Genomic DNA, 47,598 nt, shown 5'->3' with positions numbered 1-47,598 from the left:
GGCCCCCGGCCCGGCCCCCGGCGCGCGAACCGGCCCGCGAGCCCGCCGGCCGCTGGTCGGTCCAGGTCGGCGCCTTCCGCGACGAGACCGTCGCCCGCGACTGGCTGACCGAGATCAACCGCCGCTTCCGCAGCCAGTTCGCCTCGGCCGAGCGGACGGTGCAGAACGCCAGCGGATGGTACCGTTCACGCTTCACCGGCATGTCCGAACAGGGCGCCCAGGCGGCCTGTGCGACCCTGTCCGAGCGCCGGGTCACCTGCATGGTGGTGCGTCCGGAGTAGTTGGAGCCGCCACGCTTTCGACGGCAATTTCGACAGTTTCCGGTCGTGTATCCGACATATTTCGCGTCAAGGTTCGGTCCCGACACGGGTGGGGAATCGAGACACATGGCCGGAACACGCGGACGCTGGCGACTGCTCGGCGCGTCTATCCTCGCACTCTCGACGATGCTTGCAGCTGCGGCGTCCGCCCAGGCGCCGGCCTCGGCCGACCCCAACATCACGCCCTATGAACCGGCGTATTTCACCGAGTTCCGACCGGTCACGGCATGGGACATGATCGGCCGTATTCCGGGCTTCCAGTTCGATGGCGGGACCTCGGCGCGGGGGTTCGCGGGCACGGCGGGCAATGTCCTGATCGACGGCGAGCGGCCACCGACCCGCAGCGACGCCCTGTCCACCGTCCTGTCACGCATCCCGGCCTCGCAGGTGCTGCGGATCGACATCGTCCGGGCCGGGGCCGGCGGAATCGACATGCAGGGCAAGTCGGTGGTCGCCAATGTCATCCGCAAGCCCGACGCCGGCGTGACCGGGGCGATGAGCGCGGGTCTGACATTGACGGACCAGGGCCTGTTCCAGCCCAGCCTCGGGATCCAGGTCCAGCGCCAACGCGACGGCCGCTCCATGGACGGATCGTTCCGCTACAACAACGGCAGCCAGGAGACGGGCAGCGTCCGCGAGCGCCGGAATCCGGCCGGCGACGTGGTCATGATCGGCCTCGAGGACGGCGCGTTCGGGTATACGACGGCCGAGGCGACCGGCGTCTACGAGGGTCCGTTCGGCGGAGGGCGGATCCGGGCCAACGCCCTGATCAACTACAACAGCAGTGTGTATGAGGGGGCGGAAACCCTGATCCTGCCCGGCGGTCAGGAGAGCAGCCTGTCGGACGCCGTACGCTGGCGGGGCGAGGCCGGGCTTCGCTGGACCCGCAGCCTGCCGCGCGGGATGAACCTGGAGCTGGTCGGCTTCCAGTCCATCACCGACAATGACAACACGAGCCAGTACGACACGCCGTCCTTCACCTCCGACGTTCTCAGCGACCAGCTGTCGGGCGAGAGCATACTGGGCGCGACCCTGAAATTCGCCGATCTGGAAACCGGGTTCGGCGACGTCAGCTTCGAAGCCGGCACGGAGGTGGCGCTCAACTGGGTCGATAGCGCGAGCGCCTATACGTTCGACGACAGCCCCCTGCTGCTGCCGGGGGATGACACCCGCGTCGAGGAGCTGCGCAGCGAGACCTTCGTCACCGCCCGGTGGGCCGCACGAACCGACCTGAGCGTCGAGGCCAATCTGCGATACGAGCTGTCGCGCATCATCGCCACGGGCACCGCCGGCGAGGGCGAGACGACGCTGGGCTATCTGAAGCCGCGCCTGAACCTCACCTGGACGCCGGCGCCCCGCAACACCGTGACCTTCAAGCTGGAGAAGAATGTCGACCAGCTGTCGTTCGGCGCGTTCACCGCCTCGGCCGCCTTTTCGACGGGGATCTTCGGTCGCGGCAATCCCGACATCCGGCCGGCGCAGGTCTGGCTGGCGAACGCCCGCTACGAGCGGCTGTTCGACCGGCAGGGCTCCCTTGTCGCCGAATTCACCCATGAGGATTTCTCGGACGTCCTTGGAGTCGTGGTGATCGAGGAGATCCCGCCGGGCGGAACGACGCCGCGCACCTTCAACATCACCCGCAACGTCGGCACGGCGACCCGCGACAAGCTGACCCTGTCCAGCCGTCTGCCGCTGGACCGCTTCGGCTTCGAGGGCGGCATCCTGTCGGGCCAGGTCTATTATCGCTGGTCGAACACGACGGACCCCGTGACGTTTGAAGATCGCCGCCTGTCGGGCGAACAGGTGGTGGGCTGGTCCTTCGCGCTCAGCCAGAACCTCGTCGCCGAGCGGATCAGCTGGAGCGTCAGCGCCAGCAGCGGATCGGAAAGCCGCAGCTTCGGACCCAGCACCCTGTCCAACTTCCGCTCCGACCCGACCTTCAACCTCGGCCTGACCTATCGTCCCGACGCGCAGTGGAGCGTCTCGGGCGGCCTCTACATCGCCTCGGACAGTGAAAGCGACTTCACCCTGTTCAGCGGGCCCCGCAACGTCGGAGCGCCCCTCTACACCGAGGTCAGCCGCAATCCGGGCAGCAGTCAGGCCTACATATCCGTCCGGCGGTCGTTCTAGCCGTCACGCGCCTTGCCCCCCGGGCCCTTTTCCCCTATACGCGCCGCCTTTCCAGGGCTTCGGTCCTGACGCGGAGTTCCAAAGGGTTCGGGAAGTCATCCCGACCGCCGCTTCAGGATCCATCGTGGGAGAGGACTTACCCGGTCCCCTCGCGCCGACGCCCTACAAGGGAGAATACCGCATGGCTCTTTACGAGCACACGGTCATGTCGCGCCAGGATATCAGCGCGCAACAGGCCGAAGCGCTGAACGACACCATCAAGGGTTTGATCGAAGCCGGCGGCGGCACCGTCGCCAAGATCGAATACTGGGGTCTGCGCAACCTGACCTATCGGGTCAAAAAGAACCGCAAGGCGCACTATTCGCTGCTCGCCGTCGACTGCCCGCCCGCCGCCATGGCCGAGGTCGAGCGTCAGCTGTCGATCAACGAAGACGTCCTTCGCTGGCTGACCGTCCGCGTCGAGGAACTCGACCTGGAACTGTCGCCCCTGCTGGCCCGCCGCGAACGCGAGCGCGAACGTGAGCGTGAGCGCACGCCCCGCGACGACGCCGCCGCCGAAGCCACCTTTTAAGGAACCCGGAACATGACCGACACCACCGCTCCGTCGCCGGGCGCGCCGGCCGGCTCCGGCGCCGCCGGACGCCGTCCCTTCTATCGTCGCCGCAAGGTCTGCCCGTTCACGGGCGAAGGCGCGCCGAAGATCGACTACAAGGACGTCAAACTGCTGCAACGCTACATCAGCGAGCGCGGCAAGATCGTCCCGTCGCGCATCACCGCTGTTTCCCAGATCAAGCAACGCGAACTGGCCAAGGCCATCAAGCGCGCCCGTTATCTGGCCCTCCTGCCTTACGTGGTGAAATAAGATGAAGGTCGTTCTGCTTGAGCGCGTCGATAATCTCGGCGCCATCGGCGACGTCGTGTCCGTCAAGGACGGCTTCGCCCGCAACTTCCTTCTGCCGCGCGACAAGGCCCGTCGGGCCACGTCCGCGAACCTGAAGGCGTTCGAACTCGACCGCGCCGCCATCGAGGCCCGCAACGAGAAGAACAAGGCCGACGCCGCCACGATCGGCTCCAAGATCGACGGCCAGACCTATGTCATGATCCGGCAAGCCGGTGAGACGGGTCAGCTGTACGGTTCGGTCGCCGCGCGCGACATCGTCGAGGCCGTTGTGGCCGAAGGCGGCAAGGTCGAGCGCAGCCAGATCGTCCTCAACACCCCGATCAAGACGCTGGGCGTCCACGAAGTGCTGGTTCGCCTGCACGCCGAGGTCTCGGCCACCGTCAAGATCAACATCGCCCGTTCGGCCGACGAAGCCGAGCGTCAGGCGAAGGGCGAGGACGTGATCAAGGCCGCCTATGACGAGGACCGCGAACTGGCCCTCGAACAGGCCAAGGACATGGTCGCCGGCGGCGCCGGCCAGCAGGACGGCCTCGGTTCGGAAGCCTGAACCGAAGCCTTCTGATAACAAGTCAGTGATCGGGCGCGTCCAGCCGGGCGCGCCCTTTCTCTTGGCCGCTATACCGCCGCAAAGTCACGGCCAAGCTAAGCTGTCGGGGGAGATTGACGATGAAGAAACTTGCACTCGCCATCGGCATGGCCGCCTGTCTGGCCGCAGGCTCCGCGACCGCGCAGTCCGCCATGACGCTGAATGACTTCGTCACCCGCGCCAATCGCATCCCGCTGAACCCGACCGCCATGCTGCGTCCGGACGCGCACCGGCTGAAGGGCGAGGCCGAGCGCGCCTTCCGGACCGTCGGGAACGAGATTCAGACGGCGCGGACCGCCGGCCGTACGCCGCCCGCCTGTCCGCCCGAGCGGATCAATCTGGATGTCCGCCAGATGCTGGCCTTCCTCAACGGCATTCCCGAGGCCCGGCGCGAACGGATGACCGTCACCGACGGCATCCGCAACTGGATGCGGTCGCGGTACCCCTGCGCAAGCTGAGCCGTTAACTGTTCCGACTACGGAATTCCGGAACGTCCACAGCGGCCCGGAATCGCTCCCCATGAAGCCTGCGACCGGGACTGACGCAGGCCGCGCGCATGGGTAAGACATGACCCCGATGAACGCGTTCGCCCCCGTCCAATTCCCCTCGCCGATGGACTCCGGCTCCATTCCGTCGATGCCGCACAACCTGGAGGCCGAACAGGCCCTTCTGGGGTCGCTGATGTTCGACAATGCGGTGTTCGAGCGGCTGTCCGACCGGCTGCGCGGTTCGCATTTCCACGAGCCCTTCCACCAGCGGCTCTATGAGGCGATCGAGGATCACATTCGGCAGGGCATGCTGGCCGAACCGACCATTCTGATGGAGCGGTTCAAGCTGGACCCGGCGTTCCAGGAGTTCGGCGGCCTGCGCTATCTCGCCGATCTGGTCGATCGCGCCCCGCCGGCGGCCAACGCCCCCGACTACGCCCGCGTCGTCTACGATCTGGCGCTGCGCCGCGACCTGATCCGCATCGGCGGCGAGATCGTCCGGGAGGCGCCCCAGCCCGAAACCGCCGCCATCGACCAGATCGAACAGGCGGAGCAGCAGCTCTACACCCTGGCCGAGACCGGCAAGCCGTCGTCCGGCTTCGTCAGCTTCTCCAGCGCCCTCAGCGGGGCGGTGCAGATGGCGGCCGAGGCCTATCAGCGCGACGGCAAACTGGCCGGACTGGCCACCCACCTCGACGACCTCGACGCCAAGCTCGGCGGCCTGCACCCTTCCGACCTGCTGGTGCTCGCCGGCAGGCCCTCGATGGGCAAGACCGCGCTGGCGACGAACATCGCGTTCAACGTGGCCCGCAACTACCGCTGGGAGCCGACGCCGGAGGGCCGCAAGACGGTCAGCGGCGGGGTGGTGGCCTTCTACTCGCTGGAAATGAGCGCCGAGCAGCTGGCCATGCGTATCCTGGCCGACGCCTCGGGCGTGTCCTCGGACAAGCTGCGCAAGGGGGAGATCGACGCCGCCGACTTCGGCCGCATCCGCGAGGCCGCCGTCGAGATCGGCGAAAGCCCCCTGTTCATCGACGCCACCGGCGGCCTGTCCATCTCCAAGCTCGCCGCCCGCGCCCGCCGGCTGAAGCGGCAGGAGCACGGCCTCGATCTGATCATCGTCGACTATCTGCAGCTGATCACCACCGGTGAAAACAGCCAGAAGAACCGAGTGCAGGAGGTGTCTGAGATCACCGGCGCCCTCAAGGCCCTGGCCAAGGAACTGAGCGTGCCGATCCTGGCCCTGTCGCAGCTGTCACGTCAGGTCGAGCAACGCGAGGACAAGCGGCCCCAGCTGTCCGACCTGCGTGAATCCGGCTCGATCGAGCAGGACGCCGACTGCGTCATGTTCGTCTATCGCGAGAGCTACTACCTGGGCCGCGCCGAGCCGCGGGAGGGCTCGCCCGAACACCTGCAGTGGCAGGAGGACATGGACCGTCTGGAACACCAGGCCGAGGTCGTCATCGGCAAGCAACGCCACGGCCCGATCGGCATCATCAAGCTCAGCTTCGACGCCAATACGACCAAGTTCGGCAATCTGGCCCAGGGGCAGCGGTACGACAACTACGGGGACTGACGCCTACCGCATCTCCACCCGCCGCGCGCCCGTCGGGATCACCAGCTCTGACCCTGACCATTCCGCAGCGCGTCCGTCGATACGCACCCGCGCCGGCGGCGTCTCGCCCGCAGGCCACTGGATGACGAAGCCGCCCGGCGGCGCGACCTGGCCGTCCAGGGTCAGCAGATAGCCGGCGCCGTCCTCACGGAACCGGTAGGTCAGCGGTCCCCAGGCGGTGCGCACGCCCGTCACCCCGACCCCCTCGCCTTCCAGCCAGGCCGTCGGCGCGCCCGCCGCCAGCACCAAGGCGTGGTCCCGGTCGCGCTCATAGACCAGCAGGTCGAGGGTCGAGCGGATGTAGTCCGAGCTGATCCACGCATGCGGCATGTCCCCGATGAAACGCGGCTCGCGTTCGTCGCGTCCGACCACCTCGGCCCAGCCGTTCCAGGCCCGCGGCCGCATGTCGGCGAAATAGAAATCGAGCGCGCGCAGGGCGTCCCCACGGCGCCCCAGACGAACCAGGGCGCCGACGTTTCGCAGCTCATAGGGGGTGTAGTCCCGCCACGCCTGCCGGTTCTCCTGCCGCGAGGTGAAATTCTCCCACCATTTGTCGAAGGTCCGGGCAAGCAGGTCCTGCGGCAGGTCGTCGATCAGGCCGGCCGGCGACAGGCCGATGGTGGTCGAGGTGGCGTCGAAATCGCCCCGGTCGGCGGCGCCGGCGATCCAGTCGATGCCGTGCACCCGCGCGGTCGCCGCGATCGAGGCCATGATGTCGCTGCGGAACTCGGCCTCGGCGGCGCGGATGCGGGCGGCGGCGGCCGCATCGCCCAAAGCGTGGGCGATGAAGGCGGCGTCGCGGTAGCCGAGCAGGCCCCAGAAGTCGTCCCAGTAGGAATAGGCCGGACGGTCCGAATAGCCCTCATGGCTGATCGACGGCGGCAGCAGGCCGTACAGGTGGCGCTGATCCGCCGCCTCGAACGCGGGCGTCCGGGTCGAGGCGCGCAGCGCATCCATGTATCCGATGGCCGCCTGCACCTGCGGCCAGACCTCGCGCAGCAGGGCTTCGTCGCCCGTGTAGCGCCAGGTCTCGGCGGCGAGGAAGACGAACTCGCCGTGGCTGTCGTTCTCGGGCACGGGATCGGCGCCGCGGAAGTCGACGCAGCAGGGCACCTTGCCGTTGTCGAACACGAACGGGGCGTACCAGCGCAGATAGTCCGCCGACAGATCGGCGTGGCCCAGCCGGTTCAGCCCCTCGGCCATCATGGCCCCGTCGCGGATCCAGCTGCGATTATAGGATCGCGTGCCCGGCTGCAGGATCGGCCCCTGCCGCGACATCAGCATATGGGCGAGCGAGGCGCGCATGACGTCCTCGATCTGCTGCTGGCTGTCCGGCAGGGTCAGGTCGAAACGGTCGAGCTTTTCGCGCCAGCCGGCGGCGACGCGACTTCGGGCGGCGTCGAGCGTCTGCGCCACATCGGCCACCGGCGCGAGGTCCGGGGTCGGTCCGGCGAGGCGGGCGACAAGGCCGAAGATGCGGGTCTCGCCCGGTTGCAGGGTGACGTCGTACAGCAGGGCGCCCGCCATGAGCGTACTGCGGTCAGAGTCCACATGCCGCAGGGCCGGATCGCGGCGGCGGTCAGCCGCGGCCAGCAGGCTTTGCGGGTCCGCGCCGGCCGCGAACGGGGCCATCGCCACGCCGTCGGGCGCGACGAGTGTGCTGATGCGGATGGCGTCATTGAGCACCAGCGTCGAGCCGTTCCAGTCGACCTGTTCGATCGGCCCGACGCCGCCCGGAATGGCGAGGAACTGCGACGGCCCGTTGACCTGGAGCGGGCGCGCCATCAGGGCCAGCGTCAGGGTGCGGGGCCGGTTGGAGGCGTTGGTCAGGACATACTGCCCGTACAGCTGCGCCTGCTCCGGCGTTCCCTCGGCGAAGGCGGTGATGGCCAGCGTCCAGTCGTCGCCGGTCCAGGTCACGGTCGGGATGGGCAGGTCGCCGTCCTGCAGGCTCTGGCTGACGTTCACATCGGCCCAGGTCGTCAGCCGTCCGTTGTCGAGGACGAACGGCTCGATCGACGGCCCGCCGCGGCGCAGTTCGATGGCGCCGTCCTCGCCGATCAGACCGCTCTCGCCGCCGCCGTCGACGCCGACGAGGGTCCAGTAGGGCTGTTCGCCGATGAAGCCGCGCGGATAGAGGCCGCGCCGGCTCTCTTCGGCCACGGCGCGGATGAAGGCCGTCGGGCTTTCGCCGAACGACAGGGGCTCGATCTCGAGGCTGTTCAGGGCATAGGCGCCGACGGGCCGGTCGCCGCCGACGGCCGGCTGCGGAGACCGCAGATCCAGCCGGAGCCAGCGCGCGGAGGCCTCGGGCGTGCGCAGCCAGTCGACGCCGCCGTCGCCGTCGCTGATCGACGCCAGATCGCGCCAGGTCTCGCCGTCCGAAGAGGCCCGCAGCCGGTAGGCCGAGGCCGCCGCCTTCTCTGCCCAGCGCAGGGTGACCCCGCCGAACTCGCGCTCATAACCGAGGTCCAGCGTCAGGCCTTGCTCGCCGAGGCCGGCCGAGCGCCACGCCGTCGCCGGGTCATCGTCCACCGCCCGGGCCGCGACATTCAGCCCGTCCGCGCTGGTCGCGCTCGCCAGCGGCCGGGGCGGCACGGACGGTTCGGGCGGCAGTGGGCGCAGCTCCAGCTGATCGACCTCGATCCAGCCGGCTCCGCCCTCGCCAGCCGTGATGACGAACTCCACCCGCTCGGCGCCGCGGAAGGTATGATCGGGGTTCGGGCCCCAGGCGCGGGTGATCTGGCGCTTCTTGATGGTGTAGCGGGTCCACGTCGGCGTCGCCTGGAAGCCGCGAATCTGGCGCCAGTGGACATTGTCTCCCGAGGCGTCGACGAATTTGATCTCCAGCGTATTCGGCGCCATTTCGCCGCGCAGCCAGAAGCTGATCTCGTAGTTGTCGGGCACATCCAGGTCGATGGCGCGCGCAGCGAAGGCGTAGCCCGACCGGCCGTTGAAATCATAGCTCATCCGCATGGCCCGGCCGTCGTGACCGTCGATGGCGGAGATGGCGGAGGACACGTCAGTCGAGGCGTCGGCCGCCCAGGGCGCCAGGGTTTCGAACGGGTCGAGGACGCGCGGAGTCTGGGCGTGGGCCGGAAGCGCGAGGCCCATCGCGACGAAGATCAGCGCGAACATTCGCATCACAAAATACTCCGCTCATCCCGGCGAAAGCCGGGACCCAGTACTGTCCAGCGAGACGCTGGTGTTCAGGAATCGGCGACCGCGCGATCCCTCGACCCACCCTTCACCCAGAACACTGGGTCCCGGCTTTCGCCGGGATGAGCGGATCAGTGAGTGTTCAGCCCTTCACGCTCCCCGCCAGCATGCCGCGGATGTAGTAGCGCTGCAGGGCGAGGAAGAGGATCAGGACCGGGGCCACGGTGATGACGGCGCCGGCCATCATCATCTCGATGTCCTGCACATGCTCCCGCGACAGCGCGGCCAGCGCCACAGGCAAGGTGTAGTTGGACTGGTCGGTGAGGATGATCAGCGGCCACAGGAAGTCGTTCCAGCTGCCGAGGAAGACGAACAGGGCCAGGGTGACGATGATCGGCTGCAGCGTCGGCAGCACCACGCGGCGGAAGATCTGACCCTCCGAGGCGCCATCGATGCGGGCGGCCTCCAGCATTTCGTCGGGAATGCTCAGGGCGTACTGGCGCACCAGGAACAAGCCGAAGATGGAGGCCAGCCAGGGCACCAGGGCCCCGGCGTAGGTGTTCACCAGCCCCATCTGTTTGAGCATCAGGAACAGCGGCAGGGTGCCGATCTGGGCCGGAACGACGAGCGCCGCGACCAGCAGCTGGAACACCCTGTCCCGGCCCTTGAACGTCAGTTTGGCGAAGGCGTAGCCGGCCGGGACGGTGAAGGCGAGCGCCAGGCCGGTGGCCATCGAGGCCAGGGCGAAACTGTTCCAGAGGTAGCGGCCCATGCCCTGGGTCAGGAACAGGTCGCGGTAGTGATCCAGCGTCCAGGTCTTCGGCAGCAAAGGCGGCGGGAAGACCGCGGCCTCGCCGGTCGACATGAAGCTGACTGACACCATCCAGGCCAGCGGGAACAGGACCAGCAGGGCGATGAAGGCCACGGCGAGGTTGAGGGCGATGGCTTTGACGGTCCGGCCCCTCATTCGTAGGCTCCCATCCGCTTGGCGACCGCCAGCTGCACCAGGGTGACGGCCAGGATGCAGAGGAAGAGGACGAAGGCGACGGCGCTGGCCGAGCCGAGGTTCCACCATTTGAAGCCCTCTTCATACATGAAGTAGAGCACCGTCACGGTGGATTGGGCCGGGCCGCCCTGGGTCATCACATAGGGTTCGGCGAACAGCTGGAAGAAGCCGGCGACCGAGATGATCGAGACCAGCAGCAGGGTCGGGGCGATGGCCGGCAGGGTGACGTGTTTGAACTGCTTCCACGGCCCGGCCCCGTCGATGCGCGCGGCCTCATAGAGGTCGTCCGGCACGGTCTGCAGAACCGCGAGGAAGATCAGCATATTGTAGCCGAAGATCTTCCAGACCACGAACATCAGGATGGCCGGGATCGAGGTCGAGGGCTGCCCCAGCCAGTCGACGGCGGGCAGGCCGAGGCTCTGGATCGCCCAGTTGATGATGCCGTAGCGGGTGTGCAGCAGGTAGTTCCACAGCACCGCGGTGGCCACGAGGGTCGTGACATAGGGGGCGAAGAACATCACCCGCCACAGCGGACGCCACTTCACCACCCGCGCATTGAGGATCACGGCGGCCCCCAGCGAGGTGATGATCGACAGCGGCACGCCGATCACGGCGAACAGGCCGGTGTTCTTCATCGCCGTCCAGAACAGCGGATTGCCCAGCAGCCGCTCATAGTTCTGCAGGCCGACGAAGCGGACGTTGCCGATGTCGGCGAGGGCGTAGATGTCGAAATCGGTCAGGCTGAGCAGCAGGGCCGAGAAGACCGGGATGGCGAAGAAGAGGCCGATGGCGATCAGGGACGGGGCGACGAAGCCCCAGGCCGCCCGCTCGCGCGACCGACGGGTTCCGGCCCGGCGGGCCGGTCTGGCGATGACGGGAACAGCGGTCATACGGCCCTCCCCTGCTCGATCATCCAGCGGCGCTTTTCCAGCAGACGGTCGGCGCGGCGGTCGATCTCGGCGGCGGCGGCGCGGGGCGCATATTCGCCGCGAACCATCCGCTCGGCGACGATCTGCATCTCGGTGACGATCCGCTCCCATTCGGGGACCTTGGGCACAGCCTTGGCCCGCGACAGCTGGCCCTTGAAGGCGGCGATATAGGGATCGCCGGCCACGGCCGGCGTCGCCCAGGCGCTCTCGCGGGCGGGCAGGTTGCCAGTGATGCCGTTGAACCGCGCCTGCACCGCCGGATCGGACAGGAAGCGCACCAGTTTCCACGCCGCCTCCTGATGCGGCGAATGGCGATAGACCACCAGCGACGACCCGCCCGGGGCCGAGGCCCCCGGCCCGGTCGGCCCGGGAACGCCCGAGGTCATCCAGCGCGTCTCGGGCTTCAGCCGGTCCTTGAACTCGCCGATGGTCCAGGGGCCCGAGAAGTAGAAGCTGAACCAGCCCCGCTCGAACTCGGTCCAGACGTTGGAGATCTGCGTCGAGGAGGCTACCGGAGCCAGGCCCTCGTCGAACAGGCTCTTGTAGAACTCCAGGGCGGCGATGAAGGAGGCGCTGGAGAAATTGCCGCGCGTGTCGCGGTCCCGCAGCAGCGGCTCGGCGCCCTGCAGGCCGAAGGTCAGCAGCTGTTCGAACTCATTGACCGGCAGGAGGACGGCGTAGGCGCCCGACGGGGCCACGCGCTTGACCGCATGCATGGCGGCCTTCCAGCCGTCCCAGGTCTGGGGCACGGCGGCGAACCCGGCCCGCTCCAGCATGTCAGAGCGATAGTAGATCAGGCGGGTGTCGACATACCAGGGCGTGCCGACGACCTGTCCGCCGATCCGGTTGGTCTCGAGCACCGCCGGAAACTGGTCGGTCAGCAGGTCAGCGGCGAAGGCCGGCGTCGGGCTGATGGCGCCGATGGCGGCCATCTCGGACACCCAGGTATTGCCCACCTGGCTGAGGTCCGGCAGCGAATTGCCGGCATAGGCCGTCAGCAGCTTGGAGTGGGCGGCCGTCCACGGCAGGGCCTGGACATTGACCGTGATGCCGGGGTTCAGCCGCTCGAACTCGGGCAGGATCTGCGGGACGTTGGTCGCCTCATTGCCCATGGCCCAGAAGGACAGGCGCGTCCTTCCGTCATCACGCGGGCCGCAGCCGGCGACGCCCGAGACCGCGGCCCCGGCCAGAAGTCCGAGCGTGGATCGCCGGTCCGGCCGGGCCTCGATCACGCGCGTTCCAGCCAGCCGCCGGTGAACCCGGCCCGCTTGAGCCCTCGCACCAGATTGGGGTCGCCCTGCATACGCTCCCAAACGACGGCCGTGCGATGGTTCTCGATCTGGATGACGATCGGTCCCTGGTCGATGCCCAGATAGTCGCCGTCGACCCAGCCCACGCCGGGGACGATCCGTCCATGCTGCAGCCGGCCCTGACGCTCGGTCAGCGTCGGATTGAACGAGTCGAGGAAGCCGAACTCGGTGTAGATGGCGGCGCCATAGCGGGCCTTCATGGCGACGACGCCGCGTTCAACCGCGTCGGGTCCGAACGGCATGGAGGCGGCCATGGCCGTCGGCGCGATCGTGCCGTCGTCGCGCTCGCCGGGGCCGCGGGCCGAATAGCTGAAGAACTCCCGTTCGCGCCCGTCGATGACCTGTTTGAAATCGCCCGGCCCGTCGCAGGCTGTCAGGCCCCAGACGTCCTCCGAATAGCCGGCCCAGCCCATCGGATTGTCGACGGCGTATTTCTGCTGCGCCTGCACCGCCAGGATGCTGTTGTAGTGATAGGTCCACAGATAGCGGCTGCCGACCGCCTCGCTCTTCGCCCGCATCCAGGCGTCCTGGATGGTGCGGAAGTCGATGTACATATGGCTGTACTGGTGCCCGAACATCGGTGCGAAATGCAGGTGCGCCGGGCCCCAGCGGTCCGTCCAGCTGCGATCATAGACGCCGCACCACTCGTCCCAGACGGTCGCGGGAACCGGATGCGTCCGGCTGCCGATGGCCAGCAGAAGCACCAGCATGCCTTCGTTGTAGACGTGCCAGTCGGCCTCGATGAAGCCGGTCTCCGGATGCCAGCCCATCGAGATGCGGTTGGGCCGGACCATGACCCAGTCCCACTCGATCCGGTCATAGACGGCCTGGGCCACCCGACGGATCTCGGCCTCGTCGGCATGATCGCCGTCGAACCAGCGGGCGCAGAACAACATGCCGGCGACCAGCAGGGTGGTGTCGACCGTCGACAGCTCGGTGCGGCCGAAGCGGTGGCCGGTGCGCATGTCGAGGAAGTGATAGAAGAAGCCCTTGTGACCGCTGACGCCGGTCGCCTCCGGTCCTTGCGGTGCGTCGTGGAAGAAGCGGATCGTGGTCAGGGTGCGCTCGCGCGCCTCCTCGCGGCTCATCCAGCCCCGCTCGACCCCGATCGGCCAGCAGGTCAGGGCGAAACCGACGGCCGCCACGGAGGAGAAGGACTCGGTCGGCCAGCGGTCAGGCGTCAGGCCGTTGGCCCGGTTGGTGACGTGGGTGAACCAGTTGAAGGTGCGCTGTTGCAGCTCATCCGTCGCGGGATAGACGCGCGGCGGCGTCGGCCGGAAATACTCCAGGCCCGCTCCCCCGCAGCCGGACAGCCCCAGGGCCGTCGCGCCGGCGACCGTGGAACCCAACAGAAACCGGCGACGATCCATGGGCTCCATCCTCATACTCTAAACGCAAATCAGTCAAAAAAAGTCAGCCGCCCCCCGGTCAAGATCCGGGAGGCGGCCGTCAGGCACGGGGAGAGACTACCAGCGGTAACGCAGGCCGAGCTGGAAACTGCGCGTCGGCAGGTACTGTCCGCGCGGATCGCGGTATTCCGACGAGCAGAAGCACTGTTCGAAGTTGGAGTAGTTCTCGAAGTTGAACACGTTGATCGCGTCCAGGATCAGCTCGACCGACTGGCCGTTGAACACATCGAATTCCTTGGTCAGACGCAGGTCGACCTGGCGGAAGGCGAAGGAGTTCGGGAAGAACAGGAAGTCCTCCTTGTCCGGCCGGCCGCCGTTCCAGCAGATGTCCGGGTTCGTCGCATTGGGACAGACGAACTGGGTGAACGGCAGGCCCGAACCGAGGGTCAGGATGCCCGACAGGCGGAAGTCGAACGGCAGGGCGACGATGCCCGTCGCCACGATCCGGTGCCGTTCGTCCTGGTTGGTCGGGAAGGTCGGCGACAGACCCGGCCGGTTGTAGTCGAAGTCGAAGCCGGTGAGGCCGCCGTCACGGCTGCCGTTACGCTCGGACTCCGACAGGGTGTAGGTGAACGACATGCCCCAGCCGCTGTCGTTGTCGAACGGCTTGTCGACGGTCAGATACATGGCCTTGAAGGTCTGTTCGGCGTCGTTGTTGCCGAAGAAGATCAGGTTGCGGAACTCCGGATGGCCGACCGAACCGGGCGTGGGGCCGGAGAAGCGGTTGCCCGTCTCGGACCCTGCGTTGGCGATGTACCAGGCGAACAGGTTCTCGGTCTTGCCGTAGGCGAAGGTCAGGGCGGTCTGGAAATCGCCGAACTTCTGGCGGACGCCGAAGTTGAACTGGTCGGTCCGCGGCGGCTCCATATCGTTGTTGATAAGGAAGATTTCGCCGGAACCCGGCGTGGCGGCCAGCAGGGGATCGAGCCCGGCGGGGGTCAGATAGGCCGGGTTCCAGGCCACGGTGTTGACGCCGCCGCGCATGCCGCCGGCCACGGAGAAGAAAATTTCCTTGTTGAACTGGAAGGGCTTGAAGCGTTCGTCGAAGGCGAAGTTGAAGCCGACCCGGTCGTAGTAGCGGCCAGCGCCGCCGAAGATCACCGTCCGCTCGTCGTCGAAGACGTCGAACGAGAAGCCGATGCGCGGCTGGAAGGCGCCGGCGAAGGCGTCGCGGCCGTCGGTGATGTAGTCCGCCGGGTTGAAGTAGGACGGGAAGTCATAGCCCGGCAGGGCCTGGATGGCGTTCAGCGTGTCGCGGATGGATTGCGGCGTCACATAGTCGTTGTTGACGGCGTTGTCCTCATAGTCCCAACGCAGGCCGAGGTTGACCTCCAGCTGGCTGGAAATCTGCCAGTCGTCCTGGATGTAGACGCCGAAGACATTGTTATCGACGTCGGCCGGCTCGACGAAGGCGCCCAGTTCGACCCGGACCGGGATGTCCCGGCTGCCGTTGATTTCCGGACGCGCATCGACGTCGAAAATGAACTGAGGGTTCCGGCCGAACTGCTTGTTCACATACATGTTCTGGGCCGAGAACTTCACGCCCATCTTGATGGTGTGCTGGCCGTTCCATTCGATGTCGTTGAGCGTCAGGTCGTCGCGGAAGGTGAAGCTCCGCTGACGGATGTCCTGGTTGTTGCTCTGGCCGCCGGTGTTGAACACCGTGTCTTCGCGGTTGAACACATTGTACTGGAACCCCGGCGCGGCGTTGTCATCGCGGAAGATGACGTACGACCGGCCGTAGTCCGAGAAGTTCAGAGCCGTCGGGTTGTAGTTGTATTCATAGAAGTCGAACTGGACCTCGTTCAGGAAGCCGTCGCCCTGGTACTGGTGGCGCAGCACGACCGAGGACACGTCGGTGTTGATCTCGTTGGCGCGGCTGTAGGCGTTGTTGCCGCCGAAGTCGCGGATGTCGGCCTCGGTGCGGTAGGTCGCGCTCAGATCCAGCCTTTGACGGTCGTCGATCGACCACGACAGCTTGCCGAAGAACAGGTCTTCCTCGAACGGCGCGTCGAAGGTGCCGGTGTCGGCGCCGAACAGCGGCGCGTAGGCGGACCGGGACAGGGCGACGGTGTTGCGGCGGGTCTCGTCCTTGCGCTCATAGGCGGCGAAGAAGTGCAACCGGTCCTCGATGATCGGACCGCCGAGCGACCCGCCGTACTGCAGGCGCTCGACGCCGACTTCGTCGCCTCTGTAGTTTTCCGATGTCCAGTCGCTGTCCTGGTAGGTGATGAAGGCGTCGCCGGTCAGCTCATTGGTGCCCGAACGGGTCACCGAGGTGACGATCGAGGACGAGGCCTGCTCATACTCGGCCTTGAAGTTCTGGGAGATGACCCGGAATTCCTGGATGGCGACCTGCGGGAAGGGGTTGCCTCGGCTGTCGTCCTGACCGCCGACGCCGCCGTCGATGATGGTCGACTTCTGGTTCTGGCCGTCGATGAAGACGTTGATCGCCGAGGCGCCCTGGCCGCCGGCCGAGATGGTCCGCTCGGTCTCGCCCTCGGTGACCCGCACGCCGGGCGCGAGCGCCGCGAAGTTCAGGAAGTTGCGGCTGATCTGCGGCAGGTTGTTGATCTGGGTCTGGCTGACGTTGGTCGCGACTTCCGAGGTCCGCACCTCGAAGATGCGGCGGCCGGTGACGACCACGTCGTCGAGCTCGGAGGCGCCGGCCTCAGTGGAACCGGTTACAACAGGGGCCACATCGAGATCGAGCGTGGCGACCTGACCCAGGGAGATGGTGATCAGATCCTCGACGGTCTGGCCGTCCGCCGTGGTGACGTTGATGCGATAGGTGCCGGGGCGCAGGCCCGAGAGCACATAGCCGCCGTCGCCGCCGATCCGGCCCCGGCTCACATAGCCGGTGGCGACTTCAGTCGCCGTGATGCTGCCGCCAGTCTCGACCGCCTGGCCTTCGTAGATCGTCCCCCGGAGGGTGGACGTGGCGCCCTGGGCCGAGGCGCCGCCGGCGCAGGCCAGTGAAACGGCCATGGCGAGGGCGGAGGCCGCCCCCAGATACTGGATCGTCTTGCGGGTCATCAGGAATTCTCCCCCTTCAGAGATGGCGTTTCGGCGAGGGCGCGAAGGCGTTCGCCGGCGTTGGATGGAACGGAACTGGCTTCGGTCGGTGTCGCCGGATTGCTGGACGGGCGTACGACCAATTCGGGGCGCACGATCTCGCAGGCGGTGTCGGCGACGGCTTCGCCCGCTGCGTTGATGAGGCGGACGAGGCGCTCAAGCGCGCTTCGTCCGGTTTCGGCGATGTGGATTCTCAGGGTGGTCAGCCCGGGCCGAACCAGGCTCGCGATCGGGACATCATCGAAGCCGATGATGGCCACGTCCTCCGGGATGCGCAGCCCCCCGTCCTGCAGCGCCAGCATGGCGCCGACGGCCATGTTGTCGTTGCCGGCGAAGACGGCGTCGGGGCGAGGCTCTCGCCGCGCCAGCGCCACGCCCGCCGCATGGCCGGAGGCCTGGGTGAACTCACCCTCGACGACCGACGTCGGAAGACCCGCGCGCGCCATCGCCTGGAGATAGCCCGCCAGACGCGCCTCGGCCTCGAGGTTGCCGGCCGGTCCGGCGATGTGGACGATGCGACGACGGCCGGTCGCGACCAGATGCTCGACCGCCAGCACCGCGCCGCCGTGATTGTCGACGACAATGGACGGCCGGCCCGCGGCGGCGCCGCCGTTCATCAGCAGGATCGGGGTCCGCCCGGCCAGGCCAGCGGCCAGGTTGGCGGCGTCCAGATGGGGCGACAGCACGATCAGGCCATCGACGCGGCCGCGCATGGAGCGAATGGCGGCCGACGCCTCCTCCGCGTCGTCATGCGAACTGGAGACGATCAGATGATAGCCCAGCGAGCGGGCGGCCACGTCCATGCCGCGGATCAGTTCGGAAAAGAACTCCCCGTAAAGGTCCGGCAGGATCACGCCGATCGTCTGGGTCTTGCTGGTCGACAGGCTGCGGGCGCCCGAATGGGGCACATACTGCAGCGCCCGGGCGGCCTCGAGGACCTTGTTCCTGGTGGCTTCAGTGACCGGCCCGGCGCCGTTCAGCACGCGCGAAACGGAGGCGACGGACACTTCGGCCCGTTCGGCGACATCGCGGATCGTGGCGGCCTTCATGCCGCCGCCCCCACGCAGATGTGCCGGATCGCCCTCAGCGCCAAAGTCCATCCTCCCTGAGCGTTTCCAGTCCCGGCCCGCTTTGCGCGGGTCCGTCCGAAAAAACCGTGTAACCGATTACATGACACACTAGTAATGCCCCCCGCAAGTGCCCTAGTTTGGCCACACCGAGGTTGTGCTCACGGTTCCGGGCGCGTACCGACCGCCCCCTGCCCGACCATCCAGTTTGATTTCCCGCTCTCCGAGGCCCCGCGACATGACTTCAAAAAACACAGGCAACTATCGGTTTCCCGAAGGTTTTCTGTGGGGCGCCGCGACGGCCGCCTATCAGATTGAGGGCTCATCCATGGCCGACGGCGCCGGCGCCTCGATCTGGGACCGCTTCAGCCACACCCCGGGCATGATGCTGAACGGCGACACCGGCGACGTGGCCTGCGACCACTACAACCGCTGGCGCGAGGACATCGATCTGATGACCCGGCTGAACCTGCAGGCCTACCGATTCTCGGTCAGCTGGAGCCGGGTCATGCCGGAGGGCCGCGGCCGCATCAACGACCAGGGTCTGGCCTTCTATGACCGCTTGATCGACGGCCTGCTCGAGAAGGGCATCGAACCGCTCTGCACCCTGTATCACTGGGACCTGCCCGCGGCGCTGGACGACCGCGGCGGCTGGCTCAACCCCGACATCGCCGACTGGTTCGCCGACTACGGCCAGGTCCTGTTCGAGAAATTCAAGGGCCGGGTGAAGACCTGGGGCACGATCAACGAGCCGTGGGTCATCGTCGACGGCGGCTATCTGCACGGCGCCCTGGCGCCCGGCCACAAGTCGGCCTTCGAGGCCATGATCGCCGGCCACAACGTCCTGCGCGCCCATGGCGCGGCGGTGAAACGCTTCCGTGAGGTGGGCGAGGGCCAGATCGGCATCGTCCTCAACATCGAGCCCAAATACCCCGCCTCGGACAAGCCCGAGGACGAGGCGGCGCGCAAACGCGCCGAGGCCCAGATGAACCGCTGGTTCCTAGACCCGCTGATGGGCCGCGGCTATCCGGAGGAGTTGAAGGACGTCTACGGCGAGGCCTACCGCGAGTTCCCGCAGGAAGACTTCGACCTGATCGCCACCCCGACGGACTGGATGGGGCTGAACTGGTACACCCGCTCCGTGCCCGAGAACGCGCCCGACGCCTGGCCTGTGCGCGCCCGCCCGGTGAAACAGATCCAGCACGCCCACACGGAAACCGGCTGGGAGGTCTATCCCCCCGCCCTGACCGACACCCTGGTCTGGCTGCACGAACAGACCGGCGGCAAGCTGCCGCTGATGGTCACCGAGAACGGTTCGGCCTGGTACGACCCGCCCCACGCCATCGACGGCCGCATTCAGGATCCGATGCGCGTCGACTATCTGAAGAACCACCTCAAGGCCCTGCACGACGCCATCGGCAAGGGCGTCGACATCCGCGGCTATATGGCGTGGTCGCTGCTCGACAATCTCGAATGGTCGCTGGGCTATTCCAAACGCTTCGGCATCACCCACGTGAACTTCCTCACCCAGGAGCGGACCATCAAGGACTCCGGCCTGCTCTACGCCGAGGTCATCAAGACCCACGGCGAGGTGCTGAACACGCTCTGAGTCTCACCGCACCCGGTCGTAGAAGGCCTCGATCAGGTCGAGCCGGTCGGCGTTCGGAATTGGCCGCGCCACCGGTCCATGGTTGGTGAAGTCCAGCAGCCGGTCGCGTTCGGCCCCGAACTCCGGCCAGGTCGGCCGGCCCGGACCATTGGGGTTCCCCGTGGCCGCAAAGGTCGTCCAGTAGTCGGCCATGGCCGTCGCCGCCCGCTCATCGCGCTCGCCCATCGGCCGTCCGACCGTGTGCAGATTGTCGAACACATAGGGCCGCTCCGAGGCATGGGTGGCGCCGCCGCTGGGCCCGGGATTGGACTCGGGTACCACGTCGAACCGGTACAGCCAGGTCGGATGGCCGCCGGCCGCGTGCAGCCGCGCCAGGCGCCGCGCCGGCTCATTGAACACCAGGTCGCTGACGACATGCTGGTCATAGCCCTCGGGCCCGCCATAGGCCGCCAGCAGGGCGTCATGCTCGGCCTCGGTCATGGCGTCGTCGGTGCGGCCATAGGCGCCGGCGTCAGAGGGCCGGATCCACCAGAACTCGGCGCTGTTGGCGCCGAGGATCAGCGGCAGCGGCGCCTGTCGTCCGGCGGCGAAAGCCTCGACGACGTCCTCGGTCAGCACGACGCCATCGACGATCAGATTGTCGCTGTAGAACGCCGGCATGGGGCTGAGCAGACGCTCGGCGGGAACCGCACGCAGGTCGTCGGCCGTCACGTCCGCCGCCAGACCGGCGCCGCGCGCCCAGGCCCGTCCCAGCGACTGCGCCGAGGGACGGCCCGGGCGATCCAGGGCCAGTTCGGCCGACCGCTGCCGACCCATGCCCGACTGCACGACCGCGCGGTGGAACAGGCCCCGGGCCGACGGCGCGACCATCAACTGGGTCACCGCGGCGCCCCCCGCCGACTCGCCGAAGACGGTGACATTCGAGGGATCGCCCCCGAAGGCCGCCGCATTGTCCCGCACCCACTCGAGGGCCGCGATCTGGTCCATCAGTCCGTAGTTCGCCGCCGGTTCCTCCCGCCCTCGTTCCGCCGCCAGCGCCGGATGATCGAAGAAGCCCAGCCGTCCCAGCCGGTAGTTGATCGTCACCACGACGACGCCGCGCCTCGCCAGTTTCGTCCCGTCGTAGAGCGCCGCCGTTCCCGAGCCATTGTTGTATCCGCCGCCATGGATCCAGACCATGACCGGCAGAGGCGCGCCGCCGCGTGCTTCCGGCGTCCAGACGTTCAGCGTCAGACAGTCCTCGCTCATCGGCAGGGGACCGACGCCGGGGTCGCCGTTGGCCGGCGGCTGGATGCAGATGGCGCCGTAGTCGGCCGCCGGCCGCTCGCCCTGCCAGGTCGGCGGCGGCTGCGGCCTGAGCCAGCGCAGCGGCCCGACGGGCGGGGCCGCGAACGGCACGCCCTTGAAGCTTTCGACCCCGTCCGCCGCCGCACCGACCAGCATCCCCTGCTCCGCGCGAACCCGGGGCGCGGCGCGATCGGATTGGGCAGGAGAGATCATGAGGGCGGCCGCCGCGAGGAGGGAAACAAACATTATACGATCACTCTAGCCAAACCGCGGAGTTTGGCCCACTTGGCAAGCGGCCCGGATGAACCGCCCGGGCCGCCAAGCGTTACCGCAGGCGTGATCGGGGCTGTCGCGTATTGGCAGTGGGGGGCTAGTCGCTGACAGATGACATCTATCGAGACCGACCTCGCGGCTGCACTGAACGCCTCGCCCAACGCCTATTTCATCGTCGGCCCGGAACTGAAATTCGTATGGGCGAACCCGGCCTATCTGGCCGTGACCCAGCGCACCGCCGCCGAATTGATCGGGACGCCGGTGTTCGAGGCGTTCGACGCCGGCCCGGGGCTGGAAGGCCCTGAGAGCTCGCGGCGCCTGCGCGCGTCCTTCGAAAAGGTCTTCGCGACCGGCGCCCGCAACGACATCCCGGTTCTCCACTACGCGATACCCCTGCCGGGTCCGGACGGGACCCTGGCCTATGAAGACCGCTACTGGAGCGTCATTCATACGCCGCTGCTGCGGGACGGCGTGGTCGAGCATGTTCTCCAGTACGCCATCGACATCACTGAACTGGAAAACCTGCGGCGGTCCGCGACCCTGGAGGCGGCGGCCCCGGCGCTCCACGCCATCGACGCCATTGTCGGCGGCGCCCTGCTCAGCGGCGCGCGGAGCGTTCAGGCCGACAACGCCCGGCTTGAAACCGAGCGGCAGGGGCTGATGGACCTGTTCATGCAGGCCCCGGGCTTTGTGGCGGTCCTGACCGGGCCCGATCATGTGTTCCAGATCCACAACAGCGCCTACGCCCAGCTGATCGGGCATCGCGACATCAGCGGCAAGCCGATCGGCGAGGCTCTGCCCGAGGTGCAGGGCCAGGGCTATTTCGAGTTCCTCGACAGCGTCTACGCCACCGGAGAACCGTACGAGGGCCGCGCCAGCCGGGTGCAGTTGCAGCGCACGCCCGACGCCCCGCTCGAGTCGCGGTTCCTCGACTTCATCTATCAGCCCATTCGGGACGCCCGCGGCGCCGTCGCCGGCATCTTCGTCCAGGGCCACGACGTCACCGGCACCGTTCGTTCGGCCGAGCGCCAGAAGCTGATGATCGACGAACTGAACCACCGGGTGAAGAACACCCTCGCCACGGTCCAGTCGATCGCCGTCCAGACGGCGCGCTCGCACGTCGATCCCGCCACCTTCGCCGAGGGCTTCCAGGCCCGGTTGATGGCCCTGTCCCACACCCACAACCTGCTGACCCGCAGCCACTGGGAAGGCGCGGATCTGGGCGCGATACTCGAGCATGAGACGGAGGCGCACGGCTCCCACCGTGTGACCCTGAACGGTCCGCCCGTGGCCCTGGAGCCGGCGGCGGCCCTGTCGCTGGGCATGATTTTCCACGAACTGGCCACCAACGCCGCCAAGTATGGGGCCCTGTCCGCGCCGGCGGGCCGCGTCCTGGTGGACTGGTCGGTCGCGAACCAGACCCGGCCGGTGCTGACGCTGACATGGCGCGAGATCGGCGGGCCTCCGGTCGCGCCCCCGGAACGCCGGGGCTTCGGCAGCCGGCTGATTGAACGAAACGTGCGCCATGATCTGGCGGGCGCCGTCAAACTGGACTACGCAAGCGACGGTTTCAACGCGGAATTCTCGGTTCCGCTGGACAGGGAAAGATCATCATGACCCAGACGTTGAAGGGTCGGCGCGTGCTGGTGGTCGAGGACGAATCCCTGGTCGCCATGCTGCTGGAAACCATCCTCGAGGACATGGGCTGCACCCCTGTAGGCCCCGCGGGCACGATCGAGGAAGGGCTGGCCATGGTCGCCGACCCGGCGTCGCTGGACGCCGCCCTGCTGGACGTCAATGTCGCCGGCCGTCAGGTCTTCCCTGTCGCCGATGCGCTGACGGCGCGCGGCGTCCCCTTCGTCTTCTCGACGGGCTATGGCGAAAGCGGCCTGCCCGACGCCTGGCGCGGTCACGCCACGGTGCAGAAGCCCTTCACCGAAAACGCCATCCGCGAGGCCCTGATGAAGGCGATGGGCGTGGAGAACGTCTAGGGGAGCAGGCAGTAGGCAGCAGTAGGGATCGCGCGCCTTGGCGGCGACCGCTCTACATACCGCCTACCGCCTACTGCCTACTGCCTGACACCCAGGTCCTTCAGCACCGCCCGCGCCGCATTGTGTCCCGGCGCGCCGGTGACGCCGCCGCCAGGATGGGCTCCCGAGCCGCACAGATACAGACCCGGAACCGGCATCCGGTGATCGGCGTGGCCCAGGACCGGGCGCGCGCTGAACAGCTGGTCCAGCGTCAGCCGCCCGTGGAAGATGTCGCCGCCGACGAGGCCGAAGCGCCGCTCCAGATCGCGCGGCCCCAGCGCCAGCCGCCCGACCACCGAGGCCTTGAAGCCCGGCGCGTAGCTGTCGACCGTCTCGATCATCAGATCCGCCACCGTGTCGCGATGCTCGTCGCCCAGGGCCGGATCGACATGCTGGCAGAACAGGCTGGCGACATGCTGTCCGGCGGGGGCCAGGCTGTCGTCGAGCGTCGAGGGGATCAACATCTCGACGATCGGCTTCGACGACCAGCCGTTCAGCCGCGCCTCGGCATGGGCCCGGTCCATATAGGCCAGCGACGGCGCCATGATGATTCCGGCGGTCAGGTGATCTCCCTGCCCCGGCAGGCTGGTGAAGTTCGGCAGTTCCGACAGGGCCACATTCATGCGGAAGGTGCCCGATCCGGACTGGTAGTTCCCGATCCGCTCGCGGAAGTCGGCGGGGACGACGGCGTCATCCACGAACCGCTCGAACAGCAGGCGCGGATGCAGGTTGGACACCACCGCCCGCGCCCGAACGACGTCGCCCGCCTCGCTCACCGCCCCGACGGCGCGGCCTTTCTCCGTCAGCACCTCGGCGATCGGCGTCTCCAGCCGCACCTCGACGCCCTGTTCGGCGCAGGCGGCGGCCATGGCCTGGGTGATCGCCCCCATGCCGCCGATGGCATGGCCCCAGACGCCCTTGCGCCCGTTCACCTCGCCGAAGACATGGTGCAGCAGCACATAGGCCGAGCCCGGCGTGTACGGACTGGCGTAATTGCCGACCACGCTGTCGAAACCGAACAGGGCCTTGATCGGATCGCTCTCGAACCAACCGTCCAGCCAGTCGCCGGCCGACTTGGCGAACAGGTCCAGCAGATCGCGCCGACCGGTGACGTCCAGCCCCGCGGCCTGTTTGCCCAGCGACGCGCCCTTCAGCAGCTCAGGCAGCATGGCCATCCAGCCGCCGTCCACCATGTTGGGCGGGGCCTTCAGGATCCAGTCGCGCAGCACCGCCGCCACCGTCTCCAGCCGCGCCTCATAGTCAGGCAGACGTGCCGCATCGCGCGTCGAGAATTTCGCCAGTTCCCCCTGGGTCCGCCCCTCGCCCGCGAGGAAATGGCGGCCGTCGTCCAGGGGCAGGAAGTTGGAGACCTTGCGCTCGACAACCCGCAGCCCGTGCCGGGCCAGGTCCATGTCGGCGATGACCTTCGGATTCAGCAGGCTGACGGTGTAGCTGGCGGTCGAGTTGCGAAAGCCCGGATGGAATTCCTCCGTCACCGCCGCCCCGCCGACGACATGGCGGCGCTCCAGGATGGTGACCTTCAGCCCGGCCTTCGCCAGATAGAAGGCGCAGACCAAGCCGTTGTGGCCCCCGCCCAGGATGACGACGTCGGTTTGCGTGGCGGCCATGGTGTCTCCCGTCTCGCCCGACGCTCTAGCACAGCCGTTTCAGGGGTCACCCCCTCAGCCCGGCTTGACCCATTCCATGATCAGAAACCAGGGCGCGCGACGATAGTGCGCGCCCCGATCCGGATCGCCGCCTTGCGGGCCCGGCTCGGCGAAATGACGCAACACCAACCCCGCGTCGAGCAACAGGGTCATGTAGGTGGACAGCGGCCGATGCCAGTTGACGATCCGGATGCCGCGCCACTCGATCCAGGCGGAGCGCTCTTCCAGATAGTGGTCCATGGCGAACGCCCGGCGACCGTCCGCCATCTGCGTCCAGCCCAGTTCCGAGGCGTCTCCGGCCGAGTTGAAGCTGGTCAGATTGGCGATCAACAGGGTTCCGCCGGGCTTCAACACCCGCGCCATTTCCCGGATCGCCGCCGCCGCGTCAGGAATGTCGATCAGCGACAGATAGCTGACCACCAGATCGAACGCCGCGTCCCCGAAGCCCAGCGCCTCCGCGCCTTCGATCCGGTAGTCGCCGTCGGGGTCCAGCGAACGGGCGTGGTCGATCAGCGCCGGCGCGGGGTCGATGCCCACCGCGCGCACCCCTTCCGCCCTGAGCTGACGGCAGAAGCGGCCTTCGCCGCAGCCCACGTCCAGCGCCGAAGCATAGACCCCCGCCCGGACCCGCTCCATCATCGGCGCGTCGAGAACGAACCGCCGGCCATAGTCGCCGGTTTCGCCCTGCGCCGCGATCCACGCTTCGGCCGAATCCTGCCAGCCATCGTTCATCGACCGCCTCCCCCGGCCAGCCCGACCGGTTCCTCTTCCGGCCGATGCACAAGCGACACCAGCACCACGCTGATCATCATCAGCAGGAACCAGCTGCCCAGCTTGTCGACCGACACCATATGCCAGCCGTCGCTCTGGGACGGATAGACCCAGGCGTTGGCGAAGGTGCCGATATTCTCGGCCAGCCAGATGAAGGTCGCGACCAGAAAGAACCCCAGCAGAAACGGCATGGCCCGCCGCGTCCGGTCCGGCGTGAAATAGAACCAGCCGCGCCCGAACAGCACCGCCGTCAGGACGAACAGGCCGAGCCGGATATCGGGCAGCCAGTGATGGGCGAAGAAGTTGATGTAGATCGCGGCCGCCAGCACCCACGTCGTCCACAGCGGCGGATAGTGGCGGAATTTGATGTCGAAGATGCGCCAGATGCGGGCGATATAGCTGCCCACCGCCGCATACATGAAGCCCGAGAACAGCGGCACCATGCCGATCCTCAGCAGGCTGTCCTCCGGATAGATCCACGAGCCGGCCTGCGTCTTGAACAGCTCCATGATCGTCCCGACGACGTGGAAGACGAAGATCACCCTTGCCTCCTCCCAGCTCTCCAGCTTGAGCGCCAGCATGGCCGCCTGGATGCCGAGCGCCCCGACCACGAGAAAGTCGTAGCGGCTGACCGGCGCCTCGTCGGGCCACCACAGATGCGTCGCCAGCAACATCGCCAGCATCGCCCCGCCGAACAGACAGGCCCACCCCTGCTTGATCCCGAACATCAGGAATTCGAAGCCGTACCGGGACCATGCGGCGCGGTCGGCGGCGGTCTGGAGCCGAAGCAGCCAGTGACGGCCCCAGGTTTCAAGCGGAAGGCGGCGGGAATCGCTCATGCGCGGAGGTTAGCGGTCCGGAGCCGGAGCGAGGAGGAAGGATTGCGGACACTGCCCCGCGTCCCGAGCGACCTCGGGCCGTCGCGTGCAGCGCCAGGGCGGTCCACGACTGACCCCGGTCCAAGCTTGGCAGTTGGGGATCGGCGTGTTTAAAATTCCGCCGTATTGGCCGGAAAGGGGCTGTCATGCGAAAGATCTTGCTTGGGTGCGGCGCGGCCGCGTCGGTGCTGTATTTCGCGACGCTGATCGGCGCGTCGCTGACCTGGCCCGGATATAGCCACGTCACCCAGTACGCCAGCGAGCTGGGGAGCGCGGCTGCGCCCCACCCCGCCATCTTCAATCTCGGGATCCTCGCGACCGGCGCGCTGGCGGTGCTGGGCGGCCTGGGCCTGGTCTGGCATTTCGCCGCCGCGGGACGCCTTGTGAGCGGCGCCTTCGCCGGCGCGGCCCTGGCCGCCTGGGGCGCGGGCATGATCTTCGGCGGGCTCTATCCGATGCCGAATCCGCTTCACAACGGCTTCGGCCTGGTGTTTGGCGGCCTGCTGCTGCCCGTGATGCTGATGATCGCCCTGCGCGGCCGGGCCAGCGGCGTGGTTTACGCCCTGCTCGGGCTTTGGCTCGCGGCGATGATCGCGACGCTCGCCGTCATGTTCGGCGTCGGAGAACTTGTGACATCCCGGAACGTCGGCCTGTGGCAACGCGCCTTTGCGCTCGCCCTGATCCCCGGCATCGGAGTCTCCTGCGTCTTCCTCGCGCGGCGATAAAGGGAGCGCCGGTCACCGCCTGGATCGAAGCCCGCGGGAGGATTGTCCGGGCCGTGGGTTCTGACGCCATCTCAACCGGCCGCGCCGACGCACTCCAGCCCCGCCTGCGATCGGGCTGCCGCCCGGCGGACCGGCGCCTATTTCGCGAACAGCTGGCCCAGGTCCTCGAAGGCCTTCATCTCGATGGCGTTGCCGCTCGGATCGCGGAAAAACATCGTGGCCTGCTCGCCCGGTTGGCCCTTGAATCGCACATGGGGCTCGATGTCGAACTTCGTCCCCGCCGCGACGAGACGGTCGGCCAGCGCCTGCCAGTCCTCCATCTCCAGCACCACGCCGAAATGGGGCACCGGCACCTGATGGCCGTCGACCGCGTTGCCGCCGGCGTCAGGCGCTTTCATGCCCGGCACGAGATGCGTCACGATCTGATGGCCGAAGAAGTCGAAATCGATCCATTCGTCCGAACTGCGCCCCTCGGGGCAGCCCATGGTCCCGCCCCAGAAGCGACGCGCGGCGTCGAGGTCATGAACGGGAAAGGCGAGATGGAAGGGGCGAAGCGACATGAGGCGTCTCACCCCCGCCCGCGATAGGTCGGCACGCCCTGATCCGGCAGCCACAGCCCCTCGGGCGCGGGGCCCGTCTGCCAGAAGACGTCGATCGGAATGCCGCCGCGCGGGTACCAGTAGCCCCCGATGCGCAGCCATTTCGGCTGCAGCAGGTCGGCGATCTTCTTGCCGATGGCGACGGTGCAGTCCTCGTGGAAGGCGCCGTGGTTGCGGAAGGCGGTCAGGTACAGCTTCAGCGACTTGCTCTCGACCAGCCAGTCGCCCGGCGCATAGTCGATGACGATGTGGGCGAAGTCCGGCTGGCCCGTCACCGGGCACAGGCTGGTGAACTCGGGCGCGGTGAACCGCGTCAGATACAGCATTCCCGGATGGGGATTGGGCACCCGCTCCAGTTCGGCCGTTTCCGGGCTGGTCGGCTGGACGGTGTGCTGGCCGAGCTGATGCAGGCCTGAGGTGTCGGTGGTCATGATCGGAAGGTGTTTCGGCTTGCGGGCGCCCGGCGGGGCGAGGCATCAGGGTGATCTGCGGGAGGACATAGGGCGATGCGGAAACCATTTCAAAGCCTGAGACAGGCCATCGTCCTTTCGGGCGTCGTGACGGGCCTGACGATGTCAGGGGCCTCGGCGCAGGAGATCCCGCCGGTCGGTTCAGCGCCGGAACGCCCGGCGATCACCAACCCGTCCTGGGCGCGTCGGCCCCTGCCCGAGTTTCCGGAGCGGGCGATGGCCCGGGGTGTCACGGAAGGCAGCGCCTCCGTCGCGTGCAGCGTCGCCCCGGATGGAACCCTGTCACACTGCCTCATTGTCAGCGAAACTCCTCCGGGAGTCGGGTTCGGTCCGTCCGCCCTGTCCGCCGCAAGGTCCGCCCGCTCTCACCGGAGTCAGTCCAGGACGCCGCGCCCGGCTCCGAAGTGAGATTCGTCCTGCGCTATCGGGCGCCAGACTACTGAAAGGATCACGAGCCGCCGCGCTCCGGGTTCGCCCGAAGCCATTTGCCTTCCCCCGCGACAGCCCGCTATCCGTAGCCAAAGACAACTCGGGGAAACGTCATGGCCATTCCGGCATCGCTGCAAAAGGGTCTGAAGCTGCCGGTCATCGCGGCCCCCATGTTTCTCGTCTCCGGACCGGATCTGGTGGTCGAGGCCTGCAACGCCGGGATCATCGGCACCTTCCCGTCGCTGAACCAGCGCACCACCGAGGGCTATCGGGAATGGCTGCACGACATCAAGGCGCGGCTGAACCCCGACGCCGCCGCCTTCGGCGTCAATCACATCGTCCACCCCACCAACCCCCGCCTGATGGCCGACATGATGGTCTCGGTCGAGGAGAAGGTGCCGCTGATCATCACCTCTCTCGGCGCGGTCCGCGATGTGGTGGATGCCGTGCACGGCTACGGGGGCGTGGTCTTCCACGACATCGCCAATGTCCGCCACGCCCGCAAGGCGGCCCAGGCGGGGGTCGACGGCCTGATCCTGGTGGCCAACGGCGCGGGCGGACACGCCGGGGTGATCAACCCCTTCGCCCTGGTCGAGGAGGTTCGGTCCTTCTTCGACGGGACCATCATCCTGTCCGGCTGCCTGTCGACCGGCGGCGACGTGGCCGCGGCCATCATGATGGGCGCCGACTTCGCCTATATGGGCACCCGCTTCATCTCGACGACGGAGTCGATGGCGCAGCCCGAGTACAAACAGATGGTCGTCGAGGCCGGCGCCTCGGACATCACCTACACTCCCGCCGTCTCGGGCATTCCGGCCAATTTCCTGACGCCGTCTCTCGTCGCCAACGGCATCGATCCCAAGTCCCTGCCCGAGCACAAGCTCGACATGGCGGATGAGGCCAAGGCCTGGAAAACGGTCTGGTCCGCCGGTCAGGGGTCGGCCGGCGTGCGTGATGTTCTGCCCACGGCCCAGCTTGTCCGTCGGCTGGCGGACGAATTTACACAGGCTTGTGATAAATTCGACAAGAAGCGGCTCTAGACCGCGCCTCGTTCCAAACGAGGCGACTCACACATGCTCCGCACCCTGACGACCGCCGCCGTCCTGGCGACCGCCCTGCTGGCCGCCGCCGCGCCCGTCGCGGCCCAGGACGCCCCCGCCCCTTCCGGCAACTGGTCCTTCGCCGTCGGCGCCGCCACGGACAACCGCTCCAAGGGCGCGTCCAAGTCCGACGGCGAGGCCTATGTCTGGGGCGAGGCCGAATGGGAAAACGCCTCCGGACTGATTTACGCCGGCTCCGGATTCCAGACCATCCAGAGCTCCAGCGGCTCTGATCTGGAAGTGGAGATCGGCGCGGGCGTCCGGCCTGAGATCGCCGGCTTCGACCTCGACCTCAACGCCACCTTCAAGTCCCAGATCGACGCCGCCTCGACCTATGACGACAATGCCTGGGAGCTGACCGCCGACGTCAAACGCTCGATCGGCCCGGCCAGCGGCCGTGTCCGCTTCCAGTATTCGCCCGACGGCATGGGCGGGACCGAAGCCTGGACCTGGGTCGAGGCGCGTTTGGGCTGGGACTTCACCGACAAGCTGGAAGGCACGGCCGCGATCGGCCGGCGCGAGCAGGACAACAGCCTCGACTACACGGCGTGGAATGCGGGTCTCACCTACGCCCTGACCGACAAGATCGACGCCGACCTGCGCTATTACGCCACCGACGCCGATGTGCCGGGCGAACAGTATGCCGACAGTCTGGTGGCGGGGATCAGCCTGGCCTTCTGAGACCGGAACAGGGGCCTCGCTTTTCCGGCCGGGGCCCCTATTTAGGACAGATGAGCAACCATCGTCCCACGACCCTCGAACGCGCCTATGAACTGGCGCGCGGCGGCGGCTGCCGCACTGTCGGCGAAATCAAACAGGCCCTGCAGTCCGAAGGCTTCGAGCGGATCCAGGATTCCCTCTACGGCCCGACCCTGACGGCCGCCCTGCGCAAGCTTTGCCAGGAACACTATGTCGCCGATCCGGAAGGCGAAGCCGCCGAATAGCCGGGCTGGACGCCTGTCTTGATTTTGGCGCGCCGCCGGTCCAAAAGCGTTTTGTCGAGCTCTCTGCGAAACGCCACCCTCTGCTTTCGCACTGAGGTCTAGCCGCTCCTTTCAGACCCGACAGACCGCAGGGGCTTTTCCCTGTGGCCAACTGCTAGCGGAGGTCCTGAAAATGGCTACCGGCACTGTAAAATGGTTCAACTCCACCAAGGGCTACGGCTTCATCCAGCCTGACGACGGCGGCAAGGACGTTTTCGTCCACATCTCGGCCGTCGAACAAGCGGGCCTGCGCGGCCTGGATGAAAACCAGAAGGTTTCCTACGAAATCGAGCGCGACAAGCGTTCGGGCAAGGAATCGGCTGGTCAGCTGAAGACCGAAGGCTGAGTTCAGGCGTCGGTTTCCGACGCGTGATTTCGACGGCGGCGAGGGCGAAAGCCTTCGCCGCCGTTTTGCTGTCCGGTCGCCCGCGCAACGTAAGACCCGCGCCTTGGATGCAGCCCGTGGCCAGACGCCGCACGGCCGCATCCGCCCCGGGGACGCGCCCGTCTTTCCGTCCGAGCCGTAACGACGGCCGCTCAGGAGAGAAACCGACATGACCTTCACCCCCACCCGCGCCGCCCTTATCGCCGCCATCGCCGCCGGCGCCCTGCTGACCGCCGCCTGTTCATCCATGGGCGGCATGGACTCGATGGCCACCGGCCCGGGAGCCCAGGCCACTGTGATGGTCGGCGGCGCCGCCATGTATCCGAACCGCACGATCGTCGAGAACGCCGTGAACTCGCGCGACCACACCACCCTGGTCGCCGCCGTCACCGCCGCCGGACTGGTCGAGACGCTCTCGGGCCCCGGCCCCTTCACCGTCTTCGCCCCGACCAACGCCGCCTTCGCCAAACTGCCCGCTGGCACGGTCGAAACCCTGGTCCAGCCGGCGAACAAGGCGACCCTGACGAAGATCCTGACCTATCACGTGGTGCCGGGCCGGGTCAGCGCAGCCGACCTGACGGCGCAGATCCGCGCGGGCGGCGGACAGGCGCGTCTGACCACCGTCGAGGGCGGCGTTCTGACCGCCTCCCTGCGCGGCGGCTCCGTCATCCTCACGGACGAGAACGGCGGCGTCGCCACGGTGACACAGGCCGACGTCTTCCAGTCCAACGGGGTCATCCACGTCACTGACACCGTCTCCATTCCCAACTGACGAAAGCCCGGCGGAGCCTGCGTGTGCGGGCTCCGCCTCCGCCTTCCGGAATCACCGTGCTTGCTATTGCCGGGTAAAGCGCCCATCTGAGGCCTCGTCGATCTCACTGCGAAACGCTGCTGCCCCTTTGCATCGCGCACCGAGGTCCAAAGCCGATCCCATTCAGACCCGACAGACCGACCCGGAACCTCTTCCGGCGGTCAACGCCTAACGGAGGTCTCAAAATGGCTACCGGCACTGTGAAATGGTACAATTCCACCAAGGGTTACGGCTTCATCGCCCCCGATGACGGCGGCAAGGACGTGTTCGTCCACGCCTCGGCCGTTGAAACGTCCGATCTGGGCACGCTGAACGAAAACCAGAAGATTTCCTACGAAGTCGAACGCGACTCGCGTTCGGGCAAGGAATCGGCCGGTCGCCTCAAGGCCGCCGAATAGTTTCCGACAAGCGACCCCGCCGGGCTTGACGCCTGGCTGATGGAAGGGCCGGCCGCCGAACAGGCGCCGGCCCGACTGTTTTCCAACTCCAGGAGATGCCGATGACCCCGCTGGCCGAAAAGCTCCCGACCATGACCGACCCGGACCTGAAGGCCCTGCGCCTCAATGCGGTCCGCCTGTCGGAAAGCGGCTCCCCCACCAAGATGGCCACCGCCGCCGAACTGGTGCCCCTGATCGACGAGGAAGTAGCCCGCCGCGCCGCGGACAAGACGACCACCGCCGTCAAGAAGCCCCGCGCGCCCGCCAAGAAGAAGGTCGTCCCGGCGACCGGCCACCAGACCGCCCTGCCGGACAGCAAGGCCGCCTAGACGGCCAACGCCTGATCAAGGTCCGCGATCAGGTCCTCGACATCCTCGACGCCGACGGACAGCCGGATCAGGTTCTCCGTCACACCGCCCGCCTCGCGGACCTCTTTCGGCACCGAGGCGTGGGTCATGATGGCCGGGTGGTTGACCAGGCTTTCGACGCCGCCCAGCGACTCCGCCAGGGTGAAGACCTGAACCCGCTCCAGCACCCGCTTCGTCCGCTCCAGATCGCCGTCGATCAGGACCGTGACCATGCCGCCGAACCGGCCGTTCATCTGGCGTGACGCGAGGTCGTGCTGCGGATGGCTGATCAGGCCGGGATAGATGACCTTGGCGATCCCCTTCCGGTCCTCGAGCCAGCGCGCCACGGCGAGGGCGTTCTCATTGTGCGCCTTCATGCGCAGGCCCAGCGTCTTCAGCCCCCGGTTGGCCAGGAAGGCGTCGAACGGCCCCATCACCCCGCCGACCGAGTTCTGGAGAAACTTGATCTCCTTCGCGAGGTCCGGGTTCGCCGTGACCAGCGCGCCGCCGATGATGTCGGAGTGGCCGTTCAGATATTTGGTCGCCGAATGCATGACCACATCGGCGCCCAGCTTCAGCGGCTGCTGGCTCCAGGGCGTGGCGAAGGTGTTGTCGACGATCAGCAGCAGGCCGTGCGCCTTGGCGATCCTCGACAGGCCGGCGATGTCGGCCAGTTTCATCAGCGGATTGGTCGGAGTTTCGGCCCAGATCAGCTTCGTCTTCGGCGTGATCGCCGCCTCGACCGCCGCCAGATCGCTCAGGTCGACATAGGCGAAGTCCAGCCCCATCGAACGGCGCCGCACCCGCTCGAACAGCCGCCACGAGCCGCCGTACAGATCGTCGCCGGTGACGATGTGCGACCCGGCGTCCAGCAGTTCCAGCGCCGTCGAGGTCGCCGCCATGCCGCTGGCGAAGCCGAAGCCGTGGGTCCCGCCCTCAAGATCCGCCAGACAGGCCTCGAAGGCCTCGCGCGTCGGGTTCTTGCCGCGGGCGTATTCATAGCCCTTGTTCACGCCCGGGCTTTCCTGGGCATACGTCGAGGTGGCGTAGATGGGCGTCATCACCGCGCCGGTGGTCGGGTCCGGGCGCTGGCCCGCGTGGATGGCGCGGGTCGAAAAGCCCTGACTGTTCTTCAGCGATGCCATGAATGATCCAGTTACTGTGAGATGCGGCCGATATTGCCGCCATAGAAGGCCGAAGCGCGGGTGAAGATCTCGGCCCATTCCGGCGGACGGAACAGGTGCCCTGCGCCGGCGATCACTTCAACCCGGACCGGGATATCGTGTTCCCGCAGGAAGTCGACCCAGGTCGCCGTGTTGCGGGGCAGGACATGGGTGTCGTTCTCGGCCCGGATGATCAATACGGGGATGCGCCTGCGCGGCGGCCGCGGCGTGTAGACGTCCACGCCCCCGGCCAGTCCGATCGCCGCCGCCGCCCGGCTGTTGCCCAGGGCGCCGTCGACCGCGACATAGGAGCCGAGCGAATAGCCGAACATCGCGGTCCGGCGCCGGTCGACGCCGCGGCCGATGAACCAGTCTATGGCGTGTTCGCCGACGTCGCGCCAGGCCTCCATCATCGGAGGCGGCCGGATGCCGTCGTCGGGCCAGGCATCGGTGAACAGGGGCGTCAGCACCTCATAGCCGTCGCCGGCGAAGCGCATCGCCAGCTCATGCCACGGCCCCCGGCTGGCGATGCGGGCGCCCGAGCCGTGCATCATGACGATGGCCGAGCGCCGGCCCTCGCCGACCGGCCGGTAGTGGATGGCGCGGATCGGCTTGCGGTGGCTCAGGAAGGTCAGACCCTCCCAGGCGGGGGTCTCGTCTTGCGGAGCCCAGCCGCCGCCCGCCAGACCGGCCGCCGCGGCCAGAACGCTACGACGGCGCATGTTCCGGCTCCGGGCGGCTTTCGAGGAAGGTGCGGGTTCGACCCATGACCGCGCACCAGGTGGGCAGATCATACTGGTGTCCGTCGAAATCGAGACCCTGGACGTCGACGGCGGCCCCGGCTTCGCGCAGGTCCGCCGCGAGTTCCAGCGTGGCGCGGACCGGAACGGCCTCGTCCCGACGGGCGTGCATCAGCAGGAATGACAGGTCCCGGCCGGCCAGGGTCCCGTCGACCTCCCCGCCCCCGGCCACCAGCACCGCCGAGTGGATGGGGCTCCCGGGCGCCGAGGCGGCGTTCAGGGCGACGCCGGCGCCGCGGGAATATCCCCACAGCGCCACCCGACCCGGCGACACGCCCGGCTTGCCCGCCAGTTGAACCGCCGCGTCCAGCGCCGCCTGGCGCCAGGCTCGCCCGTTCACCAGCCGTCGGCGCTGATCGGGCGTATCGGCGTCGAAATAGGCGGGAAGAATCACCCAGTAGCCGCGCGACGCCAGCTGGATGGCATGGGCGTCGAACAGGATGGAGTTCATCTCGAAGCCGGTCCCGCCGTGCAGCATCACCAGACCCGCGCCGTTCGGTTCACCCCGCGGCGCATAGAGATAGGCCCGGATCGGACGACCGCGGCTTTCGAATGTGACCAGGGTTCGTGACGCCTGGACCGCGACATCGTCCGCACAGCCGGGAATCCCGACCTGGACCTGGGCCAGAGCCGGGGGCGCTCCCGCCAGAATCGCGATCAGGCCGATCAGCGCCATGCCCGCCGGACGGAGGAAGATGGTTCCTGTCATGACTTCAGGCGTCTCGCTCGCTCAGCGCGCGGTCCAGAAACGCCCGCGTCCGCCCGAAAATCGCACACCAGGTCGGGCGGTCAAAGCCATGTCCATCCCAGTCCAGCGCCTGAACCTCAACCCGGCCGCCCCGGCGCTGCAGGCCGTCGCCCCATCGGCGTGTAGACATCGGCGAGATCACGGGATCCCGGCGGGCGTGTATCAGCAGCAGGGGGACCGATCGCCCGCCGCGGCCGGCTTCGCCGACGTCCAGCCCGCCGGCCACTGAAACCGCCGCCGCCGCGACGTCCGACTCCATCGCGGTCTCCCCGGCCAGGAAGCCGCCCAGCGAATATCCCCACAGCGCCACCCGTTCGGGGTCCATGCCCGGGCGCCCGCCCAGGAAGGACGCCCCGTCCGCCGCCACCCCTCGCCAGAGGCGCATATCCCGGCCGGTTCGACGCGCCCGGCCCGGCTCCGCGTCATAGTAGTTCGGAACGAGCACGTGATAACCGCGCGACGCCAGCTGGATGGCGTGCGGATCAAAAGTCGCTGCGTCGGCGGACAGCCCCCGCGCGCCGTGCAGCAGGACCACCCCCGAACCGTTCGGCTCGCCGCCGGGCGTATAGAGGTGCGCCTGTACCGGGCGACCCCGGCTTTCGAACGAGACGAGTGTCCGCGACGCCCTGACCGCCACATCGTCGGTGCAGCCGGGACGTCCGACCTGCGGCTGATCCGGCGCCGTCTGGGCCTGGGCGATGGGTCCACCCATGGTCGCCGCCAGCAGGCCAATCAGCGCAATAAGGCGCACCGGCGCGTTACCCGGCGGGAGCGGCGGCGGCCGGCAGGAGGTTGGCGTCGAGGAAACGCCGCGTGTGCTGGAACACCTCGCACCAGACAGCGCCGGTCATCGAGGGGTCGCGGGACGCCAGCATCTGGACTTCGACGGTCGCCCCGCGGCGGCGAAGGTCAGCGGCCAGATCGCGCATCGTGGCGGACGAGATGATCGGGAAGGTCGAATAACCCTCGATCAGCAACATCGGCACCTCCCGGCGGGTCCGGCTGGGCTCGAAGATGTCCTTGCCGGTGGCGACGCCGATAGCCACGCGAGCGGTCGAGTCGGGATGGGCCGACCCGTCCGTGGCGACGAAGCCGCCCAGCGAGAAGCCCCAGATGCCGACGCGGGCCGGATCGACGCCCTCCAGCGTGCCCATATAGGCGACGGCGTCATGGCCCGCCTCTTCCCACAGGCGGATATCACGGCCGTTCCAGGGAACCTGGCGCGCCCGGGCCTCGAAATAGTTCGGCACCAGGACGTGATAGCCGCGCGCCGCCAGCTGGATGGCGTGCGGATCAAACGAATGGGCGTCGACGGACAGGCCTTCGGAGCTGTGCAGCAGGACCACCGCCGCGCCGTTGGCGGGACCGGTCGGCTTGTAGATCAGGCCGCGGACCCTCTGGGAATTGCTGATGAACTCCGTGTTCCCGCGCGTGGCCCGCTGCGGCACATCGTCGGAACAACCCGCCGGGGCGGCCGCCTGCGCGGAGACTTGCCCGGCGCAGAACAGCGAGGCGGCGGCAAAGGCGGCGGCGAGAGCGAGGTTCGAAAGGCGTGTCATTGGATCAGGCCCAGCAGCGAATGAACGGGACGGGGCCCAGTCAGGACCACAATTGGGCCGCCGTCCAGTCCGATCGCCTCATTTCCACCGCAGGTTAGCCACAATCCGCCGGCGGGTTCAGGCCAGGTCGCCTTACCGGTTCAGACTCAGGTGGTTGATGAGGTCCGTCCGCGTAATCAGGCCCACAAATTGCTCGCCATCCAGCACGATCGCCACACGGTCGCGGTCGAACAGGGGGATCAGGGCGTCCAGGCTCTCGCCCACCTGGACGGTATCGAGGTCGCGGGTCATGGCCGAGGCCACCGGTCGGGCGAACCGCTCCCGCCGGGTGATCTCGTCCGTATTCATGACATGGACCAGATCGCTCTCGTCCAGAATCCCGACCAGCCGGCCGTCCTGGATGATCGGCAATTGCGAGACGTCGGCGCCGCGCATGCGCTTGAACGCCGTATCCAGGGTGTCTTCCGGCCCGGCGACAACCACGTCGCCGTTCTCGTATTTGCGGCTGATCAGGTCCGACAGATCCCCATGCAGCGGCTGGCCGCCCAGCCCCTGATCGGCCAGCCAGGCGTCGTTATAGACCTTGGACAGATATTTGGCGCCGGTGTCGCAGACGAAGGTCACGACCCGCTTCGGCTCCGTCTGCTCGCGGCACCAGCGCAGGGCGCTGGCGATCAGCGTTCCCGACGACGAGCCGGCCAGCACGCCCTCCTTCAGCAGCAGCTCCCGGACGGTGGCGATCGCCTCGGCGTCGGGGATGGAATAGGCCTTGTCGATCAGGCTCATGTCCGCGGTGTCGGGCACGAAATTCTGGCCGATGCCTTCGACGGTGTAGCTGCCCTCCGGTCCCGGCACGCCGTCGTTGACGATTCCGGCCAGCGTGGACCCCACGGGATCGGCGAGGATGATCTTCGCGTCCGAACCGACGCTCTTCAGATAGCGGGCGATGCCGGTGATGGTGCCGCCCGAGCCGATGCCGGCGACGAAGGCGTCGATGTCGCCGTCCATCTGTTCCCAGATCTCCGGCCCCGTCGTCTTGAAGTGGGCGAGGGAGTTGGCGTCGTTGGCGAACTGGTTGACGTAGAAGCCGCCCGGGATCTGCTGCGCCAGCCGCTCGGCCATGTCGGTGTAATATTCCGGATGCCCATGCGGCACGTCCGAACGCGTCAGGCGAACATCGGCGCCCATCGCCCTGAGATGCTGGATTTTTTCCTTGGACATCTTGTCGGGGATGACCAGAAGCACCTTATAGCCCTTGGCCTGCCCCACCAGGGTCAGCGCCAGACCCGTATTGCCGGCCGTCGCCTCGACGATGGTCCCGCCGGGCTTCAGAAACCCCTCCGCCTCGGCCGCTGCGATCATCGACAGGGCGATGCGGTCCTTGATCGATCCGCCCGGATTCTGCGCCTCCAGCTTCAGGAACAGGCGGCACGGGCCGGTATCGATCTTCGTCACCTCCACCATCGGCGTCTTGCCGATCAGGTCCAGCAGGGAGCCGGTCGGACCGGACAGGACGGGGGCGGCGGAAAGGGACATGCAGAAACTCCGGGGGTACGTTCGCGCTGGAAGCTAGGCGCGGGGCGCCCGCCGAACAACCCGGCTGGCGAAGTCGAAGATTTATGGCTATATTTATGGCCAGAATGGAGATCGGACCATGGCCAACTACGGGGTTGCGGAAGCCAAGAACAACTTCACCCACCTTCTCGACCGTGTGGAAGAAGGGGAACGGGTCGTGATCACGCGTCATGGCAAGCCGGTGGCCGAGATAAGGCCCATCGCCCCCGAACGGCCCCTGCCGACCGAGGCGGAACGCCGGGCCGCCTTCGAGCGTCTTCGCAAGATGCGCGAATCCCTGCCCCCGGCGACCCAGACCTCGGTGGAGTTGCTCCGCGAAATGTACGACGACAAGCCCTGGTGAACGCCTATCTCGACGCCAGCATTCTGGTCTCCATCCTTCTCGAGGAACCGTCGAGCGTTCAGGTCATCGAAACGCTCGCGCGCCGCGAGGACACGGCCCTGCTCGTGAGCGATCTGGCCGCCACGGAGGTGTCATCGGCCGTTTCCCTTCGTGTTCGGCGAGGCGAAGACACCGCTGAGTCCGGACAGATCCGTCTGCGGTCCTTCGACCGCTGGTGCGACGATCTCACCCGACCCGTCGAGATGCTTCCCGACGACATCCGCTCCGCGGGCCAGATCGTTCGCATGTTCGATCTCGGCCTGAGAGCGCCTGACGCCATCCACGCCGCCGTCGCGCGTCGGCTCGGCGCCTCCCTTTTCACCCTCGACCGGCAACTGGCGCGCGCAGCCGTCGCCCTTGACATCACCCTGATGCAGCCGGTCTCCGATACCCAGGAAATCCCATGAGCAAATCACCCCGCCGGCCCGTCGCCGGACTCCCCGACGAAAACACGCTGATCGCCTTCCTCCGCGAAGCCGGATCGGCCGAGAAAACCGACATCGCCCGCCACTTCGGCCTCAAGGGCGGCGAACGCCGCGCCCTGCGCGAAATGATCCGCGCCCTTGAAGAGGCCGGCAAGCTGGGCAAACGCGGCCGCAAGGGCTTCTCCGAGGTCGGCGCCCTGCCCGCCGTCGGCGTCGCCGACGTGGTCGAGCGCGACATGGACGGCGAACTCTACGTCCGTCTGGTCGAGGCCTCGACCGACGCCCCCCGCGCCCTGCTGGTCCCCGACAACGACAAGCCCGGCCCCGCCCCCGGCATGGGCGACCGCGTCCTCGTCAAGTTCACGCGGACCGAGGACGGCTGGGAAGCCCGGCTGATCAAGACCCTCGACGCCGGCGCCAACAAGGTGCTGGGCGTCATCCGCAAGTCCCACAAGGAGGTCCGGGTCGAGCCCGTCGATCGGCGCTCCAAGGACGTGCTCCTGGTCCCCCACGCCCAGGCCGAGGGCCTGCGCGACGGCGACCTCGTTCTCGCGGCCATCGAAAAGGGCGACCAGCGCTACGGCCCCAAGCGCGGCAAGATTCTGGAAAAGATCGGCCACGAGGGCGACGCCCGCGCCGCCTCCCTGATCGCCATCGCCGCCCACAATGTGCCGATGGGCTTCTCCGAGGCCGTCGAGAAGGAGGCCGAGGACCAGGAGCTGCCTTCGCTGAAGGGCCGCGAGGACCTTCGCGACCTGCCGCTGATCACCATCGATCCCGCCGACGCCCGCGACCACGACGACGCCGTCTATGCGATGCGCGACGAGGACCCGAAGAACGCCGACGGCTGGATCGTCTGGGTCGCCATCGCCGACGTCGCTGCCTACGTCCGCCCCAATACGAACCTCGACCGTGAGGCCCGCGACAAGGGCAACTCCACCTACTTCCCCGACCGCGTCGAGCCGATGCTGCCCGAGCGGCTGTCCAACGGCCTGTGCAGCCTCAAGGAAGGCGAGAACCGCGCCTGCATGGCCGTGCGCATGGTCTTCGACAAGGACGGCCGGAAGACGGGCCACAAATTCATGCGCGGCCTGATGCGGTCCCAGGCCAAGCTCAGCTACGAGCAGGCCCAGGCGGCGATCGACGGCCAGACCGACGATGCGACCGGCCCGATCATGGCCGCCATCCTCGAACCTCTTTGGGCCGCCTACCGGACCATGCTCAAGGGCCGGCTGAAGCGCAGCCCCCTGGCCATCGAAAGCCCCGAACGCCGCATCCGCATGAACGACCAGGGCCAGATCATCTCGATCGAGCCCCGCGTCAGCCTCGAGGCCCACCGGCTGATCGAGGAGATGATGATCCAGGCCAATGTCTGCGCCGCCGAGACCCTGGAGCAGAAGAAGACGCCCCTGCTGTACCGCGTCCACGACGCGCCGAGTCAGGAGAAGCTGTTCAACCTCGGCGACTTCCTCCAGACCATCGGCAAGCCCTGGACCAAGGGCGAGCCGGCGACCACCAAACGATTCAACAAACTGCTGGACGAGACTCGCGGCGGCGACCACGCCGAGGTCGTCAACGAGGTCGTCCTGCGCAGCCAGATGCAGGCCATCTATTCGGCCGAGAACGTCGGCCATTTCGGCCTCAACCTCGACCGCTACGCCCACTTCACCTCGCCGATCCGGCGCTATTCCGACCTGATCGTCCACCGCGGCCTGATCCGGGCGCTGGGCCTGGGCAAGGACGGGCTGAGCGAGCGCGAGATCAGTGAACTGCCCGCCATCGCCGAACAGGTGACCATGACCGAGCGTCGCTCCATGGCGGCCGAACGCGCCGCCATGGACCGCTACATGGCCGCCTTCCTGCAGGAGCGGGTCGGGGCGACCTTCCCCGGCCGCATCACCGGCGTGACCCGCTTCGGCCTGTTCGTGCGCCTGGATGAGACCGGCGCTGACGGCCTGGTCCCCGTCTCCACCCTCGGGACCGAATATTTCACCCACGACGACAAGTCCCACGCCCTCGTCGGCGAACGCAGCGGCGCCCGCTGGACCCTCGGCCGGACGGTCGAGGTCCGGCTGAAGGAGGCCACGCCGATCACCGGCGGTCTGGTCTTTGAGATGTTGTCCGACCCGGCCCCGCGCGATCCCAACGCCCCCGCGCCCCGGCTGGGCCAGCGCGCCCGCGGCCCCGGCGGCGGCGGCTTCCCCAAGCGCGGCGCGGGCCGGCCCGGCGGCCCCAAGCCGTCCGGCGGGCTGAAGGGCGTCCGCAAGGGCAAGCGGCGCTGACGGCGGAAATCGTCACGACTTCGCCGCATCCGATCGGCTAGTCTCGTCGCGGGAGGACGAGATGATCAGATTGAACCGGGGCGTCGCCGCCGTGCTGGCCGCCATCCTGCTCGCCGCGCCGGCGGCGGCCAATGACAGCGTCGCCTCCATGGGCGCCGGCGGCCTCGTTCTGCAACGCACCGACGGCATCGAGATGCGGTCCGAGGATCTCTATGTCTCGGCCGCCGAGATCCGCGTCCGCTACCGCTTCTACAATCGCACACAGCGCGACATCTCGACGATCGTCGCCTTCCCCATGCCCGACCTGCAGGGTGGCGACGAGGCGGTGCCGCTTGAGGATCCCCTGCAGATGCCCTTCACCACGACGGTGAACGGCCGCCGCGTGGCGACCAATGTCGAGCAGAAGGCGATTTTCAACGGGGTCGACCACTCCGGACTGCTTCGCGGCCTCGCCGTCCCGTTCACGCCCCGGGGCGAGGCGACGATGCAGGCGCTGGCCGCCCTGCCCCGACCCCAGATCGAAATGCTGATCGAGATGGGGCTGATCGAGGACCGGTCCTGGACCGACGCCGGCGTCCGCCAGCTTGACCTTGTCCCCCTCTGGACGCTGAAGACCACCCACTACTGGACCCAGGTCTTCCCCGCCGGGCGCGAACTCGATGTGCGTCACCAGTACACGCCGGCCGTTGGCGGTTCGGCCGGGAGCGTGTTCGGCGACCCGGCCATGGAGGCCGGCGAATACGCCAGTCAGGCAGCGACCCGGTATTGCACGGACGACGCCTTCCGGGCCGGCGCGCGCAGGATGCGCGCGCGCGGCCTGTATCTTACCGAGACCTGGGTCGACTACATCCTTACCACCGGCGCCAACTGGGCCGAGCCGATCGGGGAATTCCGCCTGGTCGTGGACAAGGGCTCCTCGCGCAACCTGGTCAGCTTCTGCGGCGAGGGCGTGCGCAAGATCGGCCCGACCCGGTTCGAGATCAGGCGGCGCAACTACACCCCGACACAGGACCTGTCCGTGTTGATCTTGACCGGAATTCGCTTCGACGACTGATCTCCCGGCCGGGTCGTCCGCGAGCCGGCGAGCATGCTATGGCCGGGCCATGATCACGCCTTTCGACTCCGCCCGCAACCTGACCGACGCGCCCCGCGTCGGCGGCCGTCAGACCCCGAAGGACGCGGCCACCCTGATCCTGACCCGCGTCCGCGGCGGCGAGGCCCAGGTGCTGATGGGTCGTCGTGCCCCCGGCCACGTCTTCATGGCCGCCAAATGGGTCTTCCCCGGAGGACGGATCGATCGCTCGGACTTCAGCGCCGCCGCCGCCAACGATCTGCCCGCGCCGGACACAGCCCGCCTGATGCGCGAGGTTCCCGCCCGCCGCGCCCGCGCCCTTGCCCTCGCCGCCGTGCGCGAGACCTTCGAGGAGACCGGGCTGCTGCTCGCCGCGCCCGCGCCCGCGGCCTCGGTCGCCGGTTCGTGGCGCGAATTCCGGGCTGTCGGGGCCCTGCCCGATCTGGCCGCCCTGTCCTATGTCGCCCGCGCCATCACGCCGCCGGGACGGACCCGCCGGTTCGACGCCCGCTTCTTCATGGCCGACGCCCGCGCCCTGCTGCACCCGGAGCCGACCGCCGGCTCAGGCGAACTCGACGAGATCGCCTGGCTGCCGCTGGCCGACACGAGATCGCTGGACCTGCCTGCCATCACCCGCTTCGTGCTGGGGGAGGTGGGCGAGCGCCTCGCGCATCCGAACCGGCCCCTGCCCTATGTCCGCATGGTGCGCGGACGGCATGTGATCGAGCACCAGGACTGAGCCCGCGGGCGCATGGACGACGCCCGACGGCAAGGCTAACCTGACGCCATGACGCCCATGATCCTGGCTGGCCTTGGGGCGTATTCCCCGCGTGAACACCGGTCGTCGCAGGCGCTGGACGCCGTCTTCGGCCAGCCCTCGGGCTGGACCGAGACCCAGTTCGGCATTGCGTCCCGCGGCGTCGCGGCCCCGGACGAAACCACCTCGATGATGGGGGCCGAGGCCGCAAGGCGCGCCCTGGCGATGGCACGCTGGGAGGCGGGCGACATCGACGTCCTGATCGGCGCCTGCGGGGTGATGGAACAGCCCATCCCCGGCGCCTCGGTGCTGATTCAGGAGGCGCTGGGTCTCGGCCAGTCCGGCGTCTGGGCCTTTGACGTCAACCAGACGTGCCTGTCGTTCGTGACCGCGCTCGACGTCGCCGCCATGGGCTTCGCCACAGGCCGGTTCCGCCGCGCCCTGATCGTCTCCAGCGACATACCGTCATGCGGACTGGACTGGGAAACCCCAGCCTCCGCCGCCATCTTCGGCGACGGCGCGGCGGCCGTGTGCGTCGAGGCCGGCGACGATCCCCACGGCCCGGGCCTGCTGGCCCGCCGCTTCGAAACCTATGGTTCGGGCAAGGACCTCGCCTCGGTGCGCTCCGGCGGAACCCGCGTTCGCCTGGACGACGGACTGGAGGCCTTTTCCGACGGCGCCCGCTTCCGGATGGATCCGTTCGGCATCTTCAAGGCCGCTTCGAGAACCCTGCCCGCCCTGATCGCTCGGGTTCTGGGCGAGGCGGGCCTGACCCGCGAGAGCGTCGATGTCATCGTCGGCCACCAGGCCAGCCGGCCCGCGATCGAACACGCCCGCCGGCTCATGGGGGGCGACCCGGACCGGGTGATCGACATCTTCGCCACGCGCGGCAATCAGATCGCGGCCTCCCTGCCCACGGTGCTGGTCGAGGCGCAGGCGACAGGACGGCTGGGTCCCGGCAAGACCGTCCTGCTTCTGGGCACGGCGGCGGGGATCAGCCTGGCCGCCATGGTGCTGCGGACGTGAGCCGCCGCGCGCTGGTCACCGGCGCGACCGGGGGCCTCGGCCTGACCCTGACGCAGGCCTTGCTGGATGAGGGCTACACGGTCCGCGCCGCCGGGCGCAGCCCGGCGGCCATCGCCCGGCTGGGCGCGATGGGGGCCGAGACCGTGGCGGGCGACCTGTTCGACCTGGGTCCCGACACCCTGTGCGGGGACATCGACGTCGTCTTCCACGCCGCAGCCCTGTCCAGCCCCTGGGGTCCCGACGCCCACTTCCAGCGCGCCAATGTCGATCTGACCCGCGACCTGCTCGCCGCCGCGCGTCGGTCGGGCGTGGGGTCGTTCGTCTTCGTCTCCTCCCCCTCGGTCTACGCCCGCTGGGCCGACCAGACCGGATTGACGGAAGACACGCCCTGGCCGGAGCGTCCCCTGAACGCCTATTCCCGCACCAAGGGCGAGGCCGAGCGTCTCGTGCTCGCCGCTGACGCGCCCGGCTTCCGCACCGTCGCCATCCGCCCGCGCGCCATCATCGGCCCCGACGACGCCGTCCTGCTGCCGCGCATCCTGCGGCTGGTGAAGCGCGGTCGGTTCCCGGTGTTCCGCGACGGGCGGGCGCTGGTGGAGATGACCGATGTGCGTGACGCGGCGCGCGCGATCCGGCTGGGCGACGTTCACCGCGAGGCGGCGGGCGGGCAGGCGATCAACATCACCGGGGGGCAGGCCCTGCCCGTACGCGATCTGATCAGCAGACTGGGACAGGCGCTCGACATCGAGGTCCGCACCGTCTCCATACCCCTCGCCCTCGGACAGGTCCTGTCGGTCGGCGCCGACGCCCTGTGCCGCGTCCTGCCGGGACAGCCTGAGCCGGTGCTGACGCCCTACACCCTGTCCACCCTGGCCTGGTCGCAGACGTTCGATCTGGGCAAGGCCCGCCGTCTGCTCGGCTATGAACCGGCCCATGACGCGGTCGCTACGGCGCTGGCGGTCGCGCCCCGGCTGGCGGCGTCATGAAACGCTGCCGCGTCCATATCCTGCGCGCCGGATCCTGTTCGCATCCCGCCGTCATGACCCGCCGCGACGCCGGTCTGGCGCCGGCGGTCTTTCCCGCCCTGGCCGCCCTGATCGTCCATCCGGACGAGGGACCGATGCTGTTCGACACCGGCTACGACCCCGCCTTCTTCGCCGCCACCGATCCGTTTCCGGAACGTCTCTACCGCTGGACCACGCCCGTGACGCTGGAGCCGGGACAGGCCGTCGCCGACCAGCTTCCGGCCTTCGGCTTTACGCCGGGCGACATCCGCGCGGTCGTCGTCTCCCACTTCCACGGCGACCACATCGCCGGACTGACACGGTTCCCGGAGGCCCGCCTCTTCTGCGCCCGCGCCGGGCTGGCTCAGGTCCAGCGCAAGGGCCGCGTCGCCCGTGTCCGCCGCGGGGTGCTGGCGGCGCTCGCTCCTGCCGACATCGACGCCCGTGCGGTCTTCTTCGAGGACCGGGCGCAGGTCGCGCTCGGCCCCGACATGGCCCCGTTTGAAGCCGGGGCGGACCTGCTGGGCGACGGCTCCCTGCTGGCGGTCCAGCTGCCCGGACACTGCCCCGGCCACTGGGGCCTTCTCGTGCGGCAGAGCGACGACCGCACCCGCTTCCTGATCGCCGATGCGGCCTGGTCCAGCGGCGCCGTGCGCGACGACGTCCCGCCGCCGCGCCTGACCACCGCCCTGCTCGGCCAGACCGGCCCCTATCGGGAAACCCTCAACGCCCTGCACCGGCTGTGGGCGCGCAATCCCGAGGTGATCGTCACCCCCTCCCACTGCGGCGAGGTTGAGGTCGAGACGCGCCGTGCGGACTGACCGGCGCGCGGTCCTGCGGGCCTGGCTCGCGGCCCGCTGGAGCGCTTGGAGCCTGCGCTCGCCCGCCGATGTCGCGCGGCGACAGGCGCAGCTCTGGCGCACCATGGCCCCCGTCATCGCCCGCACCCCGGCGATCAGCGCCCTCGCTGGCCGGCCGCTGGCCGACTTTCCGGTCATGTCTCCTGATGCCCTGCGCGAGCGCTTCGACGCCTGGAACACCCTCGGCCTGACCCGGCCCGAGACCGAAGCCGCCGCCCTGGCGGCGGAGTCCGGCGAATCCGGTGAAGTCCAGCCCGGGATCGTGGCGGGCTTCTCTACCGGCTCCTCGGGACGACGCGGCCTGTTCGTGACCAGTGCGGCGGAACGCGGCGGCTGGATCGGCCATATCCTCGCCCGCCTGCTTCCCGCCGACGCCCTGTTGCGCCCCACACGGATCGCCCTGTGTCTGCGCGCCGACAACCGGCTGTACGGCGATATCGGAGAGGCGGGTCCGTTCCGCTTCCTGTTCGTCGGCCTCGACGGTACGGCCGCCGAACGGCTCGAGCGGCTGCGGGCCTTCGCCCCCGACGTCCTGATCGCCCCGCCGCAGGTTCTGGCGGACCTCGCCCGACGCACGGACCGACCCTGGCCGCTGCGTCGCCTGTTCTACGGCGCCGAACCGATGGGCGAGGCCGAGCGGGGCTGGATCGGCGCGGCGCTCGGCGCCCGGCCCGACCCCATCTATCAGGCCACCGAGGGCTTCCTCGGCGCCGCCTGCCGTCTCGGGACCCTGCACCTGAACGAGGATGTGCTGATCATCGAGCGCGAACCCGTGCCCGGGACCAACCGCTTCCTGCCGATCATCACCGACCTGCGCCGCACCACCCAGCCGATGATCCGGGTCCGCCTGCCCGACCTGCTGCAGCCGCTGCCGGCGCCCTGCTCCTGCGGCTCGCCGCTGACCGCCGTTCATCCGGTGGAGGGCCGGCTGGAGGACCTTTGGCGCTGGCCGGGCGCCGTGATCTGTCCGCGCGAGGTGGAGACCGCCGTCAGCGCCGCCCTCGGCCCGGAACACGACTGGCGCGCGGTCGCCACGCCGCACGGTGTCACGGTCGAGGCCGCTCCGGACCGGGTCGAGGCGGCGCGGTCGGCCATCGAGAACCTGCTCGCGACGCACGGCGTGAAGGTCGCCGTGGCCGGCGGCGGTCG

General features: G+C 68.3%; 46 protein-coding genes. 27 read left to right on the top strand and 19 right to left on the bottom strand.

Annotation, left to right across the window (positions count from 1 at the left end; all coding sequences use genetic code 11):
* The 7 genes from QQJ79_RS04880 to QQJ79_RS04850 form a co-directional block, all read left to right on the top strand.
* The coding region (locus tag QQJ79_RS04880; protein WP_284221734.1) for an SPOR domain-containing protein at positions 1–281 on the top strand (281 nt) is incomplete at its 5' end.
* Between the two features lie 105 nt (positions 282–386).
* Positions 387–2,450, top strand: a complete 2,064-nt coding sequence (locus tag QQJ79_RS04875) for a TonB-dependent receptor plug domain-containing protein (RefSeq protein WP_284221732.1) — start codon at positions 387–389, stop codon at positions 2,448–2,450.
* 181 nt (positions 2,451–2,631) lie between these two features.
* On the top strand, positions 2,632–3,021 hold the full coding sequence (gene rpsF, locus QQJ79_RS04870; RefSeq protein ID WP_056615127.1) for a 30S ribosomal protein S6: 390 nt from the start codon (positions 2,632–2,634) through the stop codon (positions 3,019–3,021).
* Between the two features lie 12 nt (positions 3,022–3,033).
* A complete protein-coding gene (rpsR, locus tag QQJ79_RS04865) occupies positions 3,034–3,312 on the top strand; it encodes a 30S ribosomal protein S18 (protein ID WP_284221729.1) in 279 nt (92 codons plus the stop codon).
* Between the two features lies 1 nt (position 3,313).
* The gene (gene rplI, locus QQJ79_RS04860) at positions 3,314–3,898 is read left to right on the top strand and encodes a 50S ribosomal protein L9 (protein ID WP_284221727.1); all 585 of its coding nucleotides are present in this window, start codon (positions 3,314–3,316) and stop codon (positions 3,896–3,898) included.
* A gap of 119 nt (positions 3,899–4,017) precedes the next feature.
* On the top strand, positions 4,018–4,395 hold the full coding sequence (locus QQJ79_RS04855) for a hypothetical protein (RefSeq protein ID WP_284221725.1): 378 nt from the start codon (positions 4,018–4,020) through the stop codon (positions 4,393–4,395).
* A gap of 118 nt (positions 4,396–4,513) precedes the next feature.
* On the top strand, positions 4,514–6,001 hold the full coding sequence (locus QQJ79_RS04850; RefSeq protein ID WP_284221723.1) for a replicative DNA helicase: 1,488 nt from the start codon (positions 4,514–4,516) through the stop codon (positions 5,999–6,001).
* 3 nt (positions 6,002–6,004) lie between these two features.
* Here the strand turns inward: QQJ79_RS04850 and QQJ79_RS04845 are convergent, their stop codons facing one another.
* From QQJ79_RS04845 to QQJ79_RS04815, 7 genes are all read right to left on the bottom strand, one after another.
* On the bottom strand, positions 6,005–9,184 hold the full coding sequence (locus QQJ79_RS04845; RefSeq protein ID WP_284221721.1) for a discoidin domain-containing protein: 3,180 nt from the start codon (positions 9,182–9,184) through the stop codon (positions 6,005–6,007).
* A 157-nt stretch (positions 9,185–9,341) separates the two neighbouring features.
* Positions 9,342–10,166, bottom strand: a complete 825-nt coding sequence (locus QQJ79_RS04840; RefSeq protein ID WP_284221719.1) for a carbohydrate ABC transporter permease — start codon at positions 10,164–10,166, stop codon at positions 9,342–9,344.
* Complete coding sequence (locus QQJ79_RS04835) at positions 10,163–11,095, bottom strand: carbohydrate ABC transporter permease (RefSeq protein ID WP_284221717.1); 933 nt, start codon at positions 11,093–11,095, stop codon at positions 10,163–10,165. The genes QQJ79_RS04840 and QQJ79_RS04835 overlap by 4 nt, the downstream gene beginning before the upstream one ends.
* Positions 11,092–12,366, bottom strand: coding sequence for an extracellular solute-binding protein (locus tag QQJ79_RS04830; protein ID WP_284221715.1), 1,275 nt, complete (start codon positions 12,364–12,366; stop codon positions 11,092–11,094). The genes QQJ79_RS04835 and QQJ79_RS04830 overlap by 4 nt, the downstream gene beginning before the upstream one ends.
* Complete coding sequence (locus tag QQJ79_RS04825; RefSeq protein ID WP_284221713.1) at positions 12,363–13,814, bottom strand: glucoamylase family protein; 1,452 nt, start codon at positions 13,812–13,814, stop codon at positions 12,363–12,365. Before QQJ79_RS04825 ends, QQJ79_RS04830 begins: the two co-directional genes overlap by 4 nt.
* A gap of 96 nt (positions 13,815–13,910) precedes the next feature.
* A complete protein-coding gene (locus QQJ79_RS04820; RefSeq protein WP_284221709.1) occupies positions 13,911–16,889 on the bottom strand; it encodes a TonB-dependent receptor in 2,979 nt (992 codons plus the stop codon).
* On the bottom strand, positions 16,889–17,977 hold the full coding sequence (locus QQJ79_RS04815; RefSeq protein WP_284221707.1) for a LacI family DNA-binding transcriptional regulator: 1,089 nt from the start codon (positions 17,975–17,977) through the stop codon (positions 16,889–16,891). Before QQJ79_RS04815 ends, QQJ79_RS04820 begins: the two co-directional genes overlap by 1 nt.
* Positions 17,978–18,233: 256 nt before the next feature.
* Here QQJ79_RS04815 and QQJ79_RS04810 point away from each other — a divergent pair, with 256 nt between their 5' ends.
* The gene (locus tag QQJ79_RS04810; protein ID WP_284221705.1) at positions 18,234–19,604 is read left to right on the top strand and encodes a GH1 family beta-glucosidase; all 1,371 of its coding nucleotides are present in this window, start codon (positions 18,234–18,236) and stop codon (positions 19,602–19,604) included.
* Between the two features lie 3 nt (positions 19,605–19,607).
* Here the strand turns inward: QQJ79_RS04810 and QQJ79_RS04805 are convergent, their stop codons facing one another.
* Positions 19,608–21,137, bottom strand: coding sequence for a carboxylesterase/lipase family protein (locus QQJ79_RS04805; protein WP_284221704.1), 1,530 nt, complete (start codon positions 21,135–21,137; stop codon positions 19,608–19,610).
* A gap of 138 nt (positions 21,138–21,275) precedes the next feature.
* On the opposite strand from QQJ79_RS04805, the gene QQJ79_RS04800 reads away from it, so the two are divergent.
* On the top strand, positions 21,276–22,781 hold the full coding sequence (locus tag QQJ79_RS04800) for a sensor histidine kinase (protein WP_284221702.1): 1,506 nt from the start codon (positions 21,276–21,278) through the stop codon (positions 22,779–22,781).
* Positions 22,778–23,155 carry a response regulator gene (locus QQJ79_RS04795; RefSeq protein WP_284221700.1) on the top strand — a complete coding sequence of 126 codons (378 nt, stop codon included), beginning with the start codon at positions 22,778–22,780 and terminating at the stop codon, positions 23,153–23,155. Before QQJ79_RS04800 ends, QQJ79_RS04795 begins: the two co-directional genes overlap by 4 nt.
* Positions 23,156–23,232: 77 nt before the next feature.
* On the opposite strand, the gene QQJ79_RS04790 is transcribed toward QQJ79_RS04795, so the two are convergent.
* From QQJ79_RS04790 to QQJ79_RS04780, 3 genes are read right to left on the bottom strand one after another with little or no spacing between them, the layout of a single operon-like run.
* Positions 23,233–24,822, bottom strand: coding sequence for a phytoene desaturase family protein (locus QQJ79_RS04790; protein WP_284221699.1), 1,590 nt, complete (start codon positions 24,820–24,822; stop codon positions 23,233–23,235).
* A 54-nt stretch (positions 24,823–24,876) separates the two neighbouring features.
* Positions 24,877–25,593 carry a class I SAM-dependent methyltransferase gene (locus tag QQJ79_RS04785; RefSeq protein ID WP_284221698.1) on the bottom strand — a complete coding sequence of 239 codons (717 nt, stop codon included), beginning with the start codon at positions 25,591–25,593 and terminating at the stop codon, positions 24,877–24,879.
* On the bottom strand, positions 25,590–26,471 hold the full coding sequence (locus QQJ79_RS04780) for a DUF817 domain-containing protein (protein WP_284221697.1): 882 nt from the start codon (positions 26,469–26,471) through the stop codon (positions 25,590–25,592). Before QQJ79_RS04780 ends, QQJ79_RS04785 begins: the two co-directional genes overlap by 4 nt.
* A 185-nt stretch (positions 26,472–26,656) precedes the next feature.
* Between QQJ79_RS04780 and QQJ79_RS04775 the strand changes: the two genes are divergently transcribed.
* Positions 26,657–27,235 carry a DUF998 domain-containing protein gene (locus QQJ79_RS04775; RefSeq protein WP_284221695.1) on the top strand — a complete coding sequence of 193 codons (579 nt, stop codon included), beginning with the start codon at positions 26,657–26,659 and terminating at the stop codon, positions 27,233–27,235.
* Between the two features lie 137 nt (positions 27,236–27,372).
* Here QQJ79_RS04775 and QQJ79_RS04770 read toward each other — a convergent pair whose 3' ends face one another.
* Positions 27,373–27,795 (bottom strand): VOC family protein, encoded by a 423-nt coding sequence (locus tag QQJ79_RS04770; protein WP_284221693.1) that lies wholly within the window; start codon positions 27,793–27,795, stop codon positions 27,373–27,375.
* 8 nt (positions 27,796–27,803) lie between these two features.
* On the bottom strand, positions 27,804–28,265 hold the full coding sequence (gene queF / locus QQJ79_RS04765) for a preQ(1) synthase (protein WP_284221691.1): 462 nt from the start codon (positions 28,263–28,265) through the stop codon (positions 27,804–27,806).
* Between the two features lie 581 nt (positions 28,266–28,846).
* Here queF and QQJ79_RS04760 point away from each other — a divergent pair.
* The 7 genes from QQJ79_RS04760 (at position 28,847) to QQJ79_RS04730 (ending at position 32,778) form a co-directional block, all read left to right on the top strand.
* Positions 28,847–29,773 (top strand): NAD(P)H-dependent flavin oxidoreductase, encoded by a 927-nt coding sequence (locus tag QQJ79_RS04760; protein WP_284221689.1) that lies wholly within the window; start codon positions 28,847–28,849, stop codon positions 29,771–29,773.
* Positions 29,774–29,806: 33 nt separating this feature from the next.
* On the top strand, positions 29,807–30,514 hold the full coding sequence (locus tag QQJ79_RS04755; protein ID WP_284221687.1) for a TorF family putative porin: 708 nt from the start codon (positions 29,807–29,809) through the stop codon (positions 30,512–30,514).
* A 50-nt stretch (positions 30,515–30,564) separates the two neighbouring features.
* A complete protein-coding gene (locus QQJ79_RS04750) occupies positions 30,565–30,777 on the top strand; it encodes a hypothetical protein (protein WP_284221667.1) in 213 nt (70 codons plus the stop codon).
* 172 nt (positions 30,778–30,949) lie between these two features.
* Positions 30,950–31,162 carry a cold-shock protein gene (locus tag QQJ79_RS04745; RefSeq protein ID WP_055828888.1) on the top strand — a complete coding sequence of 71 codons (213 nt, stop codon included), beginning with the start codon at positions 30,950–30,952 and terminating at the stop codon, positions 31,160–31,162.
* A gap of 208 nt (positions 31,163–31,370) precedes the next feature.
* Positions 31,371–31,973, top strand: coding sequence for a fasciclin domain-containing protein (locus QQJ79_RS04740; RefSeq protein WP_284221660.1), 603 nt, complete (start codon positions 31,371–31,373; stop codon positions 31,971–31,973).
* Positions 31,974–32,197: 224 nt separating this feature from the next.
* Positions 32,198–32,410 (top strand): cold-shock protein, encoded by a 213-nt coding sequence (locus tag QQJ79_RS04735; protein WP_055828885.1) that lies wholly within the window; start codon positions 32,198–32,200, stop codon positions 32,408–32,410.
* A gap of 101 nt (positions 32,411–32,511) precedes the next feature.
* Positions 32,512–32,778: a hypothetical protein gene (locus QQJ79_RS04730; RefSeq protein WP_284221649.1), complete on the top strand. Its 267-nt coding sequence runs from the start codon at positions 32,512–32,514 to the stop codon at positions 32,776–32,778.
* Here QQJ79_RS04730 and QQJ79_RS04725 read toward each other — a convergent pair.
* The 6 genes from QQJ79_RS04725 to QQJ79_RS04700 all read right to left on the bottom strand — a co-directional run bounded on the left by QQJ79_RS04725 (position 32,775) and on the right by QQJ79_RS04700 (position 38,602).
* The gene (locus QQJ79_RS04725) at positions 32,775–33,941 is read right to left on the bottom strand and encodes a cystathionine gamma-synthase (RefSeq protein ID WP_284221646.1); all 1,167 of its coding nucleotides are present in this window, start codon (positions 33,939–33,941) and stop codon (positions 32,775–32,777) included. The two genes, QQJ79_RS04730 and QQJ79_RS04725, sit on opposite strands and share 4 nt — an antisense overlap.
* An 11-nt stretch (positions 33,942–33,952) precedes the next feature.
* Positions 33,953–34,681: a dienelactone hydrolase family protein gene (locus QQJ79_RS04720; protein ID WP_284221644.1), complete on the bottom strand. Its 729-nt coding sequence runs from the start codon at positions 34,679–34,681 to the stop codon at positions 33,953–33,955.
* The gene (locus QQJ79_RS04715) at positions 34,668–35,468 is read right to left on the bottom strand and encodes a dienelactone hydrolase family protein (protein ID WP_284221640.1); all 801 of its coding nucleotides are present in this window, start codon (positions 35,466–35,468) and stop codon (positions 34,668–34,670) included. Before QQJ79_RS04715 ends, QQJ79_RS04720 begins: the two co-directional genes overlap by 14 nt.
* Positions 35,469–35,472: 4 nt before the next feature.
* The gene (locus QQJ79_RS04710) at positions 35,473–36,258 is read right to left on the bottom strand and encodes a dienelactone hydrolase family protein (protein WP_284221638.1); all 786 of its coding nucleotides are present in this window, start codon (positions 36,256–36,258) and stop codon (positions 35,473–35,475) included.
* A 7-nt stretch (positions 36,259–36,265) separates the two neighbouring features.
* Positions 36,266–37,066, bottom strand: a complete 801-nt coding sequence (locus tag QQJ79_RS04705) for an alpha/beta hydrolase family protein (RefSeq protein WP_284221636.1) — start codon at positions 37,064–37,066, stop codon at positions 36,266–36,268.
* A gap of 132 nt (positions 37,067–37,198) precedes the next feature.
* Positions 37,199–38,602 carry a pyridoxal-phosphate dependent enzyme gene (locus QQJ79_RS04700; RefSeq protein ID WP_284221634.1) on the bottom strand — a complete coding sequence of 468 codons (1,404 nt, stop codon included), beginning with the start codon at positions 38,600–38,602 and terminating at the stop codon, positions 37,199–37,201.
* A 118-nt stretch (positions 38,603–38,720) separates the two neighbouring features.
* Between QQJ79_RS04700 and QQJ79_RS04695 the strand changes: the two genes are divergently transcribed.
* The 9 genes from QQJ79_RS04695 to QQJ79_RS04655 form a co-directional block, all read left to right on the top strand.
* Positions 38,721–38,984 (top strand): type II toxin-antitoxin system Phd/YefM family antitoxin, encoded by a 264-nt coding sequence (locus tag QQJ79_RS04695; protein WP_284221632.1) that lies wholly within the window; start codon positions 38,721–38,723, stop codon positions 38,982–38,984.
* Positions 38,981–39,430: a type II toxin-antitoxin system VapC family toxin gene (locus QQJ79_RS04690; protein ID WP_284221631.1), complete on the top strand. Its 450-nt coding sequence runs from the start codon at positions 38,981–38,983 to the stop codon at positions 39,428–39,430. Before QQJ79_RS04695 ends, QQJ79_RS04690 begins: the two co-directional genes overlap by 4 nt.
* Positions 39,427–41,730 (top strand): ribonuclease R, encoded by a 2,304-nt coding sequence (gene rnr / locus QQJ79_RS04685; protein WP_284221629.1) that lies wholly within the window; start codon positions 39,427–39,429, stop codon positions 41,728–41,730. Before QQJ79_RS04690 ends, rnr begins: the two co-directional genes overlap by 4 nt.
* Before the next feature lie 61 nt (positions 41,731–41,791).
* On the top strand, positions 41,792–42,784 hold the full coding sequence (locus QQJ79_RS04680; RefSeq protein WP_284221627.1) for a DUF4424 family protein: 993 nt from the start codon (positions 41,792–41,794) through the stop codon (positions 42,782–42,784).
* Between the two features lie 49 nt (positions 42,785–42,833).
* Positions 42,834–43,541, top strand: coding sequence for an NUDIX hydrolase (locus tag QQJ79_RS04675; protein ID WP_284221625.1), 708 nt, complete (start codon positions 42,834–42,836; stop codon positions 43,539–43,541).
* Between the two features lie 48 nt (positions 43,542–43,589).
* Positions 43,590–44,585, top strand: coding sequence for a 3-oxoacyl-[acyl-carrier-protein] synthase III C-terminal domain-containing protein (locus QQJ79_RS04670; RefSeq protein ID WP_284221623.1), 996 nt, complete (start codon positions 43,590–43,592; stop codon positions 44,583–44,585).
* Positions 44,582–45,571 carry an NAD-dependent epimerase/dehydratase family protein gene (locus QQJ79_RS04665; RefSeq protein WP_284221622.1) on the top strand — a complete coding sequence of 330 codons (990 nt, stop codon included), beginning with the start codon at positions 44,582–44,584 and terminating at the stop codon, positions 45,569–45,571. The genes QQJ79_RS04670 and QQJ79_RS04665 overlap by 4 nt, the downstream gene beginning before the upstream one ends.
* Entirely contained in the window at positions 45,568–46,410 is an 843-nt protein-coding gene (locus QQJ79_RS04660; protein ID WP_284221620.1) for an MBL fold metallo-hydrolase, read from the top strand. Before QQJ79_RS04665 ends, QQJ79_RS04660 begins: the two co-directional genes overlap by 4 nt.
* On the top strand, positions 46,400–47,598 hold a 1,199-nt coding region (locus QQJ79_RS04655), incomplete at its 3' end, for a hypothetical protein (protein WP_284221618.1). The genes QQJ79_RS04660 and QQJ79_RS04655, both read left to right, overlap by 11 nt.

This window comes from Brevundimonas denitrificans, assembly GCF_030160755.1.
Classification (GTDB): Bacteria; Pseudomonadota; Alphaproteobacteria; order Caulobacterales; family Caulobacteraceae; genus Brevundimonas; species Brevundimonas denitrificans.
Note: the sequence above shows the minus strand (reverse complement) of the source record. Positions and strands in the feature narration are given on the sequence as shown.

Coding starts and splice junctions, on each gene's coding strand:
- QQJ79_RS04820 (WP_284221709.1), bottom strand. CDS start 16,889: ATGACCCGCAAGACGATCCAGTATCTGGGGGCGGCCTCCGCCCTCGCC.
- QQJ79_RS04700 (WP_284221634.1), bottom strand. CDS start 38,602: ATGTCCCTTTCCGCCGCCCCCGTCCTGTCCGGTCCGACCGGCTCCCTG.
- QQJ79_RS04825 (WP_284221713.1), bottom strand. CDS start 13,814: ATGGATCGTCGCCGGTTTCTGTTGGGTTCCACGGTCGCCGGCGCGACG.
- QQJ79_RS04835 (WP_284221717.1), bottom strand. CDS start 11,095: ATGACCGCTGTTCCCGTCATCGCCAGACCGGCCCGCCGGGCCGGAACC.
- QQJ79_RS04695 (WP_284221632.1), top strand. CDS start 38,721: ATGGCCAACTACGGGGTTGCGGAAGCCAAGAACAACTTCACCCACCTT.
- rnr (WP_284221629.1), top strand. CDS start 39,427: ATGAGCAAATCACCCCGCCGGCCCGTCGCCGGACTCCCCGACGAAAAC.
- QQJ79_RS04675 (WP_284221625.1), top strand. CDS start 42,834: ATGATCACGCCTTTCGACTCCGCCCGCAACCTGACCGACGCGCCCCGC.
- QQJ79_RS04740 (WP_284221660.1), top strand. CDS start 31,371: ATGACCTTCACCCCCACCCGCGCCGCCCTTATCGCCGCCATCGCCGCC.
- queF (WP_284221691.1), bottom strand. CDS start 28,265: ATGACCACCGACACCTCAGGCCTGCATCAGCTCGGCCAGCACACCGTC.
- QQJ79_RS04810 (WP_284221705.1), top strand. CDS start 18,234: ATGACTTCAAAAAACACAGGCAACTATCGGTTTCCCGAAGGTTTTCTG.
- QQJ79_RS04735 (WP_055828885.1), top strand. CDS start 32,198: ATGGCTACCGGCACTGTGAAATGGTACAATTCCACCAAGGGTTACGGC.
- QQJ79_RS04795 (WP_284221700.1), top strand. CDS start 22,778: ATGACCCAGACGTTGAAGGGTCGGCGCGTGCTGGTGGTCGAGGACGAA.
- QQJ79_RS04680 (WP_284221627.1), top strand. CDS start 41,792: ATGATCAGATTGAACCGGGGCGTCGCCGCCGTGCTGGCCGCCATCCTG.
- QQJ79_RS04815 (WP_284221707.1), bottom strand. CDS start 17,977: ATGAAGGCCGCCACGATCCGCGATGTCGCCGAACGGGCCGAAGTGTCC.
- QQJ79_RS04745 (WP_055828888.1), top strand. CDS start 30,950: ATGGCTACCGGCACTGTAAAATGGTTCAACTCCACCAAGGGCTACGGC.
- rpsR (WP_284221729.1), top strand. CDS start 3,034: ATGACCGACACCACCGCTCCGTCGCCGGGCGCGCCGGCCGGCTCCGGC.
- QQJ79_RS04850 (WP_284221723.1), top strand. CDS start 4,514: ATGAACGCGTTCGCCCCCGTCCAATTCCCCTCGCCGATGGACTCCGGC.
- QQJ79_RS04760 (WP_284221689.1), top strand. CDS start 28,847: ATGGCCATTCCGGCATCGCTGCAAAAGGGTCTGAAGCTGCCGGTCATC.
- QQJ79_RS04725 (WP_284221646.1), bottom strand. CDS start 33,941: ATGGCATCGCTGAAGAACAGTCAGGGCTTTTCGACCCGCGCCATCCAC.
- QQJ79_RS04720 (WP_284221644.1), bottom strand. CDS start 34,681: ATGCGCCGTCGTAGCGTTCTGGCCGCGGCGGCCGGTCTGGCGGGCGGC.
- QQJ79_RS04730 (WP_284221649.1), top strand. CDS start 32,512: ATGACCCCGCTGGCCGAAAAGCTCCCGACCATGACCGACCCGGACCTG.
- QQJ79_RS04770 (WP_284221693.1), bottom strand. CDS start 27,795: ATGTCGCTTCGCCCCTTCCATCTCGCCTTTCCCGTTCATGACCTCGAC.
- QQJ79_RS04845 (WP_284221721.1), bottom strand. CDS start 9,184: ATGCGAATGTTCGCGCTGATCTTCGTCGCGATGGGCCTCGCGCTTCCG.
- QQJ79_RS04775 (WP_284221695.1), top strand. CDS start 26,657: ATGCGAAAGATCTTGCTTGGGTGCGGCGCGGCCGCGTCGGTGCTGTAT.
- QQJ79_RS04875 (WP_284221732.1), top strand. CDS start 387: ATGGCCGGAACACGCGGACGCTGGCGACTGCTCGGCGCGTCTATCCTC.
- rplI (WP_284221727.1), top strand. CDS start 3,314: ATGAAGGTCGTTCTGCTTGAGCGCGTCGATAATCTCGGCGCCATCGGC.
- QQJ79_RS04840 (WP_284221719.1), bottom strand. CDS start 10,166: ATGAGGGGCCGGACCGTCAAAGCCATCGCCCTCAACCTCGCCGTGGCC.
- QQJ79_RS04785 (WP_284221698.1), bottom strand. CDS start 25,593: ATGAACGATGGCTGGCAGGATTCGGCCGAAGCGTGGATCGCGGCGCAG.
- QQJ79_RS04800 (WP_284221702.1), top strand. CDS start 21,276: ATGACATCTATCGAGACCGACCTCGCGGCTGCACTGAACGCCTCGCCC.
- QQJ79_RS04805 (WP_284221704.1), bottom strand. CDS start 21,137: ATGTTTGTTTCCCTCCTCGCGGCGGCCGCCCTCATGATCTCTCCTGCC.
- QQJ79_RS04755 (WP_284221687.1), top strand. CDS start 29,807: ATGCTCCGCACCCTGACGACCGCCGCCGTCCTGGCGACCGCCCTGCTG.
- QQJ79_RS04715 (WP_284221640.1), bottom strand. CDS start 35,468: ATGACAGGAACCATCTTCCTCCGTCCGGCGGGCATGGCGCTGATCGGC.
- rpsF (WP_056615127.1), top strand. CDS start 2,632: ATGGCTCTTTACGAGCACACGGTCATGTCGCGCCAGGATATCAGCGCG.
- QQJ79_RS04705 (WP_284221636.1), bottom strand. CDS start 37,066: ATGACACGCCTTTCGAACCTCGCTCTCGCCGCCGCCTTTGCCGCCGCC.
- QQJ79_RS04670 (WP_284221623.1), top strand. CDS start 43,590: ATGACGCCCATGATCCTGGCTGGCCTTGGGGCGTATTCCCCGCGTGAA.
- QQJ79_RS04660 (WP_284221620.1), top strand. CDS start 45,568: ATGAAACGCTGCCGCGTCCATATCCTGCGCGCCGGATCCTGTTCGCAT.
- QQJ79_RS04750 (WP_284221667.1), top strand. CDS start 30,565: ATGAGCAACCATCGTCCCACGACCCTCGAACGCGCCTATGAACTGGCG.
- QQJ79_RS04855 (WP_284221725.1), top strand. CDS start 4,018: ATGAAGAAACTTGCACTCGCCATCGGCATGGCCGCCTGTCTGGCCGCA.
- QQJ79_RS04780 (WP_284221697.1), bottom strand. CDS start 26,471: ATGAGCGATTCCCGCCGCCTTCCGCTTGAAACCTGGGGCCGTCACTGG.
- QQJ79_RS04790 (WP_284221699.1), bottom strand. CDS start 24,822: ATGGCCGCCACGCAAACCGACGTCGTCATCCTGGGCGGGGGCCACAAC.